At 62.0% G+C, this 40675-nt stretch carries 42 protein-coding genes; 28 read left to right on the top strand and 14 right to left on the bottom strand.

Features of this window, described 5'->3' with window-relative positions; all coding sequences use genetic code 11:
- Window positions 1-23 precede the first annotated feature (23 nt).
- The 4 genes from FH975_RS15070 (at window position 24) to dapF (ending at window position 4127) form a co-directional block, all read left to right on the top strand.
- Window positions 24-671, top strand: a complete 648-nt coding sequence (locus FH975_RS15070; protein WP_162322020.1) for a regulatory protein RecX — start codon at window positions 24-26, stop codon at window positions 669-671.
- Between the two features lie 90 nt (window positions 672-761).
- Window positions 762-2279, top strand: a complete 1518-nt coding sequence (gene miaB, locus FH975_RS15065; RefSeq protein WP_162322019.1) for a tRNA (N6-isopentenyl adenosine(37)-C2)-methylthiotransferase MiaB — start codon at window positions 762-764, stop codon at window positions 2277-2279.
- A 4-nt stretch (window positions 2280-2283) separates the two neighbouring features.
- Complete coding sequence (gene miaA / locus FH975_RS15060) at window positions 2284-3201, top strand: tRNA (adenosine(37)-N6)-dimethylallyltransferase MiaA (RefSeq protein WP_162322018.1); 918 nt, start codon at window positions 2284-2286, stop codon at window positions 3199-3201.
- A gap of 8 nt (window positions 3202-3209) precedes the next feature.
- Window positions 3210-4127: a diaminopimelate epimerase gene (dapF, locus tag FH975_RS15055; protein ID WP_162322017.1), complete on the top strand. Its 918-nt coding sequence runs from the start codon at window positions 3210-3212 to the stop codon at window positions 4125-4127.
- Here the strand turns inward: dapF and FH975_RS15050 are convergent.
- Together FH975_RS15050 and FH975_RS15045 are read right to left on the bottom strand one after the other, a co-directional pair.
- Entirely contained in the window at window positions 4111-5526 is a 1416-nt protein-coding gene (locus FH975_RS15050) for a folylpolyglutamate synthase/dihydrofolate synthase family protein (RefSeq protein WP_162322016.1), read from the bottom strand. The genes dapF and FH975_RS15050 overlap by 17 nt on opposite strands.
- Window positions 5523-6146: a class I SAM-dependent methyltransferase gene (locus FH975_RS15045; RefSeq protein ID WP_162322015.1), complete on the bottom strand. Its 624-nt coding sequence runs from the start codon at window positions 6144-6146 to the stop codon at window positions 5523-5525. Before FH975_RS15045 ends, FH975_RS15050 begins: the two co-directional genes overlap by 4 nt.
- Before the next feature lie 212 nt (window positions 6147-6358).
- On the opposite strand from FH975_RS15045, the gene hflX reads away from it, so the two are divergent.
- Window positions 6359-7951 (top strand): GTPase HflX, encoded by a 1593-nt coding sequence (gene hflX, locus FH975_RS15040; protein WP_162322014.1) that lies wholly within the window; start codon window positions 6359-6361, stop codon window positions 7949-7951.
- Between the two features lie 3 nt (window positions 7952-7954).
- Window positions 7955-9982 carry an ATP-dependent DNA helicase gene (locus tag FH975_RS15035; protein ID WP_328821918.1) on the top strand — a complete coding sequence of 676 codons (2028 nt, stop codon included), beginning with the start codon at window positions 7955-7957 and terminating at the stop codon, window positions 9980-9982.
- Here FH975_RS15035 and lexA read toward each other — a convergent pair.
- Window positions 9969-10691, bottom strand: coding sequence for a transcriptional repressor LexA (lexA, locus tag FH975_RS15030; protein ID WP_162322013.1), 723 nt, complete (start codon window positions 10689-10691; stop codon window positions 9969-9971). The genes FH975_RS15035 and lexA overlap by 14 nt on opposite strands.
- A gap of 208 nt (window positions 10692-10899) precedes the next feature.
- Here lexA and FH975_RS15025 point away from each other — a divergent pair, with 208 nt between their 5' ends.
- The 6 genes from FH975_RS15025 (at window position 10900) to FH975_RS15000 (ending at window position 15400) form a co-directional block, all read left to right on the top strand.
- Window positions 10900-11265 (top strand): LysM peptidoglycan-binding domain-containing protein, encoded by a 366-nt coding sequence (locus tag FH975_RS15025; RefSeq protein ID WP_162322012.1) that lies wholly within the window; start codon window positions 10900-10902, stop codon window positions 11263-11265.
- An 83-nt stretch (window positions 11266-11348) separates the two neighbouring features.
- A complete protein-coding gene (locus tag FH975_RS15020) occupies window positions 11349-12455 on the top strand; it encodes a histidinol-phosphate transaminase (RefSeq protein WP_162322011.1) in 1107 nt (368 codons plus the stop codon).
- 12 nt (window positions 12456-12467) lie between these two features.
- Window positions 12468-13100, top strand: a complete 633-nt coding sequence (gene hisB / locus FH975_RS15015; protein ID WP_153079012.1) for an imidazoleglycerol-phosphate dehydratase HisB — start codon at window positions 12468-12470, stop codon at window positions 13098-13100.
- Complete coding sequence (gene hisH, locus FH975_RS15010) at window positions 13097-13738, top strand: imidazole glycerol phosphate synthase subunit HisH (protein WP_407938640.1); 642 nt, start codon at window positions 13097-13099, stop codon at window positions 13736-13738. Before hisB ends, hisH begins: the two co-directional genes overlap by 4 nt.
- 22 nt (window positions 13739-13760) lie before the next feature.
- Complete coding sequence (gene priA / locus FH975_RS15005) at window positions 13761-14522, top strand: bifunctional 1-(5-phosphoribosyl)-5-((5-phosphoribosylamino)methylideneamino)imidazole-4-carboxamide isomerase/phosphoribosylanthranilate isomerase PriA (protein WP_153079014.1); 762 nt, start codon at window positions 13761-13763, stop codon at window positions 14520-14522.
- Window positions 14523-14533: 11 nt separating this feature from the next.
- A complete protein-coding gene (locus tag FH975_RS15000; RefSeq protein WP_162322010.1) occupies window positions 14534-15400 on the top strand; it encodes an SseB family protein in 867 nt (288 codons plus the stop codon).
- Window positions 15401-15444: 44 nt separating this feature from the next.
- Here FH975_RS15000 and FH975_RS14995 read toward each other — a convergent pair whose 3' ends face one another.
- The 9 genes from FH975_RS14995 to FH975_RS14955 form a co-directional block, all read right to left on the bottom strand.
- A complete protein-coding gene (locus FH975_RS14995; RefSeq protein WP_153079016.1) occupies window positions 15445-15939 on the bottom strand; it encodes a MarR family winged helix-turn-helix transcriptional regulator in 495 nt (164 codons plus the stop codon).
- Between the two features lie 70 nt (window positions 15940-16009).
- On the bottom strand, window positions 16010-16669 hold the full coding sequence (locus FH975_RS14990) for a 3-oxoacid CoA-transferase subunit B (RefSeq protein WP_162322009.1): 660 nt from the start codon (window positions 16667-16669) through the stop codon (window positions 16010-16012).
- Window position 16670: 1 nt separating this feature from the next.
- Window positions 16671-17459 (bottom strand): CoA transferase subunit A, encoded by a 789-nt coding sequence (locus FH975_RS14985; RefSeq protein ID WP_153079018.1) that lies wholly within the window; start codon window positions 17457-17459, stop codon window positions 16671-16673.
- 67 nt (window positions 17460-17526) lie between these two features.
- On the bottom strand, window positions 17527-18309 hold the full coding sequence (locus tag FH975_RS14980; protein ID WP_162322008.1) for a 3-hydroxybutyrate dehydrogenase: 783 nt from the start codon (window positions 18307-18309) through the stop codon (window positions 17527-17529).
- A 48-nt stretch (window positions 18310-18357) separates the two neighbouring features.
- A complete protein-coding gene (locus FH975_RS14975) occupies window positions 18358-19773 on the bottom strand; it encodes a GntP family permease (RefSeq protein WP_162322007.1) in 1416 nt (471 codons plus the stop codon).
- Between the two features lie 128 nt (window positions 19774-19901).
- Window positions 19902-21107, bottom strand: coding sequence for a PucR family transcriptional regulator (locus FH975_RS14970; protein WP_162322006.1), 1206 nt, complete (start codon window positions 21105-21107; stop codon window positions 19902-19904).
- Complete coding sequence (locus FH975_RS14965) at window positions 21104-22423, bottom strand: short-chain fatty acid transporter (RefSeq protein ID WP_162322036.1); 1320 nt, start codon at window positions 22421-22423, stop codon at window positions 21104-21106. The genes FH975_RS14970 and FH975_RS14965 overlap by 4 nt, the downstream gene beginning before the upstream one ends.
- A gap of 290 nt (window positions 22424-22713) precedes the next feature.
- The gene (locus tag FH975_RS14960; protein WP_162322005.1) at window positions 22714-23424 is read right to left on the bottom strand and encodes a PepSY domain-containing protein; all 711 of its coding nucleotides are present in this window, start codon (window positions 23422-23424) and stop codon (window positions 22714-22716) included.
- A 73-nt stretch (window positions 23425-23497) separates the two neighbouring features.
- A complete protein-coding gene (locus tag FH975_RS14955; RefSeq protein ID WP_162322004.1) occupies window positions 23498-27295 on the bottom strand; it encodes an FtsK/SpoIIIE domain-containing protein in 3798 nt (1265 codons plus the stop codon).
- 242 nt (window positions 27296-27537) lie between these two features.
- Between FH975_RS14955 and FH975_RS14950 the strand changes: the two genes are divergently transcribed.
- The 12 genes from FH975_RS14950 to FH975_RS14895 all read left to right on the top strand — a co-directional run bounded on the left by FH975_RS14950 (window position 27538) and on the right by FH975_RS14895 (window position 37619).
- Complete coding sequence (locus FH975_RS14950) at window positions 27538-28731, top strand: CpaF family protein (protein ID WP_162322003.1); 1194 nt, start codon at window positions 27538-27540, stop codon at window positions 28729-28731.
- A complete protein-coding gene (locus tag FH975_RS14945) occupies window positions 28728-29606 on the top strand; it encodes a type II secretion system F family protein (protein WP_162322002.1) in 879 nt (292 codons plus the stop codon). Before FH975_RS14950 ends, FH975_RS14945 begins: the two co-directional genes overlap by 4 nt.
- Before the next feature lie 5 nt (window positions 29607-29611).
- Window positions 29612-30541, top strand: coding sequence for a type II secretion system F family protein (locus FH975_RS14940; RefSeq protein WP_235928776.1), 930 nt, complete (start codon window positions 29612-29614; stop codon window positions 30539-30541).
- Window positions 30504-31928 carry a recombinase family protein gene (locus FH975_RS14935; RefSeq protein ID WP_162322000.1) on the top strand — a complete coding sequence of 475 codons (1425 nt, stop codon included), beginning with the start codon at window positions 30504-30506 and terminating at the stop codon, window positions 31926-31928. The genes FH975_RS14940 and FH975_RS14935 overlap by 38 nt, the downstream gene beginning before the upstream one ends.
- A 299-nt stretch (window positions 31929-32227) precedes the next feature.
- Window positions 32228-32428 (top strand): helix-turn-helix domain-containing protein, encoded by a 201-nt coding sequence (locus FH975_RS14930; protein WP_162321999.1) that lies wholly within the window; start codon window positions 32228-32230, stop codon window positions 32426-32428.
- Window positions 32425-32589: a hypothetical protein gene (locus tag FH975_RS14925; protein ID WP_162321998.1), complete on the top strand. Its 165-nt coding sequence runs from the start codon at window positions 32425-32427 to the stop codon at window positions 32587-32589. Before FH975_RS14930 ends, FH975_RS14925 begins: the two co-directional genes overlap by 4 nt.
- 427 nt (window positions 32590-33016) lie before the next feature.
- Window positions 33017-34387 carry an AAA family ATPase gene (locus FH975_RS14920; protein ID WP_162321997.1) on the top strand — a complete coding sequence of 457 codons (1371 nt, stop codon included), beginning with the start codon at window positions 33017-33019 and terminating at the stop codon, window positions 34385-34387.
- A 100-nt stretch (window positions 34388-34487) separates the two neighbouring features.
- Complete coding sequence (locus FH975_RS14915) at window positions 34488-34646, top strand: hypothetical protein (protein ID WP_162321996.1); 159 nt, start codon at window positions 34488-34490, stop codon at window positions 34644-34646.
- The gene (locus FH975_RS17120; protein WP_162321995.1) at window positions 34643-34963 is read left to right on the top strand and encodes a WhiB family transcriptional regulator; all 321 of its coding nucleotides are present in this window, start codon (window positions 34643-34645) and stop codon (window positions 34961-34963) included. Before FH975_RS14915 ends, FH975_RS17120 begins: the two co-directional genes overlap by 4 nt.
- Window positions 34964-35231: 268 nt before the next feature.
- On the top strand, window positions 35232-35486 hold the full coding sequence (locus FH975_RS14905; RefSeq protein ID WP_162321994.1) for a hypothetical protein: 255 nt from the start codon (window positions 35232-35234) through the stop codon (window positions 35484-35486).
- Window positions 35487-35546: 60 nt separating this feature from the next.
- Window positions 35547-36998 (top strand): phage major capsid protein, encoded by a 1452-nt coding sequence (locus FH975_RS14900; protein ID WP_162321993.1) that lies wholly within the window; start codon window positions 35547-35549, stop codon window positions 36996-36998.
- A 126-nt stretch (window positions 36999-37124) separates the two neighbouring features.
- Window positions 37125-37619, top strand: a complete 495-nt coding sequence (locus tag FH975_RS14895; protein ID WP_162321992.1) for a hypothetical protein — start codon at window positions 37125-37127, stop codon at window positions 37617-37619.
- Between the two features lie 22 nt (window positions 37620-37641).
- On the opposite strand, the gene FH975_RS14890 is transcribed toward FH975_RS14895, so the two are convergent.
- The gene (locus FH975_RS14890) at window positions 37642-38541 is read right to left on the bottom strand and encodes a restriction endonuclease (protein WP_162321991.1); all 900 of its coding nucleotides are present in this window, start codon (window positions 38539-38541) and stop codon (window positions 37642-37644) included.
- Window positions 38542-38627: 86 nt separating this feature from the next.
- Complete coding sequence (locus tag FH975_RS14885) at window positions 38628-38864, bottom strand: hypothetical protein (RefSeq protein WP_162321990.1); 237 nt, start codon at window positions 38862-38864, stop codon at window positions 38628-38630.
- 159 nt (window positions 38865-39023) lie between these two features.
- Between FH975_RS14885 and FH975_RS14880 the strand changes: the two genes are divergently transcribed.
- From FH975_RS14880 to FH975_RS14865, 4 genes are read left to right on the top strand one after another with little or no spacing between them, the layout of a single operon-like run.
- The gene (locus tag FH975_RS14880; RefSeq protein WP_162321987.1) at window positions 39024-39212 is read left to right on the top strand and encodes a hypothetical protein; all 189 of its coding nucleotides are present in this window, start codon (window positions 39024-39026) and stop codon (window positions 39210-39212) included.
- Window positions 39213-39226: 14 nt separating this feature from the next.
- Window positions 39227-39598, top strand: a complete 372-nt coding sequence (locus FH975_RS14875) for a TadE/TadG family type IV pilus assembly protein (protein ID WP_328821917.1) — start codon at window positions 39227-39229, stop codon at window positions 39596-39598.
- A complete protein-coding gene (locus FH975_RS14870; protein WP_162321989.1) occupies window positions 39564-40007 on the top strand; it encodes a hypothetical protein in 444 nt (147 codons plus the stop codon). The genes FH975_RS14875 and FH975_RS14870 overlap by 35 nt, the downstream gene beginning before the upstream one ends.
- Window positions 40004-40447 (top strand): hypothetical protein, encoded by a 444-nt coding sequence (locus tag FH975_RS14865; protein WP_162321988.1) that lies wholly within the window; start codon window positions 40004-40006, stop codon window positions 40445-40447. Before FH975_RS14870 ends, FH975_RS14865 begins: the two co-directional genes overlap by 4 nt.
- Window positions 40448-40675: the final 228 nt, after the last annotated feature.

The following is a 40675-nucleotide window of genomic DNA, read 5'->3' as shown; positions in this document are numbered from 1 at the left end:
AGCTCAAGGCGCTCTGATCCGCTATGGCCGACCCCAAAGTAGACGCACTGCGGGAAACGCTGCAGAAATACGAATCGGGTGAACTGCGCTCAGACCTTTTCGAGGGCTCCTCCGAGGTATCTCCACATCCTGAGGGTGAGAACGGCGGTACCCCTGCGGCTGGCGCGACCTCGGGGGATGAGTACACCAAAGCACGCGCCACAGTGCTGCGGAAGCTCACCGGCTCCCCGAAGTCCCGCCACCAATTGGCCGAAGTCTTGCTGGAAAAGGAGTTCAGCCAGGAGGTGGTCACCTCCGTGCTCGACCGGATGGAGGAGGTCCTGCTCATTGACGATGCCGAATTCGCACGAACCTGGGTGCGGACTCGTCACGAGATGAAGGGACTCGGTTCAGCCGTACTGCGCAGAGAGCTCCAAGATAAGGGCATAGCCAAGGCGACTATTGAGGCCGCCCTTGACCAGCTCACGGTTGAAGATGAGGACGCCGCCGCCCGCGAGCTCATTGAGAACAAGCTCCGAGGGGTCACGATCCCGGTGGGCAATGGTGAAGAGGACCGGAAGGAGCGGGAGAAGATCACACGCCGGCTCGTCGGTATGCTGGGTCGCCGCGGGCACAACCCCGGCGCAGCCTTCCAATTGGTCCGTGAGGCCATGGAAGTCCGCAGCGCCTAGAGCTCAGATGGTCCAGCTGGTCAAAGTCCGGTGTCCGAGCGGTAGAATTGGCCGGCACCCCGACCGCACCCGACACTATGCTGAGCTGACATGACTGAAGCACTATTGGACCGCACCGAATCGTCCGCCGCCACGCGCACCTACCAGGTGCGAACCTATGGCTGCCAGATGAACGTGCACGACTCTGAGCGGATCGCCGGTCTTCTCGAAGAAGCCGGGTACACCAAAGCCGCCGAGGGCGCCAGGCCAGACCTGACGGTCTTCAACACCTGTGCGGTGCGGGAGAACGCCGACAACCGGCTCTACGGAAACCTCAGTCAGCTCAAACCGATCAAAGAAGAACACGGCATGCAGATCGCCGTCGGTGGTTGCCTCGCACAGAAAGACCAGGACGCCGTCCTCAAACGTGCCCCCTTCGTTGATGTTGTCTTCGGAACCCACAACATCGGGTCCCTGCCGACACTGCTCGAACGCTCGCGGCACAACAAAGAAGCCAGCATCGAAATCCTCGAAGCGCTGGAAACCTTCCCCTCTACGCTGCCCACCAAACGCGAATCGGTCCACTCGGGATGGGTCTCCATCTCGGTGGGGTGCAATAACACCTGCACGTTCTGCATTGTGCCCTCCTTGCGCGGCAAAGAACGGGACCGACGCCCAGGGGAGGTGCTCGCTGAGGTTCAGGCATTGGTCGACGACGGAGCGGTCGAAGTCACCCTGCTTGGGCAGAACGTCAACACCTACGGTGTGGAATTCGGTGATCGGCAAGCCTTCGCGAAACTCCTCCGCGCGTGTGGTCAGATCCGGGGTCTGGAACGGGTGCGCTTCACATCCCCCCACCCGGCCAGCTTCACCGACGACGTCATTGACGCCATGGCAGAGACGCCCAATGTGATGCCCCAGCTGCATATGCCCCTGCAGTCCGGCTCAGACCGAATTCTCAAGGCCATGCGGCGTTCATATCGCGGCAAAAAGTTCCTCGGAATCCTCGACAAAGTCCGTCAGCGCATGCCGGAGGCAGCTGTCACCACAGACATCATTGTCGGATTCCCCGGTGAAACCGAAGCGGATTTCGAAGACACCATGCGAGTGGTGGAAGCCTCTCGCTTCGCCAGCGCCTACACCTTCCAATATTCTCCTCGGCCCGGCACCCCCGCCGCCGAGATGGAAGATCAGATCCCCAAAGAGGTGGTCCAGCAGCGCTTCGTGCGTTTGCTTGAGCTCCAGGACCGCATCACAGCAGAAGAGAACGCCACCCTGGAAGGAACTACCCAAGAGCTGCTCGTCACCGCAGACAGAGGGTCCAAGGGCCACGAAACCGGGCGCCTGTCAGGTAGGGCACCCGATAACCGGCTCGTTCACTTCAGCGTGCCCGACGGAGCGCCCACACCGCGTCCAGGTGACTTTGTCACCGTGCCCATCACCCACGCGGCGAGCTTCCACCTACTCTCCGATCCCGCACTAGCCGACTTCCGGGTACGCCGGTCGCCAGCCGGAGACGCCTGGGACCGCTGGCAGGCAGACTCCTGCGGGGTCGGGACCACAAAGGTCGACTCCGATAAGCCTGCTGCCGTATCGCTCGGCATGCCGGTGCTGCGTGCCGCACCCTGACCCCGTGGAGCAGAGCCCCCTGGTAGCTGTGGTCGGTGCCACAGCTTCCGGCAAAACTGGTCTGAGCCTGGAGCTGGCCCGGCGTCTCAACGGGGAGGTGATCAACGCTGACTCCATGCAGCTCTACCGCGGTATGAACATCGGCACGGCCAAAATCACCCCCCAAGAGGCTCAAGGCGTTCCGCACCACCTCTTGGACGTTCTCCATGTGACTGAAGAGGCATCCGTGGCCACATACCAAGCTAGGGCACGGGAAGTCATCGCTGAAATCCGAAGCCGCGGAAAGACTCCCATCATGGTCGGAGGCTCAGGCCTCTATATCCGTGCCGCACTCGACACCATCGAATTCCCACCCACAGACTCGCAGCTACGGGCCCAGATCCAAGCCCAGCTCAACACCGATGGAGCAGCAGCCCTGCGCGCGGAACTGCGTGATGCTGATCCCGAAACAGCTGCTGTGATCAAAGACGAACGCCGCCTGGTCCGGGCTGTGGAAGTCGTGCGTCTCACCGGACGGACCTTCACTTCTTTCATGCCGCAGCGTGCCCACGAACCCAGCCTCACACCGGTAGTCCAGCTGGGACTGCGCATAGACCGCCCGCTGCTCCACGAGCGCATTGCCGCTCGCGTCCAGCAGATGCGCACTTCCGGTCTGCTGGACGAGGTCCGCGCGCTTGACGCCGCGGGACTTCGGAGCGGAAGGACCGCCTCTGCAGCCATCGGGTACCAGCAGTTCCTGCGGGTGATCGACGGCATGCAGACCGAGGAAGACGCTGTTGAGGACACAATCGTCGCCACGCGAAAGTTTGCCCGTCGGCAGGAAACCTGGTTCCGAGCGGATCCCCGCACCATGTGGCTGGATTCCCCGGACCCCACCATTGCCGACCGTGCCATGGAAGCAATCCAAAGACAGGCTGGTTGAATACTCATATGCGCTTCACTAAGGCTCAGGCCACTGGAAATGACTTCGTCATGATCTCCGACCCAGAGGCTGAGATCGAACTCTCCGGCAAAGAAGTCACGACCCTCTGTGACCGCCACCTAGGAATCGGAGCCGACGGTCTCATTCGCGCAGTCCCGGCACACAAATTCAAGCACGGCCTGGCGGCGCTCACCGAGGCCAATCTCACCAGCACCGATGAGATCCCTCTCTGGTTCATGGACTACCGCAACGGTGACGGCTCCGAAGCAGAGATGTGCGGAAACGGGGTGCGCGCTTTCGCACACTACCTTGAGTCGGAAAAGCACATTGAGCTCGGTGAAGGAGACAGCATCCCGGTGCTCACCCGGGCCGGACTGCGGACGGTGCGGAAGGTCAGAGAAGGCTATGCCGTGGGAATGGGGGTGTGGTCCTTCATCGACCCGGAGATGGCCTCTGAAACAGCCTCAGACTCACTGGTGCGCGCCACAGGGCTCACCGACCCGCGTCCAGCCCTGAGTATCTCTATGGGCAACCCGCACACGGTTGTTGCCCTGCCGGATGTGGCCACGCTGCAGAAACTGGACCTGCACTATGCGCCCACAGTCGACCCCACTCCCTCGCACGGTACGAACGTCGAGTTCGTGGTGCCGGCAGACCCACTCGTTGAGCGCAACCAAGGCCGTGTCCGGATGCGTGTCCACGAGCGCGGTGTCGGCGAAACGCTCTCCTGCGGCACTGGGACCTGCGCCGCCGCGGCAGCCGTGCGAGTCTGGGCTGGGGCCGACGCAGTGGACACCTGGACCGTGACCGTCCCCGGAGGCGACGTCACCGTCCGCTTCATCGCTCGGCCCGATGGCGCAGAAGACGTCGAACTCGCCGGACCCGCGGTGCTCGTCTACTCCGGTGACATCACTCTGCCGCAGTAAACAGCTGCGACGCATCAGCGCCCAGGGTGCGCAACGTCAACGATGTGAACAGCACCGTTCCCACAGCCAATGAATCACCGCGGTGAAGCAGATCCAGCAACGTCGCGGAGGCAGCCGACTGGTGCGCCCCGCCGGTTCCAAGATCGTCCAACCGGACCCATTCCCAGCCAGGACCACTCGGCCAGTCCCGCCGCTCCGGGGTGCCGATATACGCACCTGGCATCTCGATGAAGATCTTCGACCCAGAAAAGCCCTGCAGCTCCGAGGCAAACCCCTGCAGGTCCTTCGACGGCGGCAGACACACCAACACCTGCGCCGTCCTGTCCAGTGCACCTGCGGCACACGTCAGCGCAGCCTGCAGTCCGCTGCGTGAGACAGCAGAATCCACCACACAGTGACGTACTGGGCTTCTCCCTGTTGGGCCCGCCGCCGCAGGATCGCCAGCACCTACGGGAACCTCATGCACCGAGAGCCGACCCGGATACCGCACAGACTGGGATACTGCGGCAAGCTGGTGCAGCTCAGCATCCGAGACTGCGAATTCCGCCGCATCTGTCAGCGGGCTCCTCGAGATGGCCACACCAGCTGTGACTCCCGCAGCCGCATTCTCCTGGGCAAAACCCGGCGGCAGGTGGCCCACCACCGGTGAGATCCACAGCCCTGCCACGCCGCTCGGAGTCATGAATCGTGCTCCCACCTCACGGCAGCGCTGTTCAATGATCGCCTGCACCGAAGGCCTCTGCGGGCATGCCACCACCCACTGAGTGTGAGGCGTAATGACTGCCGACTTATTCTGAGCGACATCCTCCACAGCAGGGCCCAGCAGATCCAGATGCTCGCCGAAAATCCCGGTGACGATCACACCGTCCAATGGCCAATGGGACAGATCATCGGAAGCCCCTCCGATACCCGCCTCCGCCACGACGATATCCGCATCCACCTCACGGGCAATCAGGAAACCCATCAGCAGGAACAGCCCCGTCGGTGCGAGGTACCCGGAGCTCTCCGTGGCCTGTGGCAACAGCTGCCGAGCCTGCCGGATCTTCAGCAATGCGCTGCGCCGGAGGTCCTCCCCGACTGGCGCGCCACCAACGCGGATTCTGTCAGCGTTGGACAGCACCCCCGGGCTCATCACTGTGACCACACGCCCGCCACCGCTAGCAGCAGCAGCAGCCGATGCGTAGGCACTGGCCGTGCCCTTACCCTTCGACCCCACCACGCCCACGGTGCGGTGCCCGACATCCCCAGGGGAGTACCCGAGCTGCTTCATCAGAGCCTGCGTCCGGCTTAGCGAACGGGAACTGCCCTGCCGAAGTGTGCGCCATTCTGAGAATACGACCTGCTCTTCGAGTGCGGCTACGGGCAGTGAGGCCGCAGCGGCGTCGTCGTGCTCTGTCACAGGTCCGCTCCGCGGCGGACCCGAAGGATCCGGAACCCTTTGACACTGGTGAGGCGTTCGACGGTGAAGTCATCGCCGACCGCGGCGAGCATGGACTTCAACCAGGTCAGCAGAGAATCCGCCCCCAGGTTCTTCTGCACCACCAGGTGCGCCTCTCCGCCGTCGTCGAGCCTGGGAAGCCACAGCTGCAGCAGCTCGTGCAGTGCAGGCTTTCCGATCCTGATAGGTGGGTTAGACCAGATCGTGGCGAAGCGGTGACCCGTCGGCACCTCATCCGGAGCGCAGACTGTGACGTTGCTCAACTCCAGCTCAGCAGCATTCTCCGCGCACAGTGTCCTGGCGCGTTCGTTGACGTCCACGGCCCACACCTCCGCCTGTGGCGCCAGCATCGCCTGGGTCAGCGCGATCGGTCCCCAGCCGCAGCCGATATCGAGGACATGACCTGAGACTGCCGGATCAGGAACCTCACGCAGCAGGATCTCGGTGCCTTTATCCACACCGTCAGGGGAGAAGATCCCTCCGGCGGTGCTGGCGGTGAATCGCCGACCCGCCAGCGTCACCTCTATGCGGCGGCGGTCGAAGGGACCCGAAGGAGAACTGAAATAGTGCGCAGAATTCATCACTTGATAGAGTAGTACGCATGTGGATTCGTATTACCCAGCACGCACGGCCTCGTTCAGCGGTCTGAACAGAACACGTCAGCTCCCGGATGGCCCGTTGCGGTCCCGGTTGAGCATGTCCGAATCCAAGACCTACACAAGTCCCGCGCAGGGGATGACACGTATCGGTGCGACGACGCCTGAGTCACCCTGGCAGTACGGGCAAGGAATTCATGACTGAACACAAGAACACACCCGAATCCTCCTCTATCGACGACACCATCGCGCGCATTCTCGCAGCCGACGAGGCCGCGAAGTCCGCTGAGCCGGCAGCCGAGCAGATCGTCGAGCAGCAAGAGGACTTCACGACTGACGAGGAGGCGCAGCGCCGCAGCGGAATCCTCGGGGGTCGTGCCCGTGAACTCTCCGGAGCTGATATCCACACCGACCATGATGGTGACCAGTACGATCTCTTCGAGCGCCGCAACCTGCGCCGAGTAGAGGGTCTCTCCACAGAGCTGGAAGACGTCACCGAGGTCGAGTACCGTCAGCTGCGGTTGGAACGGGTAGTTCTGGCAGGCCTCTGGTCCGGAGGATCTGCTGCCGAGGCCGAGTACTCCCTCCGGGAACTCGCCGCCCTGGCCGCCACCGCCGGTTCGACCGTGCTGGACGGGTTCCTGCAGCGCCGAGCCACCCCAGACCCCGGCACATTCTTCGGGTCCGGTAAGGCTGTAGAGATCAAGGAGGCCGTCGCAGAGCTCGGCGCCGACACTGTGGTGGTGGATTCTGAACTCGCACCCTCCCAGCGCCGCGGCCTGGAGGACATCGTCAAGGTCAAGGTCATCGACCGCACCGGACTGATCTTGGACATCTTCGCCCAGCACGCGAAGTCGCGGGAGGGCAAGGCCCAAGTGGAGCTTGCTCAACTCGAGTACCTGCTTCCCCGCCTGCGCGGTTGGGGTGAGTCGATGTCGCGTCAGGCAGGCGGCCAGGTCGGTGGCGCCGGAGCGGGTATGGGCTCCCGCGGACCCGGTGAGACCAAGATCGAACTGGACCGACGCCGTATCAACACCCGCATGGCCAAGCTGCGCAAGCAGATCGCAGCCATGAAACCAGCCAGGGAAGCTAAACGCGCCAACCGCAGACGCAACGCAGTCCCCAGTGTGGCCATCGCCGGTTATACCAACGCCGGCAAATCAAGCCTGCTCAACCGGCTCACCGACGCAGGAGTGCTGGTGGAGAACGCCCTGTTCGCCACCCTCGACCCCACCACTCGTAAAGCCGTCACCCCCGACGGGATCGGCTATACGCTCTCCGACACGGTCGGATTCGTCCGGCAGCTGCCCACTCAGCTGGTTGAGGCGTTCCGATCCACACTGGAGGAGGTAGCCGACGCCGACCTCATCCTGCACGTGGTGGACGCTTCCCACCCCGAGCCGGAAGGACAGATCGCTGCGGTCCGCACTGTGCTCGCCGACGTCGACGCGCATCAGGTGGACGAGATCATCGTGCTGAATAAGGCCGATGCCGCCGAAGACCACGTCATTGACCGCATCATGCGGCGGGAACCGCATGTGGCTGTCGTCTCGGCGCACACCGGTGAAGGGATCGCTGAACTCAAAGAGCGCATCAGCGCCGCGATCCCGCGTCCCAACCTGGAGATGGAACTGCTGGTGCCCTACGACCACGGTGAAGTCGTATCCCGGCTGCACGCAGAAGATGCAGAGATACTCTCCTCAGCCTATGAGGAAGCCGGAACCAGGCTCTCGGTGCGAGTTCGGCCGACACTGGCCGCGGAGCTGCAGCAGTTCCAGGTAGAGTCCTAACCTGTGACGCAGGGGAGTACGGCGACCTCGCATCCGCAGGCGGCGGAGCGGCTGCTGGACACGGCGGTGGCATCCTTCAACGGCAGCCGACGGTCCGGCCAAGTGGAGATGACCCGCCGCGTTGCTGACTCGCTGCGCACCGGCAAGCACCTGCTGGTCCAAGCCGGAACAGGTACCGGGAAATCTCTTGCCTACCTCATTCCCGCGCTCCATCACGCAGTATCGACCGGCAAGCCGGTCCTCGTCTCCACCGCGACTCTTGCGCTCCAGGCCCAGATTATGGGCAGGGACCTGCCGCGGCTGCTGGAGAGCATTCAGGAAGACCTTCCCCGGCCCGCCCAGACCGCCTTGGTCAAAGGCCGGTCCAACTATCTGTGCAAGCAGAAGCTTGCCGGTGGGTTCCCGGACGACGACGAAGACCAGGAAGCGTTGTTCGCTGCGGCGGTCGAACCCACCGGAGGGGTCACCACCTACGAACCCACCTCCAAATTGGGCAAAGAAGTGGTGATGCTCCGCGAATGGGCGGACACGACCGATACCGGGGACCGTGACCATCTGCCCAGTGGAGTCACCGATAAGGCCTGGCGGCAGGTTTCGGTCAACGCCGTGGACTGTCTGGGTCGGAAGTGCTCCATGTTCGACGAGTGCTTCTCCGAACTAGCACGCAAAGACGCTCAAGAGGCCGATCTGGTCATCACCAACCACGCCATGCTGGCCATCGACGCCTTTGAAGGTTTGGACGTGCTCCCGGAACATGAGGCGGTGATCATAGACGAGGCTCACGAGCTGACGGAGAGGGTGACCTCCGCCGTGACCGTCCAGCTTTCGGCCCAAATGATCCAGGCCGCGGCGAGCTCAGCACGCCGGTACACCGCCATCAACGTCGACGGTCTCCAGGCCGCAGCTGTCGCGGTCGAAGCCGCGTTCGGCGGCGTGGAGGATGGTCTGCTGGCTCGCGGGCTCAACGAGCAGCAGGCCGGCGCTGTCGAATCGGCCCGCAATGCGGCCCGTACTGCATTGGCCGACTCCAAGCCTTCCGGTGATGCTGAAGCCGACCCCGGGCGCACCAACGCGCGGTCCCGCCTCCAGGCAGTCTTCGATGTCACCGAACGAATGCTCTCCAGCAGCCACACTGCCGACGTAGTGTGGGTCTCCCGGCCCGGAACATTCACGCCCGGCCAGGGATATCAGCAGGCGGATGTGTCCGAACCGCCACTGCTCTTCGTAGCTCCCACCTCGGTTGCCGGCCGACTGCGTGAAGGGCTCTTCGGCACCCGGACAGTGGTTCTGACATCGGCTACCCTCACTATCGGTGAGAGCTTCGATCCCGTGGCTGGCTCCGTGGGCCTGCTGGGTGCCGAGGCCCCTCAGTGGGACGGAGTCGATGTGGGAAGTCCATTCGACTACCCGCGCCAAGGCATGCTGTATGTGGCCAAGCACCTGCCTGCTCCATCGATGAAGTCGCAGGACGCTCAGCGTGAAGAGCTCGCCGGCCTTATTGAGGCCTCAGGCGGAGCCACTTTGGCGCTGTTCTCCTCCCGACGCGCCGCGGAGCAGGCGGCTGAGGACCTCCGGAAAACACTGGATGTGCCAATACTGTGTCAGGGTGACTCCACGATGTCAGCACTGGTGAGGGAGTTCGCCGAAGATGAGCAGACGTGCTTGTTCGGAACAATGAGCCTCTGGCAGGGGGTCGATGTTCCTGGTAGATCATGCCGACTGGTAGCCATTGACCGTATTCCGTTCCCACGGCCCGACGACCCGCTGAACAACGCGCGCAGCCAAGAGGTCGCCAGGGCCGGGGGCAACGGTTTCATGCAGGTGGCTGCTACCCACGCCGCAATCCGGCTCAGCCAGGGTGCAGGGAGACTCATCCGCACCACGGAGGACCGGGGCGTTCTGGCTATCTTGGACTCCCGACTCGCCAACGCTCGGTACGGCGCTTTCCTGAAGAAATCAATGCCTGAGTTCTGGGCCACAGCAAACGGAGACGTCGCCCGCAACGCCCTGAGTCGGCTCAGAGACTCCTGAGAACCGTCACTACCTTGCCCATAATGCTGGCCTCGTCACCAAGTATGGGTTCGTAGAGCCGATTCTGTGGCAATAGCCACTGGTGCCCATCCCGGCGTCGGAGCACCTTGACTGTGGCCTCCTCCTCCAGAAGTGCGGCCACGATGTCCCCGTTGTCTGCGTCCTGCTGGCGGCGCACCACCACCCAGTCGTCTTCGAAGATTCCGGCATCAATCATGGAATCACCGCGCACTCTCAGCATGAACAGTTCACCTTCACCGGTGAGCTGACGAGGCAGCGGCATGACATCCTCAAGGTGCTGCTCCGCAAGGATCGGGCCACCGGCGGCAATGCGACCGACAACCGGAACATCCGCAGTGCGGGAGTCACTCTCAGTCCTGTACGAATCAAGGTCAACCACAGTCGAGTCCCTAGCTGGCTCAGCGGGAGCCTCCGCACTGAGGATCTCGGTGAGCAGACGTCCGGACGAATCCCGTATGACCTCCATGGCGCGGGGCTTGCCAGGGTCACGCCGCACATAGCCAAGGTCCTGCAGTCGTGCTAGCTGATGCGTCACCGAGGAGAGTGAGGCCAGGCCGACCGCGTCACCGATCTCGCGCATTGACGGCGGGTAGCTGCGTTCGGACAGCGACGTTTGAATCATGTCTACGATGCGCCGCTGTCGTTCTGTCAGCGGCTTGGCTGTGTCCTTCTCATCGCCTGCGCTCATGGGGTTCTCCTCGCCGGGTCGGAAGCATGTCCGACCCTCCTGGTGTGATGGACCACGACACCGACGTTGTCGAATGTCACTTCGAACTTCACGCTCACAATAGTCCAGATCGCACATAGTTTCCATAGATATGGTCGTGTGTCCTGGAAAAGGTTCGAATATATGTGCTATACATAGAACACAGGTTCGAATAAGGAGGAACTTCCCCATGACTGCCACCGCGAACTCTGAAGCCATTCGCATCCACCGGAACTCACAGCTGCCCGCCCTTACCCGCCGCGGTCGTCTTTTTCTGCTGGGACTCCCGGCGCTGCTGCTCGCTGCCACGCTCCTGGTTGCGGCTGTCTTCGCCGGAGCTGCGTTGTTCAACCAAGCCCAGGCAAGCACCGACTCCGAGGCTGGCCTCGAAGCAGAGGTAGTCACCGTGACAGAAGGTGACACGCTGTGGTCCATTGCATCAGCGGCTGAGAGCGGCACTGACGTGCAACTGCTGATCACGCAGATCGCGGAGCTGAATGACCTCGACTCCTCCCAGCTGGCTCCTGGCCAGGAGCTCTACGTCCCAGTCGATTAGTTGCCAGCTCGGAGCTTTTCGCTGGTTGAGACAGGCGGTGCTCAGCCGATCGCACCACGGGAGTGGGCGACTACCATGGTCGGGTGACTGAACCACGATTGGCCGACCTTCCACTCCGTGCTGAACTCCGGGGCCAGGAGCCCTACGGGGCACCGCAACTGCCAGTGCAGACGATGCTCAACGTCAATGAGACGACCTACGATGTTCCAGCAGACGTCGTCGATGCGATCGCTAAAGAGGTCCGCTCCGCGGCTGAGACGCTGAATCGATATCCTGACCGAGAGTTCAGCGGCCTGCGACACAAGCTGGCGGCCTACCTTACTCGGGAGTCTGGAGCGGATCTCGACGCCCGTCAGATATGGGCGGGCAACGGCTCCAATGAAGTGATGCAGCATATTCTGCAGGCCTTTGCTGGTCCGGGACGGTCCGTGATGTCCTTTCCTCCCACGTACTCCATGTACCCGCTCTACGCCCGCGGGGTCTACAGCGACTACATTGCCGGAACCCGCAGTAAGGACTTCACACAGGACCCCGGTGATGTCGCTGCGCAGATCAGAGAACACAGGCCGCACGTGGTCATCCTCTGTTCGCCCAATAACCCCACCGGCACCTCGCTGGGCCTCGACGTGGTCGAAGCGGCATATGAAGCTGCGCTCGAATCGGACACCATGGTGGTCGTCGATGAAGCCTATGGAGAATTCCGGCAGCCCGGTACGCGTTCAGCGCTGACCATGCTTGCCGGCCGTCCACGGCTCATCGTCACCAGAACGATGTCCAAGGCTTTCGCTCTGGCTGGTGGACGGCTCGGCTACCTTGCCGCTGCACCTGCGGTGACGGATGCCCTGCGCTTGGTCCGACTGCCTTACCACCTGTCAGCTATCACCCAGGCCGCCGCCACGGCTGCCCTGGACCATGCTGAGACACTTATGGCCAATGTGCAGCGAATCAAAGTCCAGCGGGACCGGCTCGTCGCCGAGCTCGCCGCAATGGGGCTGAGCCCGTACCCATCGGATGCGAACTTCGTGCTCTTCGGCGGACTCCAGGACGCCCACGCGGCCTGGCAGCATCTGCTCGACGACGGCATCCTCATCCGCGAAGTGGCCATCGAGGGCCACCTGAGGGTCACGGCTGGAACCGAGCCGGAGACCACGGACTTCCTGAACTCCTTGCGCAGCTACCTCAACGGTTAGGATTAACTCCTTATGTCAGCTGAACTTATCTCCGGCCGCGGAACACCATCACGGGCCGCGCACATGCAGCGCACGACCAGCGAATCTCAGGTCACCGTCAGGCTGGATCTCGACGGGACGGGCACCTCCGATATATCCACCACCGTGCCCTTCTTCGACCATATGCTCACAGCCCTGGCCAAGCATTCGCTGATCGACCTCACAGTGGAGGCGCAGGGGGACACGCACATTGATGTTCACCACACAGTGGAGGACACCGCGATCGTCCTCGGTGAGGTGCTTCGCACGGCGCTGGGGGACAAACGTGGCATCCGCAGGTTCGGCTATGCGTCCATTCCTCTGGACGAGGCGTTGGCGGAGGCGACCGTCGACGTCTCTGGCCGGCCCTACCTGGTCCACACCGGCGAGCCGGAGGGCCAGCAGTATCACCTGATTGGCGGCCACTTCACCGGGTCCATGACCCGGCACGTCTTTGAGGCCATCACCTACCACTCCGGCATCTGTCTGCATATGCGTGTCCTCTCCGGCCGGGACCCGCACCACATAGTGGAAGCTCAGTTCAAGGCTTTCGCACGTGCGCTGCGCGCCGCCGTGGAGTCCGACCCGCGCACTGATGAGATCCCATCCACCAAGGGCGCGCTGTGACTGGGAAGCCTTCAGTCGCCGTCCTGGACTACGGATCAGGCAATGTGCACTCTGCGGTGCGCGCCCTGGAGCGTTCAGGGGCAGATGTGGAGCTCACCCAGGATGTGGATGCCGTTCTCAACGCTGACGGGCTCGTGGTCCCCGGGGTAGGGGCGTTTGCCGCTGTGATGGATGCGCTCAACGCCATCGAGGCCCCGCGCTGGATCGGCCGCCGCATCGCCGGATCCCGACCAGTCCTGGGCATCTGCGTCGGACATCAGGTGCTCTTCGACCGCGGTGTGGAACACGGCATCGCCGCAGCGGGTATGGCGGAATGGCCCGGTGAGGTCACGGCTCTGCCCCGCGATGTGGTGGTCCCGCACATGGGCTGGAACACGGTGCGCCCCCCTGAAGGCAGCACGCTCTTCAGCGGCATCGAGGACCAGCGTTTCTACTTCGTGCACTCCTACGCAGTGCAGTCCTGGGACTTCGATCAGAGCATCGGTGCCATCGCCCCACCCAAGGTCACCTGGTCCCACCACGGTGCTGACTTCGTTGCCGCCGTGGAGAACGGCCCCCTCACTGCCACCCAATTCCACCCGGAGAAGTCCGGCGACGCCGGCATGCAGCTGCTGCGCAACTGGATCACCTCACTCTGACCCCTTCAGGAGAAAACACCCTATGACTGACACCACTGTGCCCGCCGCCACTACCAGTGCCCTGGAGCTGCTGCCCGCTGTGGACGTCGCCGATGGCCAAGCAGTCCGGCTCGTCCAGGGCGAGGCGGGATCAGAAACCGGCTACGGGGACCCCCTCGAAGCGGCCCAGTCGTGGCAGGACCAGGGAGCGGAGTGGATCCATCTTGTGGATCTCGACGCTGCCTTCGGTCGCGGGCACAATCGTGAGATCCTCCAACGTGTTGTCGAGCAGATGACCATCAAGATCGAACTCTCTGGGGGCATCCGGGACGACGAATCACTCGACCGCGCCCTGGAGATGGGAGCCACCCGGGTCAACCTCGGAACCGCTGCCCTGGAGGACCCGGAATGGACGGCACGCGCCATTGAACGCCATGGGGACGCCATTGCAGTGGGTCTCGACGTGCGAGGTGAAACCTTGGCCGCCCGCGGTTGGACCAAGGAAGGCGGCAACCTCTGGGACGTTCTGGCCCGCCTTGAGGATGCAGGCTGCCCGCGCTACGTCGTGACCGACGTCACCAAGGACGGCACGCTGCGCGGACCAAACACCGAACTTCTCGCGCAGGTCGCGGCGAAGACCAATCGGCCTGTCGTCGCCTCCGGGGGAATCTCCAGCCTGGAGGACATCGCCGCACTAGCGGGTATGGTGTCCTCCGGAGTGGAAGGAGCAATTATGGGCAAGGCGCTCTATGCGGGCAAATTCACTCTCCCCGAGGCGCTGAAGGTCGCGGCCGAATCCCGCTGAACGAGGAACCTGTGACCCACAGCTCCAAAAACCTACCGGCGCACATTTCTGCCCTGCTGGATCGCCAGCAACGCAGCCCTCACGGACAGCCTGCAGATTCGGCCGGCACCCCCTGGTCAGGGCGAGACCTCTCAGGCGAGGGAAACCCGCTGCACACCTTCGACGGCGACGACGGGCTCACCACCCCGGTGCTCGGAGAGGCGCGACGCCGCCTGCTCGCCGGAGACACCGATGAACCCGGATTCGTCAACGCCCTGGCAGGCCAGCGCCTCTTCGCCCCTGTCATTGCTTCCGGTCACGCAGATGCGGAGCAGGGGGACAAAGAAGCTGACATCTCCCTGGTGACGCTGACGGCCACTGACGGCCGATCCGCCATGCCTGTCTTCACTTCCGTCGAGGAGCTGACTGCGTGGCATCCGGAAGCGAGACCCGTTGCGGCCGAAGCTGAAAGGGTGATGCTCGCAGCACTGGCGGAGGGGGCCCAGCTCCTCGTGTTGGATCCCAGCAGTACCACCCTGACGTTCGTAGTTCGCGGACCGGCCATGGAGGCTCTGGCTCGCGGGGAGACCTGGACGCCGAGCTATCAGGACCAGGAGTTGGCCCAGGCCCTGGCAGAGCTTCCAGCCATGTGCCCAGGGGTGACAGCACTGCGGCTCAGCCCCGGCCGGGGCATCATGACAACTGCCGCTGACGGACGGGCAGTGCTGGGGGGAGGCACCGGGCCCGAGCTGAGTATCGGCGTCGTCGTTGCACCTCATACTGACACGGTAGGTGTCCGTCTGGCCCTGGCCGCAGTCCAGGCAGCGGTCGAAGACATTGAGCTGCTCCGGGAACGGGCAGATTCGGTTCAGGTCATCAGAGCCGCCGACCAGCCCTGAGTCTGCGCCCCTGCAAGCGGAGCAGGATGGTCACCCAGGGACAGTCAGCAGGGCTCGTCGGCTTGTTGGGCGGTGCGGTAGATCTGTTCGCAGATGACCTGTAGCTCGTTAGCCTGAGCATCGTCCAAAGCGGGGTGGAACAGCTGTTTGATGTGCTGGGCGTGGACCCGCGACGCGGCTGAGAAGACCTTTTCCCCTTCGGCGGTGAGCCGGGCAGTCATTCCGCGCTTGTCATTCTCATCTGTGCAGCGATCGATCAGGCCCCGGTTCGCCAGGGACTTCACTTGGTAGGACAGGCGAGAAGGGGAGAAGACCATCTGCTCGGCCAACTGTCCCATGCGCAGCTGGTGCCCTTCCGCCTCAGCAAGCAGCAGCAGAATGTTGTACTCGGCGAGTTTCAACCCAGTCACCGCATGCAGGCGCTTCTCCATCCGGTCGCTGATCAACGCCGAGGTCTCAAAGAATGCACGCCAAGCTCTGGCCTTCGGCGAAAAGCCGGTCAGGTCACGCTCTCGGGATGCGAACGGCTCGGGGGTCACCCCCACATACTACCGATGCCCATCCCAAGAGGCGTCTCCTGCTCAGCAGTGCCTGCCCGGCAGCGCCAAGTCAGCGCAGCGGGGCTGCGGTAGCATCGCGGATCTGCTCCTCGCTGACGCCCGGAGCGGTCTCCACCAGAGTGAAATGCGGATCGGCTGGGTCCGTGCCGACATTAATGACGCCCAGGTCAGTGATGATCGTGTTCACCACACCCCGGCCGGTCAGCGGCAGAGTGCACTGAGGGAGCAGCTTTGAGCCACCGTCCTTGGTGCGGTGGTCCATCAGCACAATCACGCGCCTGGCACCATGGACCAGGTCCATGGCGCCTCCCATCCCCTTGACCATCTTGCCGGGCACCATCCAGTTGGCCAGGTCACCATTGGCTGCGACCTGCATCCCACCAAGGACAGCCACATCGAGCTTGCTGCCCCGAATCATGCCGAAACTTGTGGATGAGTCGAAGAACGCGGCACCGAGGTTGACGGTGACGGTTTCCTTACCGGCATTGATCAGGTCCGGGTCAAGGTCCTGCTCCTCTGGGTAGGGCCCCACGCCAAGTATTCCGTTCTCCGAGTGGAGGATCACATCGCGTCCGGTCTCAATGTGGTTCGGGATCAGTGTGGGCATCCCGATACCGAGGTTGACGTAGTCGCCGTCGCGGAGTTCCTGCGCTGCCCGAGCAGCCATCTGGTCACGAGTCCATCCTGTGGCCTGTGTCTTATCCGTCATCTCAGCTCGCCTCCTCATCCGTTGCGCGCACGGTGCGCTTCTCGATCGGCTTGTCGATCTCGGTGCCCACCTCAATCACACGGTGCACATAGATCCCGGGTAGATGGACATCGTCGGGGTCGATCTCCCCGGGCTCGACCAGTTCTTCGACCTGCGCAACACAGATTCTGCCGGCCATAGCTGCCGGAGGTGAGAACTGCCTGGCCGCCTTATTGAATACCAGGTTGCCGTGGAGGTCGCCTCGGGCTGCATGCACCAGCGCGAAGTCCGTCACGATCGACTCCTCCAACGCGTAACTGACGATCTGGCCCTCAGGGCTGCGGAAGGGCCTTACCTCCTTAGGGGTGGACTCTTCCACCACGTTGCCCTGGGCGTCGTACTTGGTAGGGATCCCGCCGTCCGCGACGGGAGTGCCGACACCAGCGCGGGTGTAGAAGGCAGGGATTCCGGCCCCTCCGGCACGCAACTTCTCTGCGAGTGTGCCTTGGGGGACAAGCTCCAGCTCCAGCTCACCCTCCAAATACTGGCGGGCGAACTCCTTGTTCTCTCCGACATAGGAAGAGATCATCTTCTTGATCCGACCTGATTCCAGGAGCCTGCCGAGGCCCCAACCGTCGACGCCTGCGTTATTCGAGGCGATCGTCAGATCTGAGGCTCCCTGTTTCAGCAGCGCTTCAATCAGCTGGATGGGGTTGCCGGAGAGGCCGAACCCGCCTACCGCTATTGATGCGCCGTCAGGGATATCGGCCACGGCTTCATCCGCGCTTGTCACCGACTTGTTCACACTCATGCCATTCCTCCCAGAAGTTGAGCCATCATCATAGATCGTTCACCGTCAGCGACGTATTGATTCATCTTCACGCTGCAGTCCATCCACCGTCGATGGAAAAGGAGGTGCCGGTCACCATGCCGGAGGCGTCCGAAGCCATCCACAGGGCAAGGCTCGCGACTTCTTCGCTTTCCACAAGACGCTTCACCGCTGATTCGGTCAACATGATCTTCTCGACGACGTCGTCCTCGCTGATTCCATGGATGCGCGCCTGATCCGTGATCTGCTTCTCCACCAAGGGGGTGCGCACATAGGAGGGGTTGATGCAGTTCGAGGTCACGCCGTGTTCGGCCCCCTCCAGCGCTGTGACCTTCGACAACCCCTCCAGTGCGTGCTTGGCGGAGACGTAGGCGGATTTATAGGGGCTGGCGCGCAGGCCGTGGGCTGAGGACAAGTTGATGATCCGTCCGAAGCCCCGCTCATACATGCCGGGGAGGGCTGCGCGGATCAGCAGGAACGGTGATTCCACCATAAGTTGGTGCATGAATCGCCATTTCTGAGGATCGAACTCCTGGATGGGTGACACATGCTGGATCCCTGCGTTGTTGACAAGGATGTCTGTCTCCAGCGACAGCTCGTCCAGCGCAGCGGTGTCGGCGAGGTCGGCGACCCACGCATCGCCTCCGAGCTCTTGAGCGAGGTCCTGTGCGGCGTCGCCGTTGAGGTCGCAGACGGTGACGTGGGCCCCGGCTGCGGCAAAGGTTCGAGCACAGGCTGCGCCTATGCCGGAGGCTCCGCCGGTGATCAGCGCTCGCCGTCCGCGCAGGGCGTCGACGGGTACGGACGAGCTGCGGGTTCGAACGTCATTCATGGGCTCTCTCCTGTGCGTCTGTGTCGAGGTTTGGTATGTCACGGAAGATTAGAATGCTCCTACTGCGGAGACCAGGCCCGCGAGCCCGAGGACCACGATCACCGGAATAGCCAATGTCACCATACCTATGTCCTTATAGGCCTGGCGGTGGGTGAGGCCACAGACAATCAGCAGGGTCACCACTGCACCGGAGTGCGGCAGGGTGTCCAAACCACCGGCAGCCATGGCCGTGAGTCTGTGCATCGCCTCGAGGCTCGTGCCGTCTGCGGCGGCCATAGCGACCAAGTCGTCACCCAATGCGTTGAGGGCGATCGTCATGCCCCCGGAGGATGACCCAGTCAGGCCAGCGGTGATCGAGGTGGTCATGATGGACGTCCACAGGGCGCCGGCTCCCATATTGAACACGGAGTCACGGATGACTGCGAAGGCAGCCACTGAAGCGACTACCGCGCCGTAGCCCACCTCTGATGCGGTGGAGAAAATGGGGAGCATGGAGCGCTTGACTCCGTCGGTGAAACCAATCTTCAGAGCCCTGATGTCCTTGAAGTTCAGTGCTACGACCACCAGGATCGCGACCAGAATGGCGACAAGCACAGCCCACAGGCCGCTCCGGGAGTCCATGGTGATCCCGCCGTACTGCTCCTCCTCCAGGTAGCTCCAGTCCAGAGCGGGGAAGATGAGAAGCGTGCAGGCGAAGTTGACTACGAAGACCGTGAGCAGGGGAACGAACGGCACCACGCGGTTTGCTGGGACCAGTGTCTGCACCTGGTGAGCGGAGCCATCGTCTGCTGAACCACCGATGATTGGTTCGCTCTCCTTGCTTTCGAAGTGCTCCCCCTTTTTGATCAGCGAACCGCGTCGATATTCCAGCCAGAGCAGGCCCAGGCCGAATATCAGCGCGCCGCCCAGCAGGCCAATTCCTGGCCCGGCGTATGCTCCCGTTTCGAAGAACTGGCCCGGGATGATGTTCTGCACCTGCGGGCTCCCGGGCAGGGCGGTCATGGTGAAGGTGAAAATGCCCAGCGCGATGGTGCCGGGTACCAGACGGCGCGGAATGTCAGCTACGCGGAACAGTTCGCGGGCCAGGGGGTACATCACGAAGGCGACGACGAAGAGGCTGATGCCCCCGTACGTCATCAGTGCGGAGGTGATCACAGTGGCGGCGATTGCGCTCCGGCTGCCCACCCAGGACGTGACAGAACGGGCGATGCTCTCGGCGTAGCCGGTGACTGTCATCAGCACCCCGAAGACCGCACCCACAAGGAAGACGGGGAAGAAGCTGCCGACGAAGTCTGCCATCGCTGGCATGAAGATCTCAGTGTATGAGGCGAGGATCGGCGCGCCAGAGAATATCAGGCAGACTGCGGAGGCGACGGGCGCAGCAAGGATCACTGGGACACCTCGATAGGCCAGAGTGATCAGCAGTATGAGGCTAATGATGATGCCTGCGATGGCCAAGACCATGGGGAATCTCCTGGGACATGTGGACTGTGCTGGCCGTGTGGATAAGCACTGGACTCCAGCATCCTCGCCACGGTGTGACCTGGGCTACATCTGTTTGGTCAACATCTGGGGAGAAATCTTGTAGCTGGCTACGAAGAGACCTCTCTCGTGATGTCTCGGTGCCTGCCGGATGCGAGCACCCAGGCCAATTCGATGAGTGTGTTGAGGTCCCCCAGGTCAGCTCCGGTGAGCTCACTGAATCGCTGCAGACGGTAGCGCAGTGTATTCACGTGGATCGGGATGCTGCGTGCGGCGAGGGGAATGCTCATCCGGTGGGTCAGATAAGCGTCGACAGCTTCCAGAATGTGCCGCCTGAACTCTCCGGTGTTCTCCAGCGGCGCGAGGTGAAGCCGGTAGAGGATCTCAGTGGTCTCCGGGCACGCATGAATCCCCAGCTGCCAGGAGAGTTCGGCGAGGTCGACGACGCCGGTACGCCCCACCTTTTCTGCCGCTTCCAGTGCCATGGAGGCTGATTGGAACGACCTGGGCAGTTCCTCAAGGGTGGCAGCCTCACCCAGCCCAATAGTGAGCCCGGTCGGGTCGGGGCCCTCGCGCGGCTGATCCATCATGATGCCGACCAGGAAGCTTCCCTGGACTGCAGCAAGCACCCTGGCGTCGGTTTCCTGGGCCCAGGTCTCGAGTCGATGCATGCGGTCTACAGCGGTACCTGAGGGGGCGTTGAGCACGATGGCCCGTATTGGTTCGGTGGTGGGGACGTCATAGAGGGTGGCCCCGCGAATACGTTCTGCAGGCGGCATCGCTGAGGTCACGACGTTGCGGATCCATTCGGCTCGCAGCGCGGAGTCAGCCACCGCCCGCGAGACTTCCTTTTCCTGATAGACGGCTACTGCCTTTGTGGAAAAAGCGTCCCCCAAGGCCCACAGCAGGGTGGACGAGGTCAGGATCTGTTCGGTGGGTATACCGGACTCGGGTGCACGTGCCAAGATGTTCCGGAAGATGAGCGAGAGTGAAACACGGAAACCCGCCAGGACACTGCCGATCGGCACGCCTTGGGCGTAGCGCTCAACTGCTAGCGCATCGGCCTCGGCTACTTGGTCTGGAGCTGGCTCCAGACCGTCTCTGATAGTCCTGATGGTCAAGGCGATATTGCGCCGAACAGAGGCTTCCAGGGAGGCTGTGGGGACGTTCTCGTACCCCGGTACCTTGCTCCGCAGATCTGCCAAAGTCCGGTCCACCATGGCCTGGTCGTTGCTCATCTGGCTCAGGAGTCTCTCCCACTGCTGGGAGTGCTCAGAGCCTCCTGTCGGGTCAACCGGGGACAATGGCGCGCTCATAATGACACGAGTAACAAGGTGGCGCTGAAGACAAGTCCCGAAGCGACCAACGTAATGGTGGTGTAGCCCAAGATATCGCGCATCTTTAGCCCGGCTATCGCCAGCAGCGGTAGCGCCCAGAAGGGCTGGATCATATTGGTCCACTGGTCACCGTAGGCCACGGCCATGATGGCCACCGCGGGGTCAGTTCCCAGCGACTCGGCGGCTTCAAGCAGAATGGGGGCTTGGACGGCGATCTGCCCGCCGCCGGAGGGCACGAAGAAGTTCACCAGGCCTGCCGAGAAGAAGGCGAAGAGGGCAAATGTCTGCTGGTTGGAGATGGCGACGAATCCTTCAGATATCACCGAGATCAGCCCGGTGCCGGCCATCATGCCGAGGATGCCCGCGTAGAGCGGGAACTGCAGCAGTATCTCGCCCACATTGGAGGCGGCTTTCTTGGTGAGCGCTATCAGTTCGAACGGATTGCGCACCAGGAGCATGATCAGGGTGAGAAAGCTCCAGTTGACGATGTCCAGCGTCAGGCTGCCGCCGCCGGAAAAGTGAATGACGAGGTATCCCACCAGCAGCAGACCGGTGGCCAGAGTAGGGATCCGCGATGCGTCGACCCGGTCTGCGGGGGTGACGACATCCTCTTCGATCTCCGCTTCCTTCTGACGGGCGTCGACGGTCAGCGGCACGATAGCACTGTCGCGACGTGGTGCGACCAGGTAGAGCGCCAGACTGACTGCCGCGATGGTAGCGAGGACGGCAATCAGGTTCCAGGTGGAGAAGATCGACTCAGTGATGGCCAGTGGCTCACCCAGTTGTTCCGCGACGAAGGAGTCGGGGGTTGCGGCCAATAGCGGCCCCGATGCGGAATAACCCATGTGCCACACCACGAATCCGGAAAAAGCGGATGCGACGAGCATCGGGAAGTGGACCAGCTGGTCACGGCTGCGGAACTCAAAGGCGACCTCCCGAGCCAGCAGTGCACCGGCGACTAAGCCCAATCCCCAGGTGATGAGTGAGGCCAGAGCAGCGACGACGAACACGAACAGGTATGCCTGCATCGCGGTCTTGGGTACACGGGCCAGTTTAACCAGCAGTTTGTGTACCGGTCGGGTGTTGGCCAAGATGTGACCCAGCAGCAGAATCAAGGCCATTTGCGTGATGAAGTCCAGCAGCCCCGCCAGCCCGATGCCCCATTCTTCGACGACGTCGACGGGGCCTGCGTCGGTGAAGATCAGCGCCAGCAGGGCCACCACGAAGGTGAGGATGATCGCGAAGACCAGCGCTGAAGGAATGAACCGTTCGACGAGAGTGTTGAGCGGCCGCATGAGGCTCCCGAGGAGTGCCCCGCTTCCCTGTGTGGAATTGGTGTTGGCAGACTCGGCCCGTTCATTGGGCTCCTGATCGGACACGTCAGTTCCCTCCCCGTCCCACGCTATACAGCACAAGCCTAGAGTACTCGTGTGTGACACAGATTACTCTGTGACCATTCGGCACAGCACCAAGATCACAGCTCAGGCAGCGAAAAGGCGGCGCTGAGGGAAGATCCTCAGCGCCGCCTCCGGAAGCGTGTGTGGTGCCCTCGAGAGTGTTCGTTCCGGGCGGAGGGCGGGTGGTTTTAGTCGTCTACTGTCACGACGTCGCCTGTTGCCACATCAACATCGACATCTACGTCATTGTCCATCTCAAACTCCCAGACCACAGTGCCGTTGTCGGTGTCGAGCTCACCCTCATGGGGCTGTCCACCGGATTCGTCTTCAGCGGTCTGCAGAGCTTCGGTGATGTCGATCTCCACAGCCTGAGCTTCTTCCTCATCATCGGAGTCGATCCCGTTATCCTCGGTGCTGATGATCTCGAAGCTTTCGGAATCAACATCGAGTTCCCACTCGGTGGAGCCGTCGTAGACGTAGACCTCCACGTAGCCATCGTCATCGGTGTTGTCCTCGAACTGGGTGATGACGCCGTCGGGGTACTCTGCGAGTGCCGCGTCAATGGCCTGATACACCGGGTGATCACTGCTGGCGTCCGTACCAGCGTCTTCGGTGGGCTCATCCGTTGCCTCGTCGGTCTCAGTCCCTTCGGTGGGCTCATCCGTTGCGTCGTCGGTCTCGGTCCCCTCGTCCGTTGCCTCGTCAGTCTGATCCGTGTCCGTGTCGGTCTCGGCCTCTTCGGTCTCTGGTGACGGTGAGTCCTCAACCTGTGCAGTGTCATCTGCGGCGGGTGAATCATCCTCAGGGGCGCAGGCCGACAGCGCCAGCGCCGCAGCTGCTGTCACGGAGAGGATTCCGAATGTTGAACGGTGAAGGTGGGATTCTGAACTAGTTGTCATGGTCATATTGCTACGCCCGGAGTCTGAGTCCTTGCCGGAAAATGCCTCCGTGTCGACTGAAATGAGAAAAGACTCATATTTGGGGGAGAGCCCAGTGGACCACCACAGCGCCTTCGGGGCGCAGGTGCACGGCCCGGCCGGGGATGGGTCGCGGCAGCACAGGGATAATCGTGGCGAAAGCATCGGCCTGGCTCCTGTTGGTGGGGGAGAGGATCACATTGGAGCCTTCCTGCCGAGCAGGATGAGCCCATGGCAGCTGAGTGAACAGACCCGACGACGCCGCCGCCGCAGTTGCCACTATGGGCACCTCCTTCGCCAGCGCGTGGTGGATGAAGGCGTGTTGCTCAGTGCTGCAGGCCGGAGCGTCGTCGACCAGCAGAGCTGCGGGCATGTGAGTTGGCAGGGTGCAGCCCGGTGTGAGAAGAAAGCTGCCGCGCAGTTGCTCACGCAGCGCCTGCAGGCAGGTTGTTTTGCCGGTGCCGGAAGAGCCGAGTATGAGGTTGACCGGTCCCAATCGGAGCCGGGCCGGGGCTCCGGTGAACTGCATGATGCCGACCACGGGTTCGGGGGTCTCAACACTTCCAGTCTCCTCATGCTCCATGATGTCTGGGGTCAGCAGTCGCTCTGGGAGCGGCTGGACCTGCAGCCTTGGTGTCCGGGTTGGACCCGGTGCCTTCCGGAACCGGGGCTGCTCGGTGACCAGTTGGACGCTGAGGCCCGGCGGGGGAATCTGAGGGGTCAGCAGCACACCCCGGCCAGGTACTGCGTCAGTGCTTCTGATGGTGGGCCACAGGTAGCGGGCTTCATCTGAAGTGCCCAGCGGGAGATAGATCCGGGTAGGGATCCGACCGGTGAGCTTGCCTAGAGCCAGCTCCCTTCCTCCGCTGATGAGAACCGAAATACCGGCCTGTGGTCCCTCAGCGGCCAGAGTTCCCAGCAGGTGGTCAAGGGTCTGCAGCCTCATGTGCGATGCCGCATGCCACTGCGCATAGCCGGTGACCACTACCTGGAGAGGCCGTCGTCTCTCTTCGGGTAGGTTGGTTCCTTCCGCCCGACGGGAGGTGAGCTCATCCATTAAGGCGCCGAGAAGATACTCGACCTCCGGTGTGTCTTCTTCGGTGAGCCAACTACCAACCCGGGGGTGGTCTGCCATCTTGGCAAGAGAGCGATCGCCGTCCAACAGATACACATCAGTCTCTGGCTGGGTGATGAGTATCTGCGCCGCTACCGCTGCTGTGGCCTCGGAAGCTCCGGAGCCAACCTCCCCGATCAGTGCCAGCGACATCGGTTCCGCAGCGTCCAGCAGAAGGTCCTCCTGCCGTTGGCCGGCAGGGTCATCTACTCGCCCCAGGAGAGCCGAAGTGGCGACGTCGTGCGCTAACCGGTCCTCCGCGCGCAGGGTTTCTGGCAGCGCGGGCAGGAGCGGGGTGTGCCCGCGGTGTTGCTGCTGTGCGGTGGAAGCCTCAGCAACGGCGGCAACCACATCGCTGAAGTTTTCCAGTGGCGGGGATTGACCGGAGCGGACCTCGGGACGCAGCTGGAGCGGACGGTGGCCTGCCAGCTGGGCGCTTTGGAAGAGTACAGGCTCCTCTCCGGGTGTCTTGAGAGCTGCCCGCCCAGGAACGCTGCGGGGGATGGTGGCAGCCACCGGGCTGCCGATGACATCACGGGCTTCGTCCTCCCCGCGAACTCTCAGGCAGATGCTGGAGCCGATATTGGCCCTGATGTCGGCCGTCACCACGCCCTGCGGCCTCTGCGTGGAAAGCACCAAATGCAACCCGAGGGACCGCCCGAGTGTCGCCAGACGCATCAGCTCATCTAGTTGATCAGGCAGCTCACGGGAGAAGATCCGGAATTCGTCAATCACCACCAGGATCCGGGCCAGCGGCTGATCAGGTCGGAGTCCACGGTATTGGCAATAGTCTCCGGCCCCTGCGTCCAGGAACAGCCGTTCCCGGCGTACAAGCTCACTCCGGATGCCTTCCAGGGTTCGTTCGGCTGCCGCATGAGACAGATCCGTTACCAGTCCAAGGGAGTGCTCCAGCTGGTCGATCTGATGGAAGGCTGCCCCACCTTTGAAGTCAATCAGCACCAGACCCAGCTCTCTAGGTCCGTAGCGGGCGCAGAGGGAGACTAACAACGTCTTCAGCAGCTCGGACTTTCCTGATCCGGTGGTTCCAGCGACCAGGATGTGTGGGCCATCGCCGACCAGATCCAGGGTGACTCTCTCGCTGCGGTCGCGACCCAGTACGGCGATCAAAGATTCGGCCGCTGTCTCAGTGAACATCTGCGCTGGAAGTCTGTAGGTGCAGTTCGCCGGAAGCTCTCCAGCTGACGCCGCTCCGCCCAGGAGGGGTAGCGCATGCCTCAGGTGCTGGTGCGCTGTTTCCTGTGAGAGCCCGTCGAAGCTGAACTTCTGGGCTCGGACCTCTGAGGAGCCTTCGGTGGTCTGCCGCTCCAGAACTCCAAGCGCAAGATCCACCCACCAGCCGTCGACGTTGAGTTTTCCCGCCCCCAGGGTGACCACATGCCAGGAAGCTGCCACGGCTCTGCGGACACAGCGATCTTCGCCTGGTTCAAAGACGATCACCACCCGGGGGCGCTCAGCCTCCTCCGGAGTAGTGTTCAGCACGGACAGGAATGTCTCTGGGCTCAGCTGTGTGACTCGTGCGAAGTCCCGCAGATCGGGCATTCTGGGCCCTCCGACCACGACCACCCGGGGCTGGACGGGATTGAGCGCGAGCTGGACGAGGATCCACCTGAGGAGCCGGTGGGCGTCGCGTTCAGGCCCGTGCAGGATTGTCTGCTCCCCAGGGTAGAGAGTCACGCCGACTGCTGCGTGGACCTGTGTGTCTTGGTCCTCAGGTGAGGACGCCGAGCCGAAGTCCACCGTGGCGGAGACCTGCCCAGTCCCAAGCCGAATTGCCGGTGCACGATCTTCGGCTGCACCTGCATGGACGCTCTCGCCGGTGTTCGCACGGAGGAGCCTGATCAGTTCACCCGGGGAACATAATGCTGAGAAGGTCCGCGACGCCCACAGGCGTGCTGCCCGGGCAATATGGTGCCGATACTGGCGTTGCTTTCTTCTGCCGTCCCAGAAGATCACTGAGGCGACAAGTGCACTGGCCCCACTGAACAGGAGGAAGAACCACATGCCGGTGAAGGCCACGAGAACGATGCCCGCTACCAAAGGAACTAGGGCAAAGGCGAGCATCATCTTGTGTTTGGATTCGGGCGGGCCGACGCCGACCGGTTCAGCCGCAGGCGGCCAGGAATGCCGTGTCCGGGGTGGAGGAGCTTCCACGGTGATTCGGCACTGTGTGGAGCCAAGTTGGAAGTCGTCTTCAGTAGTCAGTCGAACGGTGGTGGCGTCGTCGTTGTTTGTGTGTGTTCTGTGCAGTGTGATGGCACGTTTCCCCACATGGAGAACGGCTTCCTTGCGGGACATTGCGGGGTCGGCGGCTCGGATGTCTGAGCGGCCGCGGCCAATTTCAGTTCTACCCCGGCGCAGGGGGATGAGTCGGCCTGCATCGGGCCCTGAGTCCACGCACAGCGTCAGCTGGGAGGGCCGCAGCCTCCGCATGGGCATCCCGGGCGGAGACGCGAGCACGACCATCCCTCGGTGCAGCAGTGCCGAACCGGCGTCAATGCTGTGCAGTGCGGTGCCAGCGGTGCTGAGTTGGAGATTCGGAGCTTGGAGAAAGTCGCGCAGAGCGCGGTCCAGACTGACACCGGAGATGGCGTCACCGGGTTCATCGGCCACCAGGCGGACCTCATGGTCGTGTGCGCCAGGCGCCCGCCTGCGAAAAGCGGCCCAGTGCTCAGCCTCCAGTGCACCGGGGGCGTGCACCAGCGTGATGGTGAAGTTCATGTGCCCTCGCTTGACGTTTTGTTTGATAACAATTGGTCCGGCTAATTCACACTAAGACTTGGTGAGTGTTCCTTGGTGTGCAAGGAGTGAGTCTGTGGATAACCTGCCGGCCCTCGTGCTTTATCCACAGGAAGTGAACAGGGGCTTCCCGAAACCTGGACGGATAACTAGGGTAGTGAACGCTGCATCCGTTCAGGAGCGTTGCACCGTGAGAAACTGACCGGTCACGTGGAGGAAAGCCCGTGGACGCTATGTCCATCGTTGAAGACGAAGTTCGGGAAACGATTCGCCTGCGCGGAATCGATCCCAGCGACGATCCCACCAGGACTAAGAATCTCGTAGACGCCGCCGTGGCGGATTACGACAAACGTTCTATGGTCGCGCCACTGCCAGTGCTTGGGGAGCCCAAAGTAGCTGCCACAAGAATCTTTCACTCCGTAGCAGGATTCGGTGAGCTCCAACCCCTCCTCGACGATCCCGAGATCGAGGAGATCTGGTGGAATCAACCGGGCCAGGTATTTGTCAGCAGGTCTGGGCGGTCGGAGCTGACATCCATCACGCTGACGGAGACACGAGTCAAAGACCTGGTCGAACGCATGTTGAAGTCTTCAGGGCGCCGACTCGACTTTTCCACGCCGTTCGTCGATGCCGCGCTCGCTGACGGCTCACGACTCCATGTGGCCATACCTGATGTCACCCGCAGTTCCTGGGCCGTCAACATCAGGAAATTCATCACCAGGGCTAACTCCCTAGACGACATGGTTCAGATGGGCTCATTGACTGCGGAGGCCGCCGAGTTTCTCTCAACCTGCGTTGCCGGAGGACTGAACCTGCTGATCAGCGGCGCGACCGGAGCTGGAAAGACGACCATGCTGAACGCGCTCACATCCGCCGTGGGCCCGCGCGAGCGAGTGGTGACGGTAGAGGAAGTCTTTGAACTTGACGTCCCGCTGCGCGACACAGTGGGCCTCCAATGCCGTCAGCCCAATTTGGAGGGTCATGGGGAGATTCCACTCCGCAGACTCGTCAAAGAAGCGTTGCGAATGCGCCCGGACCGCCTCCTGGTCGGAGAAGTCCGCGAGGCGGAAAGCCTGGACATGTTAATCGCTATGAACAGTGGTCTACCGGGTATGAGTACGGTCCACGCGAACTCTGCTCATGACGCACTCACCAAACTCTGTACGCTGCCTCTCCTTGCCGGGGAGAACATCACCGCCGACTTCATTCTGCCTACTGTGGCATCGTGTCTCGATCTGGTGATTCATTGTGTTCGTACACCACAGGGCCATCGGTATGTGTCCGAAATTCTCGCCGTCGGGGGCCGGGTGGAGTCGGGCACCATCGAAACCACCATGCTGTTTTTTCACGATGGGCAGGGACTGCAGCGCCGTGAAGCAGTCTTTGAACATCGCAAACTCTCAGGTGCACCGCTGTGACGGGTCCGTACGTTCCGCAGGCTGCCATTCTGGGGCTCATTCTTGGGCTCGGCCTGCTGCTTGTCCTCAGCTCCACGACATCGCGCCCCGCAACACCAGAGGCTCGGCCGAAGGGTGCCCTTCGGATCCGCCGGTTACTTGACGAAGCCGGACACTACCGACTTCCCGTATCGGCAGTTTTCATCAGCAGCGCCGGCTGTGCTGTCCTGACGTTCATAGTGGTATTCATGGTGACCGGTGCCCTGCCAGTGGGGGCCTGTCTGGCCGTGTTCGCGGGTCTTGCACCGTGGGGAACCTTGCGCTGGCAGGTCACCCGTCGGCGGAAACAGCTGGCTGAAGTGTGGCCCGATGTTGTGGATCATCTCAGATCTGCGGTGCGTTCCGGTCTTGCTCTGCCGGAGGGCCTCACCGAGTTGGGCAGAACCGGACCCGAACCACTGCGCGAACCCTTCGCCGAATTCGGCGCAGACTGGCGTGCTGGGGTCTCGATGGGACAGTCCTTGGACCGGTTGAAAATGAGACTCGCTGACCCTGTGGGCGATCGCATTGTTCTGGCCCTGCGTATGACGCGAGAACTGGGTGGCACGGATCTTGGCCGACTGCTCGACACGTTGGCCGACGTGCTCAGAGAGAATGCGCGAACGCGGAGTGAGCTTGAGGCTAGGCAGAGTTGGACTGTCAACGGCGCCAAACTGGCAGTCGCTGCTCCGTGGATCGTTGTGCTTCTCCTCTCCTCCCGCCCCGAAGCCGCAGAGGCGTATCACAGCATGACCGGCATGGCGGTGCTCGGCGTTGGTCTCGCTGTCTCGCTCATCTGTTACCGCCTTATGTTGCGCATTGGTGCGCTCCCACCGGAAGAGCGGGTGTTGGTGTGACTGAAATGATCCTGTGGCCAGGCTTGGTAGGTCTCACTTTGGGTGCTGGCGCGCTGATTCTGATCGCGGGCCTTCCCGCGATGAACCGTCCTCGCTTCGCCGAGCGCGTCGCGCCCTATGTGAGATCAGTTGCCCCTGAGGCGGAGTCGACGGTTCACAGCCGAACGCCCCTCACTTCAGCTGCAAGAATCTTCGCTCCGGCTGCGCAGCGCTTAGCTGAGAGCTTGCGTCGTCTGGGGCTTGCCTCGAGCTCCGAAGTGCTCAGCAAACGGCTCCGGCACGCCAACCTTACGTGGAGCCCTGCAGAGTACCGGACGCAACAGCTGGGATATGCGGTAATAGGAGTGACTGCGGGGGTCCTCATCAACGGGTTGGCTCTGGTTGCTGACCGATTCCACCCGGTCGCTGCGGTGTTCCTTGTCCTTGCCGGGGCGGGCCTGGGGGTTGTTGGGCGAGACCTTCAACTCAACACCCGTATCCGGTCGCGCCGCCGCCGGATGATAGCGGAGTTCCCGACAGTCGCTGAACTTCTGGCCCTCTCCGTCAGCGCTGGGGAATCCGCTCCAGGAGCTTTCCAACGGATCAGCACCAGCTGCCGCGGCGAACTCGCTGGAGAATTGAAAGAACTGATGCGCCGAACAAAAGCCGGTACACCATTCGTCTCAGCTGTGCGCACACTGAGCACGGAGATCGAAGCACCCGCAATCGCCAGGTTTCTGCACGGCGTCGTCGTCGCAGTTGAGCGGGGCACCCCGCTCGCAGAAGTGATGCGCGCCCAGGCAGCAGATGTCAGAGACCATTCCAAACGCGAATTGATGGAAGAGGCAGGCCGCAAAGAGGTCGCCATGCTCGCGCCAATTGTGCAACTTACGGAATCCTCTCGGTATGGTCGGAAATATGAGCCGCACCGCCATATACCTACGCATCAGCTATGACCGCACTGGAGAAGCCGCCGGCGTGGCCCGGCAAGAGAAAGCCGCCCGGGAACTCGCCAACGCCAAACAGCTCGACCAGCCCCGCGTCTACAAAGACAACGACAGATCAGCGACCAGGGGTGCACGCCCAGAGTTCGAAAAACTGCTCCAAGACGTCGAGGCCGGGCGAATATCTACAGTGCTCGCATGGCACCTAGACCGCATCATGCGGAACTTCCGAGACCTCGTCCGACTCATAGAAGCCGGTAAACCCCACCGCCTGAACGTCGCCTGCGTCAACGGTCCCAGCATGGACCTCGGAGACCCCACAGGCGTCGCCGTAGCCTCCATCATCACGGCTATTGCCCAAATGGAAGTCGAACACAAAGCGAATCGGCAGCGGGCGGCGAACCGTGAACGCGCCGAGAGCGGAGAGGCCTTCTGGGTGCGCCGCCCCTTCGGGTACGACTTCGATCAAGACGGGAACGTCCACGTGGTCGAGGAGGAAGCTTCAGCGATCCGGCGTGGGGCGCAGTGGATCATCGAGGGTCGGAGTGTCGCCAGCGTTTGCCGGGACTGGAACGAGCGCGGACTCAAGACCACAGCCGGCGAGGGCGGGGACTGGTCCGTGACCTCGGTCCGACGTCTTATGAAAAATCCCCGCTACATAGGACGGCGGACCTATGCGGAGACCAGGGACGGAAATCGTGCGGAACCCGTCGACCTCGGCCCCGGCAACTGGCAGCCTATCCTCCGCCCGGAAACACAGCAGGAACTGGAGCAGATCCTCAACAACCCGAACCGGAAGACCAGCCCAGAAGACACCGGCGTCAAGTACCTGCTGACCGGACTAATCCGCTGCGGGAAGTGCGGAAAAAAGATGTACGCCTCACCCGCCGGGCAGAAAACTAAGCGCCACTGGATGGCCTATAAGTGCCAGGGGGGGTACTGCTCTCAACGCCGCATGGACCAGGTAGATGAGATCGTCGAAGCCACTGTTACCGGCTTCCTCGCCCGCCCCGAGGCCGCCCGCCTGTTCAGTAACTCAGAAGAAGTATCTGAACTGAGGACGCGCCGCGCGACCCTCCGCGCCCGCCGCAAAGACATCACAGCGCTGCACGGCGACGGGCTCCTAGACACCACCGAAGCCCGGCTGCAGCTAGGCAAACTCAAACAGCAGCTCGACGAAATAGACAGCGCGATAGAGACGGCATCGAGCAGCACCCCAGTCTTGGAAGTAGTTGGCTCCGAAGACGTAGACACAGCATGGCTGGAGCTACCCGTGGCGCGCCGTCGAGCCATCATCAGCGACCTCCTAACGATCGAACTTCAGCCGGGCGGGAGGGGCAGTCGCTTCAAGCCCGAGATGGTGCAAATGGCGTGGAAGTTTCCGGGAGCGACTACTTAATCTTCAACACTGCGGACCTGAGTTTCCAGACAACGGACTCTGAGGCGACAGACCATGTGACGCAATTATTACGCCGACACGCCCACGACTCAAAAGAAAATCTAAGGACGACCGCGGACGCCCCCGGACAACCGAGGACAACCCCGGAAATAGAACAACCTAATCAGCGCTCAACACTTGCCCACACTGGTGCGCAGCATCAAGCAATATGGAAGCTGCAAGCACGGAGCCCCAGGGGAATTCCGCCAAGAATTCAAGCCCCCGGGGCTCCGACCGCACACCATGACTAGGAGACGAAAGTGCGCGCCACGACGGACCCAATCAAGGGTCGCCGCATGCTCACTATGGCAGAAGCGGCAGACCTCTACAACGTCAGTCAAGCCACCATTTACCGGCGAATCAAAGACGGCACCCTTACCGCCCACCGGCCCGGCCCCAATACCGTTCGTATAGATCCTCGGAATCTCCGCACGGCCTTTGAACGCCGGAGCGCCGCATGAGCGTCACTCCTGGAATACTTCAGGCCCGGCAGCGCCTCAAAGCCGCCCGCCTCGAAGATCACGTCAGAAAAGCTGTCCAGGCTGCCCCGCCTCTGACCGAGCAGCAGCTAGACGCAATCGCTCTCCACCTGAACCGTGCTAAGGCGGTGAAGGGCCGGTGAGACCTGCACATGAAAGCTCCCCGGCTGCTGCGAGCAAACCGGGGCGCCGAGGACCTGTAGAGCCCCGTACAAATTGCAATCCCAGCCTACCGGAACGTCCCCAGACTTTGCCGGCACCCAATGCCGAAGCCATCAAGACATATTGGGTCCGCCAAAGCCGAAGAGACGAATACGGGTGCCCCATCCACACCCTAAGAGTTGTCGTCAGGTGCCCCCACTGCCGCAAGACACACGTACACGGCTCAGCCGACACGGTCCCCACTGAGCTGGAGGGAACACACCGTGCCTCCCACTGCTCCGGGCGGGTCGCCGAAACCATCGACCCCGGCGCCGGCTACTACATCACCGGCACAGCAGCCCTTGATGTGCCCGGGTACCCCTCCGCATGGTGCCGCGAACTCCGAGCGCCACGACGGGAGGCCACAAAGTGAGCACCGCCTATGACGCCGAAAAGCTGGCGAAGCTTCTGCCTGACGAGTACTTCGGCCTCTACCACAAAGAGCGCCGGGACGCCCTAGATGTCCATCGCAGGAGAAGCGGAAACCCATCCCTGCCCGAGACCTACCGGGACAACCTCGACGAACTAGCGCTGGTGTCCACCCTCCTCAAACACGCTGGTATCGAAATCGAGGCCAAAGACCTACTAATCAGCAGTGAGAGTATGCAACGGCGGATAGAGCAGGCGCGGCTCAACGAGGAAATAGCCTCACAGCGACGCCGCAAAGAGGCGCGTGATGCCCTAGCAGCTGAGCGAGCCGCCGAGCATCCCCTACCAGACCGGCAATCCCTACCCGAGTTCATCGAAGCACACGCGGGCACCGCCGAAACATGGCTCATAGACGACCTATGGCCCACCGGCGGGACCGTGCTGCTGGCCGCCCCCGCCAAAGCAGGCAAGACCACGATGATGGCGAACCTACTGCGCTCACTAGTAGACGGGGCACCCTTCCTCGACCGGTACGGCGTGGATGAGCCCGGCGGGGGCGTGCTGCTGATCGACACCGAAATGAACCCGGCCCGTATCAGCAGGTGGCTCCAGCGCCAGAAAATCCACCACCCCGACGAGATCACCCCGGTAAGCCTGCGAGGACAACTAGCCGGGTTCAACATCATGGAACCCGAAACCCGCACCCGATGGGCACGGCACCTGGAAGGGCACCGGGTAGTCATCCTCGACAACCTCCGCCCTGTCCTCGACGCCCTAGGCATGGATGAGAACCACGAGGCTGGGAGGTTCCTGCAGGCGTGGCACGAGTTCATCCGCGAAATGGGCGCGGACGAGACCCTAGTGGTCACACACACCGGGCATAACAATGAGCGGGCACGCGGGGACAGCGCGATCACTGCATGGCCTGACGCGCTATGGACACTGGCGAGAGAGTCTCCCAACGAACTCCACAGCCCCCGCTTCTTCCGCGCCTACGGCCGGGACGTCGAGCAACCCGAACGCGCCCTGGATTACGACCACGACACGGGCAAGCTCACTCTCGGGCTGGGAGGGCGCCGGGACGCGAAACTCAACGCCACTGCAGAAGCCGTCCACGCCTTCCTGCGCAGCAGCCCCGGCACCAGCCTCAGAGGCATCAGGCAAAGCGTCAACGGCAACAACGAGGTCATCTCCGCAGCAGTGAAAAGCGGCGTGGATCAAGGACTCATTAGGCAGGAAAAACGGCAGGGCAAAGGTGGCGGTCAGATCTTCTACATGGCCGATTATGTGGAGCCCGGCACCGAGCTCGACACTCCACAGAACAAACCGGCCCAACCGGCCCAAACCGGTTCCGGGACCGGTACGGGATGAAGGTGGTTTCTGGCCCCTTTAGGGGCCAGAACCACTTCCCCACCATGGCCACCCAAGCCAGCAAGAGCACCAGAACCACTTTCACGAGGACCAGAACACCATGAACGACAGCTCAGCACTACCACCACGTCCTGGAACAGAACCTGCATCACAAACAGACCCCGACCTCCGCGCCCTCGTCGAAGTCCTAGCAAGCCTCTTCGACGACACCGCCCAAAAGGAAACCCCCACCCCCTCAGCGAAGACCCCCACCCCATGAGAACCGGACGCCCCACCACCAGAGACGACCACACCCGCCTGCCTGAATGGCAAGCCCTCCAGTTACACCTGCTGGACACATCCCCGCCCTGTGCAATGCACCACCCCCGCGACGACTGGATCAGCGAGGACCCCATACGGCAAGCACGCGCCGCCACCCTCTGCAGGCAATGCCCAGCGCTGAAGACATGCCGCGCCTACGCACTCGCCAGCGGTGAGACCACCACAGTCCTCGGCGGGCTCACACCAGCGCAGCTGAAACAGCACAGCCGCCACGGGACGAATGGACGCCGAAACGACAGAGAGGACGCCCGATAAACCCAGACTCCAAGCAAGAAAACCGGACACGGCGCGTTCAGGCGTCTAAGAGCCGAACAGGACGCCAGACGGCCAGTGGACACGCGCAGCACCCTCCCAGCCCGGGAGAGCAGCGCACAGCCCCCACCCGGGCAGCAGCTGACCCCCGGGAAGGGAGTCCAAATCGCGGAGCCGGAGCCGCTAAGCCGCGCCGCGGTAGAAGTCCACACGACACCGCAGAATGCGAACCCCCCCTTGGAATCCACCACCACGATGGAAGGAAAACACCATGAGCAACACACCCGCAAACCACGATCACGGGCTGCGCCGCCTGGCAGTCACCCTCGCCGAAGCCAACCACAGCGGGGATGAGCAAACCGTCCTAGACGTGCTCGCCACGATCCGCGTGGAGGAAGCCGGCGCGTTCCTCGTCGCCCTGTCCGACCTGGTGTTCCACGCCTTCAGTGAAGACCCCGAGGACGGGTTCGACACTTTCATCGACCACTACCGGCAGCTCATCGAAACACATGAAAATTCAGCCTAATTTTTCGCACAAATCACGAGGGTTCTCCGGAAGAATCAGGAGTGGTCCCAGCCTCGAATTGTGAACCTAAAGAACGAAAGTGAGCGCTACAAGATGACTCCGGAGGAAAAGCTTAAAGACCTGGAAGGCGAAGCGAAACAGCTACGCATCAAGGCCAATAATAACCCGCGTACTTTTTCAGAGGACGACGCTGAGCGAGCTACAGAGATCGCCGGGGAACATGCCCGTCTCAGGGAGATCGTCAGTCGTAAGAAAGCGGCAGCCGATGCGTTGGGCCCACTGGCTCACGTACCGAGTGATGAACAATCTACGCTGCCGGAAGATGAACACCAGGCCTACGGACAGACCTCGGCCAGCCGCCACAGAGGTAACTCACCGGCGAGGGAAAAGGCCACGCCCTTTGCCCAAGCAATCGTCAAGGCGTTCAATGCCGCTGGTTCGATAGTTGGCGGACCTGGTTCCGGCAAACAACTTGTAGAGTCGGGCAGGATCACCGCCGCGATTCCCTCGACTGCGAAGTCAGTCCCTACTAGTACTAACTCCGGGTGGGGAAACGCGATGACCGAGGGTGATCTGAGCTGGATGGTGGGTCTGCCTCGCGCGGGGCTGAGCATGCTAGAAATTATCCAAGCGGAGGAAGTCAGCAGCCCTGTCGGCGCCTACCTTCGGCAGTCCCAACGGGAGAACAACGCCTCAACCGTTCCCGGCGGGCAGCTGAAGCCCATCAGCAAGTACCAGCTCCGTCCCGCACAGTGGCGTACCAGCACCATCGCCCATCTGTCCGAGCCGATCCGCACACAGTGGCTTGATGACTACTCAGGACTGCAAGACTTCATCAGTAGTGAACTGGTTCACGGCGTAGACCGCGCAGCCAACCGCTTCATGCTCTACGGAGGACAGGACGAAGACGGGGGCAGCCAGCCCGGCCTCCTCAACGTCGGCGGCGTGGAGACCACCCCATACCACACCTCCAAACTTCGCACTCTCCGCGCCGCGATCGGTGACCTCGAAGCCACCGGGGTCCAGCCGACGCACATCGTAATGAGCCCAGCCGACTGGCAAGAGGTCGAACTACTCGAAGACAGCGAGTCACGCTACCTACTCTCCGGCGCCCCCGGATCCCGGGCACGCAAACAGCTCTGGGGCGTCCCGGTCATCACTCCACCTGATATGCAGGATGCGCGCGCGATGGTCGGCACCTTCGAAAACGTCCGCCTGCTCCACAGAGGATCCCACCAGATCACATGGAACGATGGTTGGCAGGCTGAGGACGGAGACCCCAACCAACCGCTCGACCTCTACGCACGAAACATGGTCCGCTTCCGAGACGAAATCCGCGTATCCCTCGTGATCCAATCACTACAGGCATACCGGTACGTTCTCCTGCACGAGGAGGCCAATGAGGAACCCCCCGAGATTCCCACACCTTTCCCCGAGGTCGATTATGGGAACACCTCCAAATTGGTGCCGGCCCCGCCGCGCCTAGATGACCTAGAGGACGGGGACGAATAGGGAGGTCGAGACCCTCCGAACTTCAATCCCGCCCACTAGCGCAGCGAAGTGACTGAAGGCCCTCCCGAACGTTGGCCCTCGGGAGGGCTTTCCTGGGCTCACCCGGCGAACAGTAAGCTCGGGACCATGACGGATGAACGCCTCGAGTTCGGCACGTACGGCCTCCGCAATTCCATCACGCGCTTCAAAAACATCAAGCTCACCACAAGCTCCTCTCCGGAAGGATTCCACGCTGTAGAAGCCGCAGCGCTGGAATGCCTGTGGTGGTGCCAGATGTTGAACGAGCGTCTTGAGAAGACGGTCGAAACGTATCGAGAGGCGCGTGCCCTAAATCCCATGGGCAGCACGGTGCAAGGACTGCGCTACGCGCGCAACAGGTACACGCATAGTCCCGTTATCGCAATTGAGAGAGTCGGAGGTCTTTCATTCCCCGCGGCATTTCCAGTGTCCTTCGGTTTGCGCGCGGTGTGGCGAGCAGCTAAACACTTGGGCACCGATAAGCGGGTTTCTTCAGACCAAGAAAAAGCCTATGTTAGGTCCGTACAGGGGCGAGATGTTGTGTCGACGCTGGAAATCGCCTTGCAGTGGTTCACGGATTGGGTGGCGACAGGGAATCGCTAGTCACGCCGACCGGTTGCCCCAACTAGTCAAAGCGGTTGAACCAACTTTCGTTAACCACCGGCAGATTCTGGACGCCCAAACCCTGCTCCAAGATCAGGTCCGCGAGCTTCTCACCGTCAACTAAATCCACGGTAGGCGCGGACGAGATAGCGGTTTTCCGTGCCGGACCTGAGAACTTACCCAGAGTCACCAAAATCGCGCGCTCGGCCCCTTTCATTTGTGCGTCCCGCTGGAAGAGGGCAACCGTATCTCGGCCCACAACTCTTCCCTGCGGGTCATAGCGCTTCACTTGCACGGCGACCCGGGATGATAAGACGGGGCTCAAGGGCGCGGTACCAATACCGTCAATACCCTCGTCCCCTGAACCCCCGACTCGCTCCAGCTCTAATCCGTACAGACGCAGCAGGTACAAGACAAATTCTTCGAAACCCATCGGCGAAAGCTTGTGCAAACGTGCCAGAAGGATGTCTTTCCATGTGTCCCCCGGACTCTCCTCCAACCCGACATCTAATTCAATGTCTGACACATCTGAGACAGACTCAGATGCAGCCTGTGAGTTCTTCTTCCGCCCTCTATTGCGTCGGAAACTTCGATCCAGATCCCGCACCTTGGTATGCGCCTCTGACTCAGGCAGGGCCAACAAGTTCTTACCCAAGTCCGTGATGAGGAAGACTCCTCGAGAAGGACTCTCCAGGGCACCGATTTGCTTGGCATATGACCGTGCCCAATCGAGCCTATCTAAAAAGATCGAATCGTCAGGTCGGTTCGGGTAGACCACCGAGAGGGTCTCCTCGTCTATGTCAAGGTCCTCGGTGACCTTGCTTTTAATTTCGCTGGCTTTTGCAGACTGGCCTAATGCTGAAACCGCGCGGATCGTCGGCAAAATTAGTTCCACATATGTAGGAATGCTCTCGGGCTGCATGACTCGATCCTAGTAGAACACTGAGAAAAAGCGCGATGATAGGAACTGCATTACCCTCCCGCCAACGTGTCGCCCCCCGTTACCAGCTACCATCCCCACCGTGCGAGGGAGGCACGCTCAATACGATCGGCCCCCCAACGGAGCCGCTCAGCGAGCTTTTGTGCTGCGTCCGGGGTTTCGAGGTCTTCGTGATAGCCAAGCTCCACACAAAGCCCGGAACCGTCGGTGGTGGACCATTCGCGGAGGTCTCCGAGGTCGCCCAGTTCGCCGATTGCGCTGGTATGCAGGCCGGTAAATGGGTCTGAGTCGGAATTGATGGTCATGGTGTATCTCCTTAGGTCGTTCGAATAGAACACATAGAAGTGAACCACCGGCGCCCCTGTCGTATTTGGGATTCTTCCTCTCACTATCCTCTTCGCCGCTTTCCCTGGTTTGGCACTACTACAGATAGGAATCTGACACCCGATGAATGGAGAGAGAGTATGAATCACGCCGTCGAAACCCTCCGCCGCTTATTCTCCGCGGTCCATCATGAGCAGCGGGGTGATGTGCCCGGCTGGGTGATGATCACGCTGATGTCAGCCGTCCTAGTTGCGGGATTGCTCATCCTCGCCCAAGACGCCTTCAGAGATCTGTTCGAACAAGCCATCAGCCAGGTCTCGCAGTCGTGAACCCAGCTGCGGGTGTGTCTGATGAACGAGGGTCAGCCACCGCAGAGTTCACGATGGTTGCAGCCCTGTTGTCCCTGCTGTTCCTGGCGGTTCTGCAGATCGCCGGCATGATCCACGTGCGGAATACGCTCATTGACGCAGCCTCAACGGGTGCACGCTTCGGAGCCCTCGCTGACCGGTCGGCCGAAGACGGTGTCGCCCGCGCTGAAAGGCTCATTAGCGGATCTGTGTCGGAGCGCTATGCCCAGGAGGTGACTTATGAGTATATCGACGAAACCGAGGGCAGGACGCTGCGCATTACTGTCAACGCTCGGATCCCGGTGTTGGTCGTCGGTCCCGGAGTCGGGGAGCTTGAACTCACCGGCTCAGCCTACGAATTCGAGTGAAAACCGTGAAGATGGCTCAGCGATCGTAGAGTTCCTGGCCCTTGCCGTGATGCTGCTTATTCCATCTGTCTGGTTCCTGATTGGGGTCTCCCAGATTCAGGCAGCGACGTACGCTGCCGTTGGGGCGGCCGATCAGGCGACCAAGATGTACATCGGGTCCGACGCGCAGGCAGATATCAGAGCGCAGCGCAGTGAAGCGGGCGCGCATGCCGCGCTCGCAGATTTCAACATCTCTCCCGACCAGAGCACCATGACGAGAACGTGCAGTCAGGACTGTGACCAACCAGGATCCCTGGTCCGCTATGAGATTGAAGTGCGTGTCCCACTGCCCCTAGTCCCTGAGTTCGGCGGATGGGAGCACTCCCTCGTTTCGGTCTCTGCATCCTCCACAGGAGTGCAGGGCGAATGACGTTAGACCGAATGACCGCCCATGATCCCAAGGACGACTCGGGGCAGACCACTGTCCTTATCCTCGGTATGGCGTCGATTCTGCTCATGTTTGCGGCAGCGATCTTGGGGGCGACCGTCGTAAACGCCGATACTCGCCAGCTATTGTCCGAGGCTGACGGCGCAGCCTCCGCTGCGGCCTATTCCGCCCAGCCTGCACCGGGAACCCCACACATCTCGGAGCATGAGATCAGATCTGCCGCTGAACAGCACCTGGCAGATGCTGGAGCGCACGAACGTCATACGGGGCTCACTGTTATTGATGCGGGTACCTCACCGGGAGGCGAGACGATCTACCTTCAGCTGCGTGCTGAGAGCGAGCTCCCGGGTTTGCGGTGGGTATTACCGGCATCCGTGGAGATCACTGCAGAGTCTCATGCGAGGATCGCCATCAATCGTTGACCGGGGGCTGAGGCTTGGGGCTCCAGGAGCACACTGACCCGGTGGGAGCATGGGTTCGCTCGCTGGCGAATAGAAGGCATGTCAGGTTGTGGCCGGGTCGGGGTGGTGTCGGGGGTGGCGGATAAAATTGTGGGTATGGAAGGCAAGTTGGATGCTCACTCTTCGGCACCGGTTCCGTTTCCGTTTCCGGGGTCGTTGGGTCATCTTGTCCAGGTGCCTGAGTTGGTT

It is taken from the genome of Nesterenkonia haasae (assembly GCF_010119385.1).
Lineage (GTDB): Bacteria > Actinomycetota > Actinomycetes > Actinomycetales > Micrococcaceae > Nesterenkonia > Nesterenkonia haasae.
The sequence above is the reverse complement of the archived record's forward strand: the minus strand, read 5'-3'. Positions and strand labels throughout refer to the sequence as shown.

Bases quoted from the DNA above. Each gene is read 5' to 3' on its own strand.
- FH975_RS14965 (WP_162322036.1), bottom strand. From the start codon at position 22,423: ATGCGGCCGCTCAACACTCTCGTCGAACGGTTCATTCCTTCAGCGCTG.
- FH975_RS15025 (WP_162322012.1), top strand. From the start codon at position 10,900: ATGACTGCCACCGCGAACTCTGAAGCCATTCGCATCCACCGGAACTCA.
- FH975_RS14895 (WP_162321992.1), top strand. From the start codon at position 37,125: ATGACGGATGAACGCCTCGAGTTCGGCACGTACGGCCTCCGCAATTCC.
- FH975_RS14980 (WP_162322008.1), bottom strand. From the start codon at position 18,309: ATGAATGACGTTCGAACCCGCAGCTCGTCCGTACCCGTCGACGCCCTG.
- FH975_RS15045 (WP_162322015.1), bottom strand. From the start codon at position 6,146: ATGAATTCTGCGCACTATTTCAGTTCTCCTTCGGGTCCCTTCGACCGC.
- FH975_RS14960 (WP_162322005.1), bottom strand. From the start codon at position 23,424: ATGACAACTAGTTCAGAATCCCACCTTCACCGTTCAACATTCGGAATC.
- FH975_RS14890 (WP_162321991.1), bottom strand. From the start codon at position 38,541: ATGCAGCCCGAGAGCATTCCTACATATGTGGAACTAATTTTGCCGACG.
- FH975_RS14885 (WP_162321990.1), bottom strand. From the start codon at position 38,864: ATGACCATCAATTCCGACTCAGACCCATTTACCGGCCTGCATACCAGC.
- FH975_RS14985 (WP_153079018.1), bottom strand. From the start codon at position 17,459: ATGAGTGTGAACAAGTCGGTGACAAGCGCGGATGAAGCCGTGGCCGAT.
- lexA (WP_162322013.1), bottom strand. From the start codon at position 10,691: ATGAGCGCAGGCGATGAGAAGGACACAGCCAAGCCGCTGACAGAACGA.
- FH975_RS14925 (WP_162321998.1), top strand. From the start codon at position 32,425: ATGAGCGTCACTCCTGGAATACTTCAGGCCCGGCAGCGCCTCAAAGCC.
- dapF (WP_162322017.1), top strand. From the start codon at position 3,210: ATGCGCTTCACTAAGGCTCAGGCCACTGGAAATGACTTCGTCATGATC.
- hisB (WP_153079012.1), top strand. From the start codon at position 12,468: ATGTCAGCTGAACTTATCTCCGGCCGCGGAACACCATCACGGGCCGCG.
- miaB (WP_162322019.1), top strand. From the start codon at position 762: ATGACTGAAGCACTATTGGACCGCACCGAATCGTCCGCCGCCACGCGC.
- FH975_RS14915 (WP_162321996.1), top strand. From the start codon at position 34,488: ATGAACGACAGCTCAGCACTACCACCACGTCCTGGAACAGAACCTGCA.
- priA (WP_153079014.1), top strand. From the start codon at position 13,761: ATGACTGACACCACTGTGCCCGCCGCCACTACCAGTGCCCTGGAGCTG.
- FH975_RS14935 (WP_162322000.1), top strand. From the start codon at position 30,504: ATGAGCCGCACCGCCATATACCTACGCATCAGCTATGACCGCACTGGA.
- hflX (WP_162322014.1), top strand. From the start codon at position 6,359: ATGACTGAACACAAGAACACACCCGAATCCTCCTCTATCGACGACACC.
- FH975_RS14865 (WP_162321988.1), top strand. From the start codon at position 40,004: ATGACGTTAGACCGAATGACCGCCCATGATCCCAAGGACGACTCGGGG.
- FH975_RS17120 (WP_162321995.1), top strand. From the start codon at position 34,643: ATGAGAACCGGACGCCCCACCACCAGAGACGACCACACCCGCCTGCCT.
- FH975_RS14955 (WP_162322004.1), bottom strand. From the start codon at position 27,295: ATGAACTTCACCATCACGCTGGTGCACGCCCCCGGTGCACTGGAGGCT.
- FH975_RS14880 (WP_162321987.1), top strand. From the start codon at position 39,024: ATGAATCACGCCGTCGAAACCCTCCGCCGCTTATTCTCCGCGGTCCAT.
- FH975_RS14975 (WP_162322007.1), bottom strand. From the start codon at position 19,773: ATGGTCTTGGCCATCGCAGGCATCATCATTAGCCTCATACTGCTGATC.
- FH975_RS14970 (WP_162322006.1), bottom strand. From the start codon at position 21,107: ATGAGCGCGCCATTGTCCCCGGTTGACCCGACAGGAGGCTCTGAGCAC.
- FH975_RS15070 (WP_162322020.1), top strand. From the start codon at position 24: ATGGCCGACCCCAAAGTAGACGCACTGCGGGAAACGCTGCAGAAATAC.
- FH975_RS14990 (WP_162322009.1), bottom strand. From the start codon at position 16,669: ATGACGGATAAGACACAGGCCACAGGATGGACTCGTGACCAGATGGCT.
- FH975_RS14940 (WP_235928776.1), top strand. From the start codon at position 29,612: ATGATCCTGTGGCCAGGCTTGGTAGGTCTCACTTTGGGTGCTGGCGCG.
- FH975_RS14905 (WP_162321994.1), top strand. From the start codon at position 35,232: ATGAGCAACACACCCGCAAACCACGATCACGGGCTGCGCCGCCTGGCA.